Source organism: Bacillus sp. MAG717A, assembly GCF_036884855.1.
GTDB classification, from domain to species: Bacteria; Bacillota; Bacilli; order Bacillales; family Bacillaceae; genus Bacillus; species Bacillus safensis.
This window is the reverse complement of sequence record NZ_CP145733.1, coordinates 1,782,495-1,840,165: the sequence shown is the minus strand read 5'-3', so window position 1 is coordinate 1,840,165 and position 57,671 is coordinate 1,782,495. Positions and strand designations below refer to the sequence as shown.

At 42.3% G+C, this 57,671-nt stretch carries 59 protein-coding genes (2 of these 59 cut by a window edge); 9 read left to right on the top strand and 50 right to left on the bottom strand.

Going from position 1 to position 57,671, the window contains the following annotated elements:
- Window positions 1-2,243, top strand: the 3' portion of a protein-coding gene (locus V6Z54_RS09400; RefSeq protein ID WP_041087862.1) for an FdhF/YdeP family oxidoreductase. Its footprint begins 106 nt before the window's first position; the window shows 2,243 of its 2,349 coding nt (coding positions 107-2,349); the start codon falls outside the window, past its left edge; it ends in the stop codon at window positions 2,241-2,243.
- Between the two features lie 51 nt (window positions 2,244-2,294).
- On the opposite strand, the gene V6Z54_RS09395 is transcribed toward V6Z54_RS09400, so the two are convergent.
- From V6Z54_RS09395 to V6Z54_RS09370, 6 genes are all read right to left on the bottom strand, one after another.
- Window positions 2,295-2,972, bottom strand: coding sequence for a VWA domain-containing protein (locus tag V6Z54_RS09395; RefSeq protein ID WP_041087860.1), 678 nt, complete (start codon window positions 2,970-2,972; stop codon window positions 2,295-2,297).
- 84 nt (window positions 2,973-3,056) lie between these two features.
- Entirely contained in the window at window positions 3,057-3,755 is a 699-nt protein-coding gene (locus tag V6Z54_RS09390) for a VWA domain-containing protein (RefSeq protein ID WP_080772281.1), read from the bottom strand.
- A 321-nt stretch (window positions 3,756-4,076) separates the two neighbouring features.
- Window positions 4,077-5,102: a stage II sporulation protein D gene (gene spoIID / locus V6Z54_RS09385; protein WP_041087858.1), complete on the bottom strand. Its 1,026-nt coding sequence runs from the start codon at window positions 5,100-5,102 to the stop codon at window positions 4,077-4,079.
- Window positions 5,103-5,360: 258 nt separating this feature from the next.
- A complete protein-coding gene (gene murA, locus V6Z54_RS09380) occupies window positions 5,361-6,668 on the bottom strand; it encodes a UDP-N-acetylglucosamine 1-carboxyvinyltransferase (protein ID WP_024423722.1) in 1,308 nt (435 codons plus the stop codon).
- A gap of 32 nt (window positions 6,669-6,700) precedes the next feature.
- Window positions 6,701-7,435: a YwmB family TATA-box binding protein gene (locus V6Z54_RS09375; RefSeq protein ID WP_338527260.1), complete on the bottom strand. Its 735-nt coding sequence runs from the start codon at window positions 7,433-7,435 to the stop codon at window positions 6,701-6,703.
- 129 nt (window positions 7,436-7,564) lie between these two features.
- Entirely contained in the window at window positions 7,565-7,795 is a 231-nt protein-coding gene (locus V6Z54_RS09370; protein ID WP_024423724.1) for a DUF1146 family protein, read from the bottom strand.
- 170 nt (window positions 7,796-7,965) lie between these two features.
- Here V6Z54_RS09370 and V6Z54_RS09365 point away from each other — a divergent pair, with 170 nt between their 5' ends.
- On the top strand, window positions 7,966-8,442 hold the full coding sequence (locus V6Z54_RS09365; RefSeq protein WP_338527259.1) for a hypothetical protein: 477 nt from the start codon (window positions 7,966-7,968) through the stop codon (window positions 8,440-8,442).
- Between the two features lie 42 nt (window positions 8,443-8,484).
- Here the strand turns inward: V6Z54_RS09365 and V6Z54_RS09360 are convergent, their stop codons facing one another.
- From V6Z54_RS09360 to prfA, 21 genes are all read right to left on the bottom strand, one after another.
- Window positions 8,485-8,880: a F0F1 ATP synthase subunit epsilon gene (locus V6Z54_RS09360; RefSeq protein WP_003214592.1), complete on the bottom strand. Its 396-nt coding sequence runs from the start codon at window positions 8,878-8,880 to the stop codon at window positions 8,485-8,487.
- A gap of 24 nt (window positions 8,881-8,904) precedes the next feature.
- Window positions 8,905-10,323 (bottom strand): F0F1 ATP synthase subunit beta, encoded by a 1,419-nt coding sequence (gene atpD / locus V6Z54_RS09355; protein ID WP_041087854.1) that lies wholly within the window; start codon window positions 10,321-10,323, stop codon window positions 8,905-8,907.
- Window positions 10,324-10,347: 24 nt separating this feature from the next.
- Window positions 10,348-11,214: a F0F1 ATP synthase subunit gamma gene (locus V6Z54_RS09350; RefSeq protein WP_024423727.1), complete on the bottom strand. Its 867-nt coding sequence runs from the start codon at window positions 11,212-11,214 to the stop codon at window positions 10,348-10,350.
- A gap of 88 nt (window positions 11,215-11,302) precedes the next feature.
- Complete coding sequence (gene atpA / locus V6Z54_RS09345; protein WP_024423728.1) at window positions 11,303-12,811, bottom strand: F0F1 ATP synthase subunit alpha; 1,509 nt, start codon at window positions 12,809-12,811, stop codon at window positions 11,303-11,305.
- A gap of 16 nt (window positions 12,812-12,827) precedes the next feature.
- Window positions 12,828-13,373: a F0F1 ATP synthase subunit delta gene (locus V6Z54_RS09340; RefSeq protein ID WP_024426340.1), complete on the bottom strand. Its 546-nt coding sequence runs from the start codon at window positions 13,371-13,373 to the stop codon at window positions 12,828-12,830.
- Window positions 13,370-13,891: a F0F1 ATP synthase subunit B gene (atpF, locus tag V6Z54_RS09335; RefSeq protein WP_034281220.1), complete on the bottom strand. Its 522-nt coding sequence runs from the start codon at window positions 13,889-13,891 to the stop codon at window positions 13,370-13,372. The genes V6Z54_RS09340 and atpF overlap by 4 nt, the downstream gene beginning before the upstream one ends.
- Before the next feature lie 120 nt (window positions 13,892-14,011).
- The gene (gene atpE / locus V6Z54_RS09330; RefSeq protein WP_003214968.1) at window positions 14,012-14,224 is read right to left on the bottom strand and encodes a F0F1 ATP synthase subunit C; all 213 of its coding nucleotides are present in this window, start codon (window positions 14,222-14,224) and stop codon (window positions 14,012-14,014) included.
- A 49-nt stretch (window positions 14,225-14,273) separates the two neighbouring features.
- Complete coding sequence (gene atpB, locus V6Z54_RS09325; RefSeq protein WP_073978871.1) at window positions 14,274-15,008, bottom strand: F0F1 ATP synthase subunit A; 735 nt, start codon at window positions 15,006-15,008, stop codon at window positions 14,274-14,276.
- Between the two features lie 7 nt (window positions 15,009-15,015).
- A complete protein-coding gene (locus V6Z54_RS09320; RefSeq protein ID WP_024423731.1) occupies window positions 15,016-15,399 on the bottom strand; it encodes an ATP synthase subunit I in 384 nt (127 codons plus the stop codon).
- 499 nt (window positions 15,400-15,898) lie between these two features.
- Window positions 15,899-16,528: a uracil phosphoribosyltransferase gene (upp, locus tag V6Z54_RS09315; protein ID WP_003214553.1), complete on the bottom strand. Its 630-nt coding sequence runs from the start codon at window positions 16,526-16,528 to the stop codon at window positions 15,899-15,901.
- A 147-nt stretch (window positions 16,529-16,675) separates the two neighbouring features.
- Complete coding sequence (glyA, locus tag V6Z54_RS09310) at window positions 16,676-17,923, bottom strand: serine hydroxymethyltransferase (protein WP_034281450.1); 1,248 nt, start codon at window positions 17,921-17,923, stop codon at window positions 16,676-16,678.
- A 176-nt stretch (window positions 17,924-18,099) separates the two neighbouring features.
- Window positions 18,100-18,639, bottom strand: coding sequence for a TIGR01440 family protein (locus V6Z54_RS09305; protein ID WP_039182113.1), 540 nt, complete (start codon window positions 18,637-18,639; stop codon window positions 18,100-18,102).
- A gap of 12 nt (window positions 18,640-18,651) precedes the next feature.
- On the bottom strand, window positions 18,652-19,101 hold the full coding sequence (rpiB, locus tag V6Z54_RS09300; RefSeq protein ID WP_003214714.1) for a ribose 5-phosphate isomerase B: 450 nt from the start codon (window positions 19,099-19,101) through the stop codon (window positions 18,652-18,654).
- Between the two features lie 133 nt (window positions 19,102-19,234).
- A complete protein-coding gene (locus V6Z54_RS09295) occupies window positions 19,235-19,693 on the bottom strand; it encodes a low molecular weight protein arginine phosphatase (protein ID WP_269102732.1) in 459 nt (152 codons plus the stop codon).
- A 63-nt stretch (window positions 19,694-19,756) separates the two neighbouring features.
- Entirely contained in the window at window positions 19,757-20,311 is a 555-nt protein-coding gene (locus V6Z54_RS09290) for a manganese efflux pump (protein ID WP_039182117.1), read from the bottom strand.
- A gap of 60 nt (window positions 20,312-20,371) precedes the next feature.
- A complete protein-coding gene (locus V6Z54_RS09285; RefSeq protein WP_082179317.1) occupies window positions 20,372-21,424 on the bottom strand; it encodes an L-threonylcarbamoyladenylate synthase in 1,053 nt (350 codons plus the stop codon).
- Window positions 21,425-21,585: 161 nt separating this feature from the next.
- Entirely contained in the window at window positions 21,586-22,029 is a 444-nt protein-coding gene (locus tag V6Z54_RS09280) for a general stress acyl- n-acyltransferase (RefSeq protein WP_075612059.1), read from the bottom strand.
- Window positions 22,030-22,093: 64 nt separating this feature from the next.
- Window positions 22,094-22,747: a stage II sporulation protein R gene (gene spoIIR, locus V6Z54_RS09275; RefSeq protein WP_024423738.1), complete on the bottom strand. Its 654-nt coding sequence runs from the start codon at window positions 22,745-22,747 to the stop codon at window positions 22,094-22,096.
- Between the two features lie 126 nt (window positions 22,748-22,873).
- A complete protein-coding gene (locus V6Z54_RS09270) occupies window positions 22,874-23,353 on the bottom strand; it encodes a hypothetical protein (protein WP_047202611.1) in 480 nt (159 codons plus the stop codon).
- Between the two features lie 141 nt (window positions 23,354-23,494).
- The gene (gene prmC / locus V6Z54_RS09265; protein ID WP_041087840.1) at window positions 23,495-24,379 is read right to left on the bottom strand and encodes a peptide chain release factor N(5)-glutamine methyltransferase; all 885 of its coding nucleotides are present in this window, start codon (window positions 24,377-24,379) and stop codon (window positions 23,495-23,497) included.
- Complete coding sequence (gene prfA / locus V6Z54_RS09260) at window positions 24,369-25,436, bottom strand: peptide chain release factor 1 (RefSeq protein WP_024423741.1); 1,068 nt, start codon at window positions 25,434-25,436, stop codon at window positions 24,369-24,371. Before prfA ends, prmC begins: the two co-directional genes overlap by 11 nt.
- Window positions 25,437-25,646: 210 nt before the next feature.
- On the opposite strand from prfA, the gene racA reads away from it, so the two are divergent.
- Window positions 25,647-26,195, top strand: coding sequence for a chromosome-anchoring protein RacA (gene racA, locus V6Z54_RS09255; RefSeq protein ID WP_073978865.1), 549 nt, complete (start codon window positions 25,647-25,649; stop codon window positions 26,193-26,195).
- 35 nt (window positions 26,196-26,230) lie between these two features.
- On the opposite strand, the gene V6Z54_RS09250 is transcribed toward racA, so the two are convergent.
- From V6Z54_RS09250 to V6Z54_RS09205, 10 genes are all read right to left on the bottom strand, one after another.
- The gene (locus tag V6Z54_RS09250; protein ID WP_041087836.1) at window positions 26,231-27,187 is read right to left on the bottom strand and encodes an AEC family transporter; all 957 of its coding nucleotides are present in this window, start codon (window positions 27,185-27,187) and stop codon (window positions 26,231-26,233) included.
- A 90-nt stretch (window positions 27,188-27,277) separates the two neighbouring features.
- Complete coding sequence (gene malS / locus V6Z54_RS09245; RefSeq protein WP_041087834.1) at window positions 27,278-28,978, bottom strand: oxaloacetate-decarboxylating malate dehydrogenase; 1,701 nt, start codon at window positions 28,976-28,978, stop codon at window positions 27,278-27,280.
- A 279-nt stretch (window positions 28,979-29,257) separates the two neighbouring features.
- Window positions 29,258-29,860: a thymidine kinase gene (locus V6Z54_RS09240; protein WP_073978863.1), complete on the bottom strand. Its 603-nt coding sequence runs from the start codon at window positions 29,858-29,860 to the stop codon at window positions 29,258-29,260.
- 87 nt (window positions 29,861-29,947) lie between these two features.
- The gene (rpmE, locus tag V6Z54_RS09235; protein WP_003215407.1) at window positions 29,948-30,148 is read right to left on the bottom strand and encodes a 50S ribosomal protein L31; all 201 of its coding nucleotides are present in this window, start codon (window positions 30,146-30,148) and stop codon (window positions 29,948-29,950) included.
- Window positions 30,149-30,280: 132 nt separating this feature from the next.
- Window positions 30,281-31,564 (bottom strand): transcription termination factor Rho, encoded by a 1,284-nt coding sequence (gene rho, locus V6Z54_RS09230; protein WP_008354975.1) that lies wholly within the window; start codon window positions 31,562-31,564, stop codon window positions 30,281-30,283.
- A gap of 366 nt (window positions 31,565-31,930) precedes the next feature.
- Complete coding sequence (gene glpX, locus V6Z54_RS09225) at window positions 31,931-32,896, bottom strand: class II fructose-bisphosphatase (protein WP_012011567.1); 966 nt, start codon at window positions 32,894-32,896, stop codon at window positions 31,931-31,933.
- Between the two features lie 32 nt (window positions 32,897-32,928).
- Window positions 32,929-34,218, bottom strand: a complete 1,290-nt coding sequence (locus V6Z54_RS09220; RefSeq protein ID WP_338527955.1) for a UDP-N-acetylglucosamine 1-carboxyvinyltransferase — start codon at window positions 34,216-34,218, stop codon at window positions 32,929-32,931.
- Window positions 34,219-34,465: 247 nt separating this feature from the next.
- Window positions 34,466-35,104 carry a fructose-6-phosphate aldolase gene (gene fsa, locus V6Z54_RS09215; protein ID WP_024426351.1) on the bottom strand — a complete coding sequence of 213 codons (639 nt, stop codon included), beginning with the start codon at window positions 35,102-35,104 and terminating at the stop codon, window positions 34,466-34,468.
- A gap of 111 nt (window positions 35,105-35,215) precedes the next feature.
- Window positions 35,216-36,073 (bottom strand): class II fructose-bisphosphate aldolase, encoded by an 858-nt coding sequence (locus V6Z54_RS09210; RefSeq protein WP_024423748.1) that lies wholly within the window; start codon window positions 36,071-36,073, stop codon window positions 35,216-35,218.
- Between the two features lie 178 nt (window positions 36,074-36,251).
- Complete coding sequence (locus tag V6Z54_RS09205) at window positions 36,252-36,626, bottom strand: response regulator (RefSeq protein ID WP_003214681.1); 375 nt, start codon at window positions 36,624-36,626, stop codon at window positions 36,252-36,254.
- A 180-nt stretch (window positions 36,627-36,806) separates the two neighbouring features.
- Between V6Z54_RS09205 and V6Z54_RS09200 the strand changes: the two genes are divergently transcribed.
- Window positions 36,807-37,337 carry a DUF2529 domain-containing protein gene (locus tag V6Z54_RS09200; protein ID WP_338527954.1) on the top strand — a complete coding sequence of 177 codons (531 nt, stop codon included), beginning with the start codon at window positions 36,807-36,809 and terminating at the stop codon, window positions 37,335-37,337.
- A 40-nt stretch (window positions 37,338-37,377) separates the two neighbouring features.
- Here V6Z54_RS09200 and pyrG read toward each other — a convergent pair whose 3' ends face one another.
- The 8 genes from pyrG to V6Z54_RS09160 form a co-directional block, all read right to left on the bottom strand.
- Entirely contained in the window at window positions 37,378-38,985 is a 1,608-nt protein-coding gene (gene pyrG / locus V6Z54_RS09195; protein WP_041087818.1) for a CTP synthase (glutamine hydrolyzing), read from the bottom strand.
- A gap of 239 nt (window positions 38,986-39,224) precedes the next feature.
- Window positions 39,225-39,764 carry a DNA-directed RNA polymerase subunit delta gene (gene rpoE, locus V6Z54_RS09190; RefSeq protein WP_041087816.1) on the bottom strand — a complete coding sequence of 180 codons (540 nt, stop codon included), beginning with the start codon at window positions 39,762-39,764 and terminating at the stop codon, window positions 39,225-39,227.
- Between the two features lie 248 nt (window positions 39,765-40,012).
- A complete protein-coding gene (locus V6Z54_RS09185) occupies window positions 40,013-40,210 on the bottom strand; it encodes a hypothetical protein (RefSeq protein WP_041087813.1) in 198 nt (65 codons plus the stop codon).
- A gap of 126 nt (window positions 40,211-40,336) precedes the next feature.
- Window positions 40,337-41,479, bottom strand: coding sequence for an acyl-CoA dehydrogenase (locus V6Z54_RS09180; protein WP_073978862.1), 1,143 nt, complete (start codon window positions 41,477-41,479; stop codon window positions 40,337-40,339).
- A gap of 16 nt (window positions 41,480-41,495) precedes the next feature.
- Complete coding sequence (locus V6Z54_RS09175; protein WP_269102749.1) at window positions 41,496-42,608, bottom strand: acyl-CoA dehydrogenase family protein; 1,113 nt, start codon at window positions 42,606-42,608, stop codon at window positions 41,496-41,498.
- A gap of 11 nt (window positions 42,609-42,619) precedes the next feature.
- Window positions 42,620-43,483: a 3-hydroxybutyryl-CoA dehydrogenase gene (locus tag V6Z54_RS09170; RefSeq protein ID WP_073978860.1), complete on the bottom strand. Its 864-nt coding sequence runs from the start codon at window positions 43,481-43,483 to the stop codon at window positions 42,620-42,622.
- Window positions 43,483-44,676 carry an acetyl-CoA C-acetyltransferase gene (locus tag V6Z54_RS09165; RefSeq protein ID WP_041087805.1) on the bottom strand — a complete coding sequence of 398 codons (1,194 nt, stop codon included), beginning with the start codon at window positions 44,674-44,676 and terminating at the stop codon, window positions 43,483-43,485. The genes V6Z54_RS09170 and V6Z54_RS09165 overlap by 1 nt, the downstream gene beginning before the upstream one ends.
- A gap of 103 nt (window positions 44,677-44,779) precedes the next feature.
- Window positions 44,780-46,891: a heterodisulfide reductase-related iron-sulfur binding cluster gene (locus V6Z54_RS09160; RefSeq protein ID WP_338527953.1), complete on the bottom strand. Its 2,112-nt coding sequence runs from the start codon at window positions 46,889-46,891 to the stop codon at window positions 44,780-44,782.
- Between the two features lie 143 nt (window positions 46,892-47,034).
- Here V6Z54_RS09160 and cls (V6Z54_RS09155) point away from each other — a divergent pair, with 143 nt between their 5' ends.
- From cls (V6Z54_RS09155) to V6Z54_RS09145, 3 genes are all read left to right on the top strand, one after another.
- Complete coding sequence (gene cls, locus V6Z54_RS09155; protein ID WP_039182165.1) at window positions 47,035-48,231, top strand: cardiolipin synthase; 1,197 nt, start codon at window positions 47,035-47,037, stop codon at window positions 48,229-48,231.
- Window positions 48,232-48,243: 12 nt separating this feature from the next.
- Complete coding sequence (gene uvsE, locus V6Z54_RS09150) at window positions 48,244-49,206, top strand: UV DNA damage repair endonuclease UvsE (RefSeq protein ID WP_073978859.1); 963 nt, start codon at window positions 48,244-48,246, stop codon at window positions 49,204-49,206.
- Window positions 49,207-49,279: 73 nt separating this feature from the next.
- Window positions 49,280-49,534, top strand: a complete 255-nt coding sequence (locus tag V6Z54_RS09145; RefSeq protein WP_039182170.1) for a hypothetical protein — start codon at window positions 49,280-49,282, stop codon at window positions 49,532-49,534.
- A gap of 28 nt (window positions 49,535-49,562) precedes the next feature.
- On the opposite strand, the gene V6Z54_RS09140 is transcribed toward V6Z54_RS09145, so the two are convergent.
- The 4 genes from V6Z54_RS09140 to cls (V6Z54_RS09125) all read right to left on the bottom strand — a co-directional run bounded on the left by V6Z54_RS09140 (window position 49,563) and on the right by cls (V6Z54_RS09125) (window position 54,367).
- Window positions 49,563-50,561: a S66 peptidase family protein gene (locus V6Z54_RS09140; protein ID WP_338527952.1), complete on the bottom strand. Its 999-nt coding sequence runs from the start codon at window positions 50,559-50,561 to the stop codon at window positions 49,563-49,565.
- Between the two features lie 87 nt (window positions 50,562-50,648).
- On the bottom strand, window positions 50,649-50,891 hold the full coding sequence (locus V6Z54_RS09135; protein WP_041087795.1) for a hypothetical protein: 243 nt from the start codon (window positions 50,889-50,891) through the stop codon (window positions 50,649-50,651).
- Window positions 50,892-51,043: 152 nt separating this feature from the next.
- Window positions 51,044-52,759: an ABC transporter ATP-binding protein gene (locus V6Z54_RS09130; protein WP_041088614.1), complete on the bottom strand. Its 1,716-nt coding sequence runs from the start codon at window positions 52,757-52,759 to the stop codon at window positions 51,044-51,046.
- A 105-nt stretch (window positions 52,760-52,864) separates the two neighbouring features.
- On the bottom strand, window positions 52,865-54,367 hold the full coding sequence (cls, locus tag V6Z54_RS09125) for a cardiolipin synthase (protein WP_041088612.1): 1,503 nt from the start codon (window positions 54,365-54,367) through the stop codon (window positions 52,865-52,867).
- 152 nt (window positions 54,368-54,519) lie between these two features.
- Here cls (V6Z54_RS09125) and V6Z54_RS09120 point away from each other — a divergent pair, with 152 nt between their 5' ends.
- The gene (locus tag V6Z54_RS09120; RefSeq protein ID WP_338527951.1) at window positions 54,520-55,491 is read left to right on the top strand and encodes a S66 peptidase family protein; all 972 of its coding nucleotides are present in this window, start codon (window positions 54,520-54,522) and stop codon (window positions 55,489-55,491) included.
- 507 nt (window positions 55,492-55,998) lie between these two features.
- A complete protein-coding gene (locus V6Z54_RS09115) occupies window positions 55,999-56,316 on the top strand; it encodes a hypothetical protein (protein WP_041087791.1) in 318 nt (105 codons plus the stop codon).
- Window positions 56,317-56,356: 40 nt separating this feature from the next.
- Here the strand turns inward: V6Z54_RS09115 and argS are convergent, their stop codons facing one another.
- On the bottom strand, window positions 56,357-57,671 hold the 3' portion of the coding sequence (gene argS / locus V6Z54_RS09110) for an arginine--tRNA ligase (RefSeq protein WP_041087789.1). It continues 359 nt past the right edge of the window; the window shows 1,315 of its 1,674 coding nt (coding positions 360-1,674); its start codon lies off the right edge, out of view; the stop codon is at window positions 56,357-56,359.

Genomic DNA, 57,671 nt, shown 5'->3' with positions numbered 1-57,671 from the left:
ACATTCGAGATACGATGAAAGTGGCATGGGAGAACAAAGATAACCTTCCCTATGCGTACCGTATTTTAACGCAGGGAGTTTGTGACGGCTGTGCACTTGGTGTCTCAGGACTGTATGATCAAACGCTCGCAGGACCTCATATATGCACTACAAGACTAAATGTACTTCGTCTCAACACAATGCCAGCTATTGATCCAAAATGGTTTGAAGATATTCATCAGCTAAAGCAAATGGACAGCACCTCTCTTCGCAAGCTTGGGCGAATTCCTTATCCATTGCTCCGAAAAAAAGGTGACAATGCCTTTACACGTATTTCTTGGGATAATGCACTAGATCAAATCGCATCTAAAATCCAATCAATTGATAAACGGCAGCTTGCTTTCTATTTAACCGCCAGAGGAATTACAAATGAAGTTTATTATACCGCTGCAAAGGCAGCTCGATTTATAGGAACGAATCATATTGATAATGCTTCTCGCATTTGCCATTCACCAAGTAAAACCGCTCTTAAACGGTCCCTCGGCATCGGTGCTTCAAGCTGTAATTACAGCGATTGGATTGGAACGGATGTATTAATTTTTTGGGGATCTGTCGCAGCAAACAATCAGCCTGTTTCCACTAAATATATGTACGCTGCTAAAAAGAAGGGGACAAAAATTATCGTCATCAATCCGTATAAAGAGCCTGCCATGGAAAAATACTGGGTTCCTTCTATTCCAGAGAGTGCATTATTCGGTACAAAAATTGCGGATGATTTTTACCAAGTCAATATAGGCGGCGATATTGCGTTTATGAACGGCGTCATCAAGCATTGGTTTGACATGGAGCAGCATGCTCCCCATTCGGCCCTTGATCACGAATTTATTCAAAACCATACAACAGGCATACAGGATTTAAAGCGGCATGTCGCACAGTTGAAGTGGAAGGACCTAGAAGCATCATCAGGTTTATCAAAAGAAAGAATGAAGGAATTTGCGACATTGCTTGCCAATGCTAATTCAGGTGTTTTTATTTGGAGTATGGGCCTTACTCAACACCGCTTTGCAACTGATAATATATCACAGGTTGCCAACCTTGCCATGCTGCGAGGATTCATTGGCAGAAAACATTGTGGTGTCATGCCAATTCGGGGGCATAGCGGAGTCCAAGGTTCCGGTGAAATGGGCGCTGATCCATTCGTTTTGCCGGGTAGTGATTTTGATGAAGAGAATATTAAAAGAATCGAACATATATGGGGATTTGACATTCCTAAATGGCATGGTGACACCATTGGGCAATCCTTTGAGAAGATGGCTCTCCCAAAAGATCATCCACAAAAACTCAAAATGCTGTTTACGAGTGGTGGAAACTTTTTAGAAACGATGCCAAATCCAGAAGCGATCGAAAAAGCATTATCTGAACTTGAACTCCGTGTCCACCAAGATATCATTTTGAATACCTCTACGCTGGTAGACGCTGAAGAGGCGGTAATTGTGCTGCCTGCTATGACAAGATATGAACAACCAGGCGGCGGCACATCAACCAGTACGGAACGCATGGTTTATTTCAGTCCAGAAATTGAAGGACCTCGTATTGAGGAAGCCAGAGCAGAATGGGACATTTATGTTGATCTTGCGAAAAGGGTCCGGCCAGAAGATGCCGAGCTGATTCATTTTGAAACAGCTGAAGACATTCGTCGTGAGATTGCGATCGCCAACCGAAACTATGATGGCATCCAGCATTTACGTCATAAGGGAGACGTTTTTCAATGGGGAGGCGCATGGCTTTGTGAAGATGGCGAGTGTCCAACGCCAGACGGAAAGGGACATCTTCTTCCTGCCCAGCTGCCTCAATATCGAAAAACCGAAGGACATTTCAATATCACGACAAGAAGAGGAAAGCAGTTCAACTCCATGATCTACAGTGAAAAGGATGCCTTTAATGGTGGAAAACGTCATTCTATCCTAATGAATGAAGAAGATGCAAAAGAGCTTTACGTCCAAGAAGGTGATCCAGTTGTTCTCTTTAATCAATATGGGTCCTATCAAGGAGTGGCTCAATTCGGAGAGTTGAGACGTGGCAATATCGCAGTTTATTGGCCTGAAGGGAACGTTTTAATTCCTAAAGGTGTGTATGAGAGCTACTCACAGATTCCCGAATATAATACGGCTGCCATATTAGAAAAAGCCGAAACCTTTCATGCAAGAAAGGATCAGCATTACGTGGAGAAACGAATCGATGAATTAGAAACGACTTTGAATTAATCGTCAACTTAAAAACAGCTGGGGTTATTTTCCCCAGCTGCCATTCACTCTCTACCGACCAAAAACGCTCGCTTCTTGTTGAAGAATGCGATTCAATTCTTCGGCATTTGCTGCCGGTTGATATTGTCCTCCACCCGCTTTTGCAACAGATTTTAGACTTTTTGCTTCTTTTTCATTTACGTCGAAGCCAATGATATTAACAATTGTATCTATCCCGTCTTCATGTAATTCCTTTGCTGCTTGTGAAGGACTTCCACCACAAGTTTCTTCACCATCACTGACAACATAAACAATATTTTTGCCTTCAGCCTGGTGATCTTCAAAATCTTGTTTCGTATCCGTTAATGCTTTTGCAAGTGGTGTCCAGCCAGTTGGCTTATACACGTTCAGTGCTTGCTGAAATGTTGATGGCTCATATGATCCAAATCCGTAAACAGCTTCAGAACTTGAACAAGATACGGCTTTCCCTGCATTTTTATTGGTTCCTTCATGACCAAACACACGAAGCAGAACTTGTGTATCTTCAGATAAAATACTCGCAAAGCTTTGAATAGACCGTTTAGCAATTTCGATTTTCTTTTCACCTTCAACTGACTGTGCCATGCTGCCGCTTAAATCGAGTAATATCACCACATGAGCAGGCGGCTCCTGTTTTGTTACAGCATGAGCTGGTGAAGAAAGAAGCAGGACAAGACTAGCCAAAATGGTTAATATGATATTTCTTTTCATCAATAAAAACCTCCATTTTTTTACTTTTGTACAGAAAAAGAGAAACGAAAGCATAAATCAATCGTTTCCCTTTTGTTCAGCAAGTTATTCGTGTAGTTTTAATGATTCTGCTGAAAAGATAGAACCCATTTCTTTACCAGTGCTTGCTTGGTAGTAATGGCCTTTACCAGCTTTGGCTACTTGCTTCAATTGACCTTCATAGCCATCGTTAAAGTCTAATCCGATCACATTTACAACAGTTGATCCTTTTGAGTTATGCAATTCTTTTGCTACTTTTACTGGATCTCCGCCACAAGTTTCTTCACCATCAGTGATTAAGTACACAATATGCTTTGTTCCTGCATGAAGCTGCTCATCCGCTTGTTTTGCATTTTCAAGTGCACGTGCAATCGGTGTCCACCCAGTTGGCCCAAGTCCGTTTAAAGAGTTTTCAAAGCTGTCTTTTTCATAAGGCTGTACGCCATAAACGCCTCTAATGACTTCACATGATTGAGCTTTACCTGAATTTTTGTTGTTTCCTTCAGAACCAAACAAGCTCATACGAATTTTAGCGTCTTTAGGAAGTGACTGAGCAAATTTAAATACCTCTTGTTTAGCGAGATCAAATTTGCGCTCTCCCTCTACTTTTCTTGCCATGCTTCCGCTTGCATCAAGTAAGATTGTCACTCTTACATCTTTGTTATGTTTTTTGACTGTAGATGCTTCTGCAAATACTGGTGAAGAGATTGACATAGATAATGTCAATACAGTTAAGGTTACGAGTGTGATTACTTTTTTCAACATACTTTTCCTTCCTCCTTATGTATTTGATTGAAACATCTTAATCGTAAATTATTCTGTCTTGGAATGGTATAGGACTCGGTCCCTTTTTCTCTTTCATCAAAATCACTAAAATTCTGTCAGATGTCTAGATATTTTCACCTAACACACCCATTATCCTCTCGTTTTCTCTGTCTTTCGAGGGACTTTGTATCAGCCATCAGTTCTTGTCAGGACATAAATGTTTAAGATTTCCTGACCTGCGTCTTAAGTCGTGATTTGACACATTCTGTTCAAATCTTTTTGAACAAACAAAAAATGCCTCATTTCTGAGGCACCTTTGCTTTATTTTTTAGCCATATACGTGTTGAGAAAACGATCGGCTGATTCGATTTGAATGCCTTTATAATAATGTTTCACGATGGCATCTACTTTTTTGCCAGCCTGCGCCATATAATGCGCACCATATTGACTCATGCCTACACCATGACCATATCCTTTTGTTGTAATGACAATCTGCTGGCCCTGGCGTTCCCATGTGAAGTCCGCTGAATGAAGGCCTAGTGATTCTCGAATGTCTCGGCCTGACAGTGTTTTACCGTTGATCACGGCTTTCGCTACTTGGTTTCCTGGTGTCCGTTCTACAATCTGTCCGACCTGAGCCTGCTGAGTGAGCGTCACACCTAATTTTTGCTGAAATTCACTTACAGAGATGGTTTTCTTGTTTTGAAATTTTGGCGATTTTTCGTCCCATTTACTTGAGACACTTTTCAAATAAGGGATTTCGTTTTTCCAATAGGCTTCGGCATTTTCCGTTTTTCCATTACTTGTTGAAAAGAATGAAGCATCAATTGGTTTCTCGTCATAAGTCAGCACTTTTCCTTGTGTGCTGGCGACAGCTTCCGTGACCTTTTTTAATTTCCAATTGTACGCTTTCCCCCAAATTTTCTTAAGTTCCTGTTTGTTTTTGTACACCTGGAACATTTGGGTATCATCTACAAGAGAACCCTTAGGTGATTTGACAGTCTTATCACTGATCATTTGTCTGACGATATACGTTCTTGCTGCGAGCGCTTGTGCCTTGAGTGCTTCCATTTCAAAATCAGCTGGCATTTCAGATGCTACGACACCGATCACATACTCTTCTAAGGGGATGTTTTCTACCTGCTGATGAGCAGAGCGATAGACGGGGATAGCGACGGGTGATTGCTTCAATTTGACTGAACCCTTCACTTCTTTTTTAACTGATGGTTCCGCTGCTACGTGCTGGCTAGCCGCCGGCTTCCCTTGGAATGTCGGCAACACAAGTAATGTTGGAATCATTAAAATGATGATGCATATTCCTGCGATTGTCCATATCATTGGTTTCATATTTGGCTGCCCCCATTTGTCATTGAATCTCTTTTATCCTATGGGCAGGGACAAGCTAATATGACAGCTTCTTTCATTTAGTGGACAAGTCTTTTATGGAGGGTATGAGGCTGTCCTTCAAATGGATTTTACTGTTCGTCTGTATGAATAAAATTTAAGATGGTTGGATACACTAATGATAAGCTTCGTGAAATGAAGCATTCTATGATTCTAAAAAAAAATCAGCATGCCCAATGGACACACTGATTTCTTTAATGACTAAGCGTTCAGATCTGATACAACTTGTTCTTGTGTCACATCTGCTGATTCATCGTTTACTCTTTCAATGTCTGCACCGATTGCTGCAAGCTTTTGGTGGAAGTTCACATAACCACGGTCAATATGCTTCAACTCTGTGACACGTGTATGACCTTCTGCCACTAATCCAGCAAGTACAAGTGCTGCTCCTGCTCTTAAATCAGTCGCTGCCACTTCAGCACCTTGAAGTTGAACTGGCCCATTGATAATGACAGAGCGACCCTCAATTTTAATATCGCCATTCATGCGGCGGAATTCTTCAGCATGCATAAAGCGGTTTTCAAACACCGTTTCTGTGATCATGCTTGTTCCGTTCGCACGAAGCAATAGCGCCATCATCTGAGATTGCATATCCGTTGGGAACCCAGGATGTGGCATTGTTTTTAGATCAATTGGCTTGAGCTCAGATGGTCCAATGACTCTTAAACCTTCTTCTTCTTCAATGATCTGAATACCCATTTCTTCCATTTTTGCAACAAGTGATGTCATGTGCTCTGGCACTGCGCCTTTTACAAGAACATTTCCTTCTGTAATGGCTGCTGCCACCATGAAAGTACCTGCTTCAATTCTGTCAGGGATGATGTTGTGTTTTGCACCGTGAAGTGTTTCCACACCTTCGATTTTGATTGTACCAGTACCAGCACCGCGAACCTTACCGCCCATGGCATTGATGTAGTTTGCTAAATCAACAATTTCAGGTTCTTTTGCTACGTTTTCTAAAATTGTTGTTCCTTCAGCTAATGCTGCTGCCATGATGATGTTTTCAGTTGCCCCTACACTTGGGAAATCCAAATAGATTTTTGCACCTTTTAAACGGCCTTTTACTTCAGCCTCGATGAAACCATTACCTACTTGAATTTTAGCTCCCATTGCTTCAAAGCCTTTTAAATGCTGATCAATTGGTCTTGAACCAATTGCACAGCCTCCAGGTAATGCAACTCTTGCATGACCTGTTCTTGCTAAAAGTGGTCCCATGACAAGCACGGATGCTCTCATTTTACGGACATACTCAAACGGAGCCTCAGTTTCTAGTGCATGAGATGCATCAACTGATACTTCGTTATTTTCAAAATGTACTTCTGCTCCTAAATGACGTAACACTTCATTGATTGTATATACATCGGAGAGCGTAGGTACATCACAAATTACGCTTTTTTCTGTACTTGCTAACAAAGATGCAGCGATAACTGGTAAAACGGCATTTTTTGCGCCTTCTACTTTAACTGTGCCGTTTAACTTTTGACCGCCGCGGACGATGATTTTTTCCAAGGTCTTCCCCTCCGCGTCCCAAATTCTCTATATTAATATTCAGTCGTTACGATTGGTGTGCCAACCGTAATCGTATGATTTTCGTTCATTTCCGAACTTCTGATGGCAATTTGAACATTCATTTTATCATTTGAAGTCATAATGAACTGTTCCCACTTATCTGTGTAAGCGGAAAGCGACACAAAATTAGACTCAACGAGATACTCAACTGGTTTTGCTTGAAATTCATTTGCTAACGTTTCAGCTTTTTTTTGCAAAACAACATCCATCATACCATTTACATGACCATCGAGACAAGTAAAAATTACAATTTTCTCTTGTAATATGCTTTTTGCATGACGTACGAACTGATTATATGTATGCTCCCAGGTATTCAGTGGGCGAGCACCTTTTTGCTCATATAATAAATACGACTTTTGATTTGATTTTGTGTCGGTCTTCACGAGTAAAATTTTCGATTCTGTATCATTTTTTTCATCTTTGTAAATTCCTGTGACTTTGGTGACATGTTGTTCTTTTTTTTCGGTCCACTCATACTGTCGTAGTTCGTCTTTCAAACGTTTCACTTTTTTTGAAAATTGTTCGGATGAAATATCTACATTTGTTTTGGCATGAAGGGTCCATCCATCGACTTCGATTTGCTGGTTTTTCAAACCTTCTGCTATTTGAGCGAGCGGAGAAGATTCTTCCGCACGAATCCCTTGAATCATCAGAACAAAAAAAAGAATAAACGCAAATAATGGCCAACCTTTCAAATACTTTCTCACCTGTCATTCCCCCTTGCTACAAGTGTTGCCGCAAGGAGGTCAATGCATACGTGGAAAAGTCAACAAAAGGCGAGCCTTTTGACCCTTCTTTTTACGTTCCCGCAGAAGGCCGTGACCAAACCTTTTATGTTAGAACATATAAGGAATTTGTCTGGAGAAATTTAAGTAATCAAGGAAGAAATTGCTGACCGCAGATGCGATCGCAATGGTAATGAGCATCATCAGCAGCCTTGCTTGAACGATTTTCCCTTTTTTAATGAGTGGATCAATATTTACAGCAAGCAGTGCCCACCATGTAACCGCGATAAAAAATAGGTGAATCACAATGCCCACGATTGCTTGTTGTCCTACGTCTTCCATACAATTGAATCCTCCTTTTATTTATTTCTGTAAAGGAAAACTCCCTTTCATTATATCCTCGAAAATCGGAAAGATGAATCATTTGGAAAAAAGAGCTACATTTAGTGTGAATCCCCTCTTATCCTGATGCCAAGGAGATGATATACTGCGTGTGGAAGGAGCTGAACACATTGAAAGATTCTTTTCCTGACTTTGTTGATTTGTACGGAGAATTGGTTCCCTCATTTGATCATGAATGGGAGGCCATTGCTTTCTACTTTGATTATAGACAGACACAGCTAGAAGAATTAGCACAATTGTGTCATTTTCATAACATTTCTTTGGATTACTCTGAGGAAAGCCTGTATCAGTTAGAATCACTATACTTTGATGCATTGACTAAGCAGCTGTTCGCTGAGTGGAAAATGCCAATAGATGCATTAGAAGCGATAATGAGTGTGTATTTAGGAGAGGTTGTCATCCGTCATCATTCAGATGCTGACTGGGTAGTGCGGCCTTATATGGACTCTTCGCACCAATATACGCTTGGCTTACGCAGAAACAATAAAACATGGCATTGCAGTACGCAATTTTGCGAGCAGTTATATTTAGAAAAGCAAGCATCTCATCCTTATGTGTCGATGTATCAATCTCTCATGTCATCCTAAAAAAAATCCTTCTTATCACTGTGATAAGAAGGATTTTCTATTTTATTTCCCTGCTACATTTAAACGGTTTAATGCCCGTTTTAATGCGAGTTCCGCCCGGCGTACATCACTTTCATTCGGGTGGTTCAAATGCTCTTCAGCACGCTGTTTCGCTGATTTAGCACGATCAACATCAACTTTGTCTGATGTTTCAGCGGCCTGAGCAAGAATCGTTACTTGTTCAGGGCGGACTTCAACAAACCCGCCACTTACTGCAACCAATTCAGTTGATCCACTATGTTTTAAGCGAACTGCACCGATTTTTAGCGGAGCAACCATTGGAACGTGGCCAGCTAAAATACCAAGCTCACCGCTTTCTGCTCTTACACTGACCATTTCCACATCCGCTTGATACACTGGGCCGTCGGGAGTAACGATATTGACTTGAACGGTCTTCATGCTTTTACCCTCCTAAGGACCAGATTAGGCCTCTACACCCATCTCTTTGGCTTTTTCAACCACTTCTTCAATGCGTCCAACTAAGCGGAATGCATCTTCTGGAAGGTGATCGTATTTACCAGATAAGATTTCCTTGAAGCCTTTAACAGTTTCTTTCAATGGCACATAAGAACCTTTTTGGCCAGTGAACTGCTCTGCTACGTGGAAGTTTTGAGATAGGAAGAATTGAACACGACGCGCTCTGTGTACCACAAGCTTATCGTCCTCAGATAATTCATCCATACCTAAAATGGCAATGATATCTTGTAATTCTTTATAGCGCTGCAATGTTTGCTGCACTTCACGCGCAATCGCATAATGCTCTTCGCCAACGATCTCAGGTGCAAGTGCACGAGATGTTGAAGCAAGAGGATCAACCGCTGGATAAATACCCATTTCAGTCAGCTTACGCTCAAGGTTTGTCGTTGCATCAAGGTGAGCGAACGTAGTTGCTGGAGCTGGATCCGTATAGTCATCCGCAGGTACATAGATTGCTTGAATCGATGTAACCGATCCTACGTTTGTAGACGTGATACGCTCTTGCAGCTGACCCATTTCTGTTGCAAGTGTCGGCTGATAACCTACCGCTGAAGGCATACGTCCAAGAAGGGCTGAAACTTCAGAACCTGCTTGTGTAAAACGATAGATGTTATCAATGAAGAACAATACGTCTTGACCTTGTTCATCACGGAAATGCTCTGCCATTGTCAAACCAGTTAGGGCAACACGCATACGTGCACCTGGCGGCTCATTCATTTGGCCGAAGACCATGGCTGTTTTTTCGATAACGCCAGAATCTTTCATTTCGTAGTAAAGGTCGTTTCCTTCACGTGTACGCTCTCCAACACCAGCGAATACAGAAATACCGCCGTGTTCTTGTGCGATGTTGTTGATTAATTCTTGAATCAGAACGGTTTTACCTACACCGGCTCCACCGAATAGACCGATCTTTCCACCTTTGATGTAAGGAGCAAGCAGGTCAACAACTTTGATACCTGTTTCAAGAATTTCAACTTCTGTAGAAAGTTGATCAAAAGAAGGCGCTTGTCTGTGGATTGGATCTCTTTGAGCTTCTACAAGTGGCTCATCTAAGTCAATGTTATCTCCCAGTACGTTGAATACACGTCCAAGTGTTACGTTACCAACTGGTACTGAAATTGGTTTTCCAAGGTCTACAGCTTCCATACCGCGCTTCACACCGTCTGTTGATGCCATTGCGATGGTTCTCACTGTATCATCACCTAAATGTAGTGCTACTTCTAAAGTTAAGTCGATATCAACTTCACTTTCGCTTTCCGCTTTATGCGAAACTTTGATCGCATTATAAATCTCAGGCAAGTGACCGTCTTCAAAACGAACGTCTACGACTGGTCCCATGATCTGACTGATGCGTCCTGTTTTCATTGCATTCCCTCCTGACAATTATTTTTATTCTAAGGCAGCTGCTCCGCCGACAATTTCTGTAATCTCTTGTGTAATCGCTGCTTGACGAGCACGGTTGTAAGAGAGTGTCAGGCTGTCGATCAATTCTTTTGCGTTGTCTGTTGCACTCTTCATTGCTGTCATTCTTGCAGCATGTTCACTTGCTTTGCTGTCAAGAAGCGCACCGAAAATCAAACTCTCTGCATATTGAGGAAGGAGAACTTCAAGAATTTCTTCTTCAGAAGGCTCAAACTCATAAGATGCGGAACGTTTATTTGGTGTCGCTGCGGCCGAAAGGTCCGTTAGCGGCAATAATTTCTTCTCTGTTACTTCTTGTGAAATCGCACTGACAAAGTGGTTGTAGAACATGTAAAGTTCGTCAAACGCTTCATCAGAGAACATTTGAACTGTGCTGCTTGCTAATTCTTTAATATCAGCAAACGCTACTTCGTCTCCAAGCCCTGTTACTTCAGAAATAACTGGAATACCACGCTTTTTGAAGAAGTCGCGTCCGATTTTACCAATGACAATCACCGCATATTCATCAGCGGATTGATGACGAGATTGAATGGTTTGGTAAGCGGCACGCAAAATCGAGCTGTTAAAAGGTCCTGCAAGCCCTCGATCAGATGTAATGACGAGATACCCTGTTTTCTTGACAGGTCTTGAAAGAAGCATTGGGTGCTTAGCACTTGTTCCAGTTGCGATTGCAGCAACCACTTCCTGGATTTTCTCCATGTAAGGAACAAAAGACTTCGCATTGTTTTCAGCACGATTCAGTTTCGCAGCTGATACCATTTGCATCGCTTTTGTGATCTGACTCGATTTTTTCGTTGACGTGATCCTTGACTTTATATCGCGTAATGAGGCCAAAGATTTCACCACCTTTTTTCAGGAATCCGTGTTCATTTACGTGAAAAGAGAGAAAAAGAGAATCTTTTTCTCTCGGAAAGATTACTAATTAGTTGCTTGGTGCAAACGTACGTTTAAAGCCTTCGATTGCTGTCTTCCACTCTTCATCAGCAGGCATATTTCCTGTTTGAGAGATTGTGTCAAACAAGCCTTTATGGTTTTCTTCAATGTACAAGAATAACTCAGCTTCAAAACGTTTAACATCAGCAATGGCAACATCGTCTAAGTATCCTCTTGTTAGTGCGTAAAGAATCGCTACTTGTTTTTCAACTTTAAGCGGTTTGTTCAAGTCTTGTTTTAAGACTTCAACTGTTCTTGCACCACGGTTTAATTTCGCTTGAGTCGCTTGGTCTAGATCAGATCCAAACTGAGCGAATGCTTCAAGCTCACGATAAGAAGCAAGATCCAGACGAAGTGTACCTGCTACCTTTTTCATCGCTTTGATTTGTGCAGAACCACCCACACGAGATACAGACAATCCTGCGTTTACCGCTGGACGTACGCCTGAGAAGAAGAGGTCAGATTGTAAGAAAATCTGTCCATCTGTAATGGAAATAACGTTTGTTGGGATATATGCAGAAATATCGCCAGCTTGCGTTTCTACGAAAGGCAATGCTGTGATAGAACCGCCACCCTTTTCGTCACTAAGCTTCGCTGCACGTTCTAATAAACGAGAGTGAAGATAGAAAACATCACCAGGGAATGCCTCACGACCTGGAGGACGACGAAGCAATAATGAAAGCTCACGGTAAGCTGCCGCTTGTTTAGAAAGGTCATCATAGACAACAAGTACGTGCTTGCCGTTATACATGAATTCCTCACCCATCGTTACACCTGCATAAGGAGCAAGGTAAAGAAGTGGAGCTGGCTGTGATGCAGAAGCTGTGACAACGATTGTGTAGTCAAGCGCACCATGCTTACGAAGTGTTTCAACAACACCACGAACCGTTGATTCTTTTTGTCCGATGGCTACATAAATACAGATCATGTCTTGATCTTTTTGGTTTAGAATCGTATCGATTGCAACAGATGTTTTACCTGTTTGACGGTCACCAATGATCAATTCACGCTGTCCGCGGCCGATTGGAATCAAGGCATCAATTGCTTTAATTCCTGTTTGAAGCGGCTCATGTACAGATTTACGATCCATAACGCCAGGTGCTTCACTTTCGATTGGACGTGTTTTGCTTGTTAAGATTGGACCTAGTCCATCAACAGGCTGACCAAGCGGGTTCACAATACGTCCGATTAACTCTTCACCTACTGGAACCTCCATGATACGACCTGTACGTTTTACGTCGTCACCTTCGCGGATATCTTTGTAAGGTCCTAAAATAACGATACCTACGTTAGACTCCTCAAGGTTTTGAGCCATACCCATTACACCGTTAGAGAACTCAACCAGCTCTCCTGCCATAATGTTGTCAAGGCCATGTACACGCGCGATACCGTCCCCTACTTGAATGACTGTACCGACATCTTTTACTTCAATTTCTGATTGATAGTTTTGGATTTGCTGCTTTATCAGCGCGCTAATCTCTTCAGCTTTGATACTCACTAAGGTTTCACCCCTTCTAACGATTTTCGCCTGCAAGCTGACGTTCAATGCGGGAAAGCTTTCCGCTGACACTGCCGTCATAAATGCGGTTTCCGATACGGATTTTCACTCCGCCTATTAGATCCTTGTCAATCACATTTTCAACACGCAGTGATGTGACTCCGGCTTTTTTGGCAAATACTTCAGATAAAGATTGAATTTCAGCACCGCTCAGCGGTTTCACTGAATACACGACCGCATCGTCTATTTGTTTCGTACGGTTTGCAAGTTTCACAAACTCAGACGTCATTTCAGAGAAAATATTCGTGCGTCCGCGGTCAATCAGTAAATACATTGTGTGCAATACATAAGTAGAAACACCTTTGAAAGCCTCAGCAATCAACTGTTTCTTTTTGTCTGCTGTAATCTTTGGATGAACAAGGAAGTCATTGAGTTCTTGATCAGCCTTTAGAACTTTTTTGATCTCATTCAGCTCTTTTTCAGTTTCGTCTACTGCCGAAGAAGCAAGAACGATGTCAAAAAGAGCAGAAGCGTAACGCTTAGAGACAATAGTTACGCTCATCGGCTTTCGCCTGCCTCTTTAAGGTACTCTTGAATCAATTTCTCTTGTGCCTGCTCATCAAGTTCTTTTTCAATCACTTTAGATGCAATCAGCACAGATAGTGATGCAACCTGCTCACGCAGTGCAGCCACAGCTTGTTCTTTTTCTTTCACGATTTCAGTTCTAGCAGACTCTTTCAAGCGCTCTGATTCTTGACGTGCTGCTTGAATGATCTCTTCTTTTTGTTTCTCACCAATCTTTTTCGCATTTTCGATGAGTGTATGTGATTCTTCGCGTGCTTCTTTCAATAAGACACGTTGTTCTTCAAGAAGCTTTTCAGCTTGAACGTGCTTTTCTTCAGCACTTGAAATTTCATTTCCTATATAATCTTCACGCTGCTTCATAATACCTAATAAAGGCTTAAGCGCAAATTTCTTTAAAAGTGCAAGCAAAATGAGCATAGCGATAAGCTGGAATAACATATCACCGGCGTTGAAGCTTAAGCCCCCTGCTCCTAAAACCACTGGTAACTGAGACATTTAGTACGGCAACTCCCTTCTTTAAATAATATGTTAAGAAACAAAACATAAAGGAATGGCGAAGTTTCGAACTAATCTGATCTTCGCCATTAAAATTCATATTAGAACGCTTCTCACATATTAACCAAAGAATGCCAAGAATGCGATAACGACAGCGATAATTGGAAGTGCCTCAACTAAAGCGACCCCGATGAACATAAGTGTTCTTAGTTCTCTACCAGCTTCTGGCTGACGAGCGATTCCTTCAACTGTTTTAGATACGATTAGACCGTTACCAATACCTGCTCCTAGTGCTCCTAAACCGATTGCAATTGCTGCTGCTATTAAATTCATTAAAAAGCTCCTCCTTTAAAATAACGTCCTTTTTGGACTCTCAATTTTTTTAGTGTTCGTCGCTGACTTTATGGGAAATGTACACCATTGTCAGCATGGTGAAGATAAATGCCTGGATGGTTCCGACAAACAAACTGAATGCCTGCCATACAATCATTGGCACGATGGCACCTAATGTACCAACGATACCAAGCGCAATGTTTTGCGAGTAGAAATTGGTCGCAAGTCCTGCAAGTAAACCAAGAAGAATCTCTCCAGCGAAAATATTTCCGTAAAGACGCAAACCAAGTGTTAGCGTGTTTGCAAATTCTTCAATAAGTTTCAATGGTACTAAAAGCGGAATTGGTCTAAAGTAGTCTTTCGTATATTCCTTGACTCCTTTTGCCTTGACACCATAGTAGTGTGTGAGACCCATGACCATAATTGCTAGTGTCATTGTGATTGCAGGATCAGCAGTTGGTGATTTCCACCATAAGTTGTGATCGACCGTAATCGAGAATGGCAGTCCAAGCATGTTTGAAACAAATATGTACATGAGTAATGTAACGCCAAGCGCTAGAAATGGGGCTCCTGTTTTCATGTCCATCGAACTACCTATGATATTTCGAACAAAATCAACGATCCATTCCATGAAGTTCTGCGCCTTAGTCGGACGAATAGACAGAACACGAGTAGTCAGCACCGCTATGAGAAGAACGATGATACTAGCAATCGTAATCATGAGAACATTGGATAAGTTGAACGTTAACCCTAAAAATTCTGTAGTTTTTGAACTGTGACCCAAAGAGTATTCACCTCTCTTCCATAGTAGAACGTTTAAGTTGAATGAAGGAATCTATCATAATGACAGGATATATTGTCATTAATCCTATAACAACACCTGCCAGATGAACTTCATTAGGGTAACGCCAAGCAATCGCTACTGCGAGAATCGCGTTGGCCCACCTGGCTGTACTTCCCATTGAACGAATGGATTTTCCTTTTTTAACCGCTCGATCAAAAGCGTGCATTCTCCGTATAAGTAGGAATAAATTAAAGAAAGCAAAAATTGTGCCGATAATGAAACCAAGAAACAGTGGTTTAAAACCAGGCATGGCATAGCCAAACACAAAAATTGCCAATAGATAGAACATGTATTTACTCTGTCTGCGGAAAATCGCGTTTGGATCGTTCATTCATCTGACTCCCGATGAAAAGTATTGTAAAAAAGGTGATAAATGGTGATGAAAACTGCGTAGAAGACGCTGATGATAAGCCGTCCTGTTCGAAAAAAATCAATCACCCATCGGTCTAATTGCACAATCAGACTTGAAATCTTTAGATCTATGGGATGCTGCTTCATTCGTTGATACAAACCCTGATTATTAAAGGGTTCACAATGAGGATTAGTAGAGTGCTATAGGCTATGAAAACCTTACCATAATACCCTCGTTTAGCATACAATAGCGTCTATGATGTGTCAATCCGTTCAAAGTTAAAAAACTTTTCTATAGTGATAGAGCACACAAAATGTTCACAATTTCATCAAACTTTAGGAGAGATGTGACATTCATTGAAAAAAACAGCCAATGTTCAGTATACAATGATTTTTCTAAGAACGGTATCAACCGTTTGTCATATATTTCAAAAAAGCCCACATGCACGTTTTGCATGTGGGCTTTTATTAAGACTTTCTTATTTCGTTCCATACATACGGTCACCAGCATCACCAAGACCTGGAATGATGTAACCTTTTTCGTTTAGTTTCTCATCTAATGCAGCAATGTAGATATCAACATCTGGATGATGCTTTTGCATTTCTTCTACACCTTCAGGGGCAGCAATCAGACACATGAAGCGAATGTTTTTCGCACCGCGTTTTTTCAAGCTGTTTAACGCTTCGACTGCTGAGCCGCCAGTTGCAAGCATTGGGTCTACTACGATAAATTCACGCTCTTCCACATCAGATGGAAGCTTCACATAATATTCAACAGGCTTTAATGTTTTCGGATCGCGGTATAAACCAACATGTCCCACTTTAGCAGCTGGAATGAGTTTCAAAATCCCGTCTACCATTCCAAGACCTGCTCTTAAAATTGGCACAACACCGAGTTTTTTACCTGAGATCACGTTTGATTTCGCTACTTGTACAGGTGTTTCTACATCTACCTCTTCAAGCGGTAAATCTCTTGTGATTTCAAATGCCATTAATGTTGCGACTTCATCCACTAGCTCTCTAAATTCTTTAGTTCCTGTATGAACGTCACGAATATATGTAAGTTTGTGCTGAATAAGCGGGTGATCAAATACATAAACCTTTGCCATAGCTTGCTACAACTCCTTTTCTGTCATCTTCCGGTGAACTTTGCACACTTCCTACAATTCTACATAAAAAGACATCATCTTTCAATATGATTCGCAAATCCTACAAAAAAAACCCACATGCCAAAAATAGGCAAATGGGTCTGTTTTTTAATAATCTAATTCGTTATATAGAGGGAAACGGGCCGTAAGATCAGATACACGCTTTTTCGCCTCTTCTAATTTCGCTTCATCTTCATGATGTTTTAGCGCAAGTGCAATAATGGAACCGACTTCTTTCATCGCTTCTTGATCGAAACCGCGGCTTGTTACTGCTGCTGTCCCTACACGTACACCACTTGTGACAAATGGTTTTTCTGGATCATAAGGAATTGCATTTTTGTTCACTGTAATACCGATTTCATCAAGAACGTTTTCTGCAATTTTTCCTGTGATGCCAAGAGAACGCAAGTCAATGAGAACAAGATGGTTATCTGTTCCGCCAGATACAAGCTGAATATCTTCAGATAAAAGAGTTTCAGCTAGTTGTTTTGCATTATCAATGACGTTTTGTGCATATGTTTTGAAATCTCCGTTCAATACTTCACCGAAAGAAACAGCTTTTGCAGAGATGACATGCATGAGTGGTCCACCTTGAATACCAGGGAAAATCGATTTGTCGATCTTTTTACCAAACTCTTCACGGCAAAGAATCATTCCGCCGCGAGGTCCGCGTAATGTTTTGTGAGTTGTCGTTGTCACAAAATCTGCGTAAGGAACTGGATTTGGATGAAGACCTGCTGCAACAAGACCAGCAATGTGAGCCATGTCGACCATAAAGTAAGCACCGACTTCATCAGCAATCTCACGAAACTTTTTGAAATCAATTTGACGTGGGTATGCACTTGCACCCGCAACGATCAGTTTCGGCTTATGTTCACGTGCTTTTTCAAGTACATCTTGATAGTCGATATGCTGAGTTTCTTTATCTACACCATATTCTACAAAGTTGTACTGTACCCCACTAAAGTTTACAGGACTTCCGTGTGTTAAATGCCCGCCATGTGATAAGTTCATGCCCAGCACTGTATCGCCATGCTCAAGAATAGTAAAGTAAACAGCCATGTTCGCTTGAGCACCTGAGTGAGGTTGTACGTTCACATACTCAGCGCCAAAAATTTCTTTTGCGCGGTCACGTGCGATATCTTCCACAACGTCTACATGTTCACAGCCGCCATAGTAGCGTTTACCAGGATAGCCCTCAGCGTATTTATTTGTTAATACAGAGCCCTGTGCTTCCATGACTGCTTCGCTTACGAAGTTTTCTGATGCAATTAATTCGATTTTGTCCTGCTGGCGTTTCCGCTCTAGTTGAATTGCTTTGAATACTTGTGCGTCTTGCTCAGGTAAATGTTTCATCAGCGAAATCCTCTCCAATCTATTTCCATTCGATGTTTTCACCATCTCATTGTACACGGTTTTTGAGTAAAATGTAAAAGTTTTTTTTGGAAAATCGACTTCTTTTTTATGAAAACCCGAATATTTAAGTGGTAAAGCGTCTTCATCATTCAACATATATTAGAAATATATCGAAGCTATGATCTTGTATAAACCGCTCGTTCTCCGCCAATCAGCTTCGGACGTGTTTTCGCAAAAGTCACATGTGCATGTCCTAATTGATGACGGCTGAGACGGACAGGTACAGCGACTCTCTTTAAGTGCATCCCAATTAACGTATCGCCGATATCAATTCCAGCATGAGCCTCAATGGATTCGACTAATACAGGATGTTCCATTTGCTGATACGCATGAGCCGCCATCGAACCACCCGCTTTACGGACAGGTACTGCAGCTACAATCTCCAAGTTAAAACGGAAAGCCACTTCTTCTTCAACGACTAGGGCACGATTGAGATGCTCACAGCATTGAAAGGCGAGCTCAATGCCGGTCTCTCGTCTTAACTGATCCAATTCTTGATAGATGGACGCAGCAATTTGCTCACTTCCTGCAGTACCAATATGCTCACCAGCCACTTCTGACGTACTGCAGCCAATGACTAAAATTTGCCCGGCACGCAATTCAACTGTTTGATGAAACTCTTTTAACATTTCAAGCCAATCTTGACCAATGTTCATATTAAGCGCTCCTTATAGGTGCTTTTCTTCGTAATCAGCAATTTTGCCAATCCGCACAGCATGGCGTCCTGCTGTAAACTCTGTTGTCAGCCAAATATGCGCAATCTCACGTGCTAATCCTGGTCCAATCACTCGCTCTCCCATTGCAAGAACGTTCGTATCATTATGTTCTCTAGTTGCTTTTGCACTAAATGTATCATGTGCTAATGCACAGCGAATTCCTTTTACTTTATTTGCCGAGATGCTCATGCCGATGCCTGTCCCGCAAATTAAAATGCCGCGGTCGACTTCTCCGTTTGCCACCATATTGGCTACTGGGAATGCATAATCTGGGTAGTCTACAGAACCTGATCCGCATTCACAACCCATATCAATGTATTCGATCTTCAATTCATCCATCAGTTGTTTGATTTCTTCACGAATATTCGTTCCGCCGTGATCGGATGCAATGGCTACTTTCATCGGGCAATTCCTCCTAAGGGTGAGTTGATCTGTTATGTCTTACATTCATTCTTTATTTACAGTTATATTTTAACCTCTGCCTAGTGATTTGCAAACAAAAGCAGAAAAACCGTTGACGCAACGGTTTTACAGGTTATCTATGATGATGATCTTTTTTCAATTTCTCAGCGAGCTGATACAGTAAGGCTTCAAGTTCATCACGAGTTTCCTGATAAACAGAAAGACTTCCTCCAAACGGGTCGGATACATCGCCTTCTGTTCCTGTCGCAAATTCCTTTAAAGTAAAGACCTTGCCTTTTGCATACGCATATTGCTCAGTAATCAACTGTTTATGCTGCATAGTCATCGTGAAGACGTAATGAGCTTCGCGCAGAAGCTCCTCTGTCAATTTTGATGATGAGTGATTCAGTGGAATGCTTTTCTCAAATAATGCTTCGATCGCTTGAGGAGAAGCCTTCCCTTCATCGGTGGCGAAAATCCCTGCGGATTTTACAGTGACCTCTAAACCTTTTTCATCGGCAATTGAAGCAAAAAGGGCTTGAGCCATTGGACTTCTGCATGTATTTCCCGTACAAACAAATAAGATTTTCATCTTTCGCCCTCCTTTTCTTCTATTATATAGCATTTCATTCTACATGTTATGTAAGGAGACTCGCTAGAGCGGAAATAATAATTTAATACCAAAGGCTAGTAAAATGATTCCGCCAAGCGCGCCGCTATATGAACCCACCCATGACCGAACCTGTTTACCGAGTAATAATCCGAGCCATGTGAGAAGCATACTAAAAAAACCAAACAATAATATAGTCATCCACACCTGGGAACCGTAAATCCCGAGGCTTAAACCAACAGAGAAGCTGTCTAGGCTGACACTTGTAGCAAAAAGAACGAGACCAGTCCCAACAGGTGCGATAAAGGGCTTATCCTCTTTGCGGATAGAAGCAACGATCATTTGTAGTCCCAGCACCAAAAGCAGCGCCCCGCCAATATAGGTGGCAAGAAGACCGAGCCATCCGGATAAGAGCTGACCTGTCAGCATACCAAAAAGCGGCATAAACATATGAAATATCCCAATAACAAGTCCAATATAAATGATCTGGCGGAACCTCAGCTGAATCATCCCCATACCAAGTCCAACCGAAAAAGCATCCATTCCAAGTGCAAAAGCCATGATGCTGAGCGTCAGCAATTCGCCAGCTAGTTCGTTCATGTAAATCCCCCTTGGACACACATTCTCCTTTAACCTATGTTTGTCCAAGAAAGGTTAGAACTATTGGAACGAAGGGAGTGTACGCCCTCCTGCGGCTTTTTGCAGACGGTTCATAATGGCAGAACCAACTCCCTGCTCTGAAAAGGCTTCAGAAATAATCAAGTCTACATCCGTTTCATCAAATTGTCTCAGTACACGATAGAGGTTTGCAGCAACCGTTTCAGGTTTTTCTCTCCATCCACAGCTGTACACAACATCTGCCGCAAAAAGCGATTTCTTTTCTTCTGTTGTCAGTACTCCGACTTTTAGACCTTCAGCTTTGTATTTCTGAATGTGCCGCTGCATGTCTTCATCACTTCCATGAAAGATATACATTTGGGCTTCAGGTGCATAGTGTGTGTATTTCATACCTGGCGATACAGGCGCCTCGTCCTTTTTTGTCAGCCCTGGATCCACACTCACCGTCCCCACGACCTCTTCTAATGCTTCTTTTGTAATTCCGCCCGGTCTTAAAATCACTGGGATCTCACCGACACAAGATACAACGGTTGACTCAACCCCAATTCCAGTTGAACCGCCATCCACAATTCCAGCGATTCTTCCTTCGAGGTCACTCGCTACATGGTCAGCTTGTGTTGGTGAAGGTTTCCCTGAACGGTTCGCACTTGGTGCAGCAATTGGCAGACCAGCTGCTCGGATGAGCTCAAGCGCAATGGGATGGTCAGGCATTCTCACACCTACTGTGGATAAACCTGCTGTAACCTGCTTGGATAAAGTGCCTGGCTTACACGGAAGAACGATGGTTAAGGCGCCCGGCCAAAAGGCATCCATCAGCGCCTTCGCTTTTTCGCTTTCTATTTGTGCAAATTCGTGAAGCTGCTGAACTTCCGCAATGTGAACAATCAACGGATTATCACTCGGACGCCCTTTCGCTTCATAAATTTTCATCACGGCTTCTGTCTCTTTCGCATTTGCCCCGAGTCCGTAAACGGTCTCTGTCGGGAAAGCAACCACTTCATTTTGCTGCAGCAGATCGGCCGCCTGTTTAATTTGTGGATAGTATGTGGATAAATCCTTTTCTAAATCCACAGACCACCTTTTTGTATTTAACATCATACAAACTCCTTTTAAAAAAGATAAAACTGTTGATATATCTCAATTATCCTTTTGAAAGTATAAAAGATGATGATCAATAAAACAAGCGTTGTCCACAATTTGTGGATAACGCTTGTTTTGTAGTGGATAAGTATGTGTATAAGTCCATCATTCTGTGATTAACTACCTTTTTTTTGCAGGACCACAGCCTGTTCTTTCCCCAATGTCTCTTTTGCATGTGCAGAGCTCCATATGCTTTCTGGGATTTCTTCTAAAGGCGCAAAGCCCATTAATGCCAAAAAATCATGGGAAGAGGAATGGTTTGCAACGACATAAAAAGTATCCACACCTATTTTTTCTCCGAGCGTTTGAACGCTTTGGAACAAGGAGACAATGTGCCCCTGACCGAGCTTATCTGATATGACAAGAGACCGCAGCAATCCCTCTTGTTCATTGAGCTGTTCAAGACCTAAGCAGCCTGCCAGCTGACCATCCGCATCTTCCATCACGACAAATGTCGTTCGCTCTGCAAGCGTTACTCCGCCTTTTGCTTGTCCCTTTTCAAGAAAAGCATTGATCGCCGGGACATCTTCCTCTGTGGCTATTCTTAATTGATAATACATGCTTTCACCTCTTTTTTGATCTCTTACTTCAACTCTATGAGGCAAAAACCGATTTATACCTTTTTTAAGAGAAAAGACTAGAGACCCATTCGAACAAAAAGAACTTCACTTCACCTGTCTCTTCTTCCTCTTCTTTCACCACTTCATTGACAGACTCTTTCGTTTGCTGCGCTGTCACTTGTTTATCATCATCGCCTTCTGGTGAGGCAATGGCTTCTCCGTTTGAAAAATCGATAAAGCAGAGCGGCGGGAATAACACACACCACCAGTTAGCTCCGTCTCCTTCTCCAAGTGTAATTAAAATGGCTTCATATTTCCCAGCAGGGTAGACGAAATTTCCATAGAGCTTTGTTGGAAATGAAGCTTTTTGAAAACTGACCGATACGGATTGATCAATGTGCTGTTCCTTCAATTTCGCTTTGGCGATACGATTGATTTCTGGCAGCTTTGATCGAATGACACGTCTTGCTTCTTCAATGGATGTGAGGTCTTTGACCCACTCCGTCATATTCGCATTGACCTCGTCACGAATACTTCTTTTCACATCCTGATCCGCTGAACGATCACTATTTGCTAAAATGCGTAATCGAATTGCTTCATCTGGTATGACAACAGGCTGATTTGCAGAAGCAGCCGCTGTCTCCTCTCTGCCAAGGTTTGCAAAAGCACCGCATAATAATAGAAACATATAAAGACAAATCATCGTTTTACTTTTCAACATTGTGTGTTCCCCCCCACTTTTTCTCTTCGCTACAAACATTGTGTCCAGGAAACTCATCTCATAAACAGTCAACATAATTATTTTTTTAATAGATTATGAGTCAAAACAAAAAAGCCGTTCTCTTTAAGAACGACTTTTGAGTGAGGATTGGTAGTCAGAAGGGTACAGTCTCCCATCCCAATCTCGGCTGATTTTTAACCCAGATTCTGTTTTAATAACAGTCATGGCCCCTTTTTTCTTGATTTCTTTTTTTACCTTTCCTTTTTGATCGATAAATTGGATCACCATTTCATAGTTAAATTCAATTCTGTCATCGCTTTCATCTGAAGGCGTAAACATAATTTTCTTCAGTTTAATTTGACAATCTTGATCCTTCGCCGCTTCTAATATGCTCGGGAACATGCTGTCTTGTGTATATTCTTGATATTCGTGTTCGGTTAAATAAACCTTCAGCTTCTCTTTCATGTCAGATAGGTCATCCGTTCGATTCACTGTGTATTGTGCTTTTTTATAGCTTTCTCCAAATGCTGCTGCCTCTTTTTTAAAGCTCGGTTTACCACAAGCACTCACAATCAATAGTACACTGACGATGACCAACACCATCGCATACCTTTTGTTCACACCATTCGCTCCTTCAAAACAAATTTATGTAAAAAATCATGATCAGAATGTTCATTCTTCTATATATACGTTTCTCTTTTACCATAAGTTTCATCTTTACATAATAAAATAGTCCGGCTATATTCAGCCGGACTTTCCGTTTTGAATGTGAGCGCAAACAGCTCGATCTTTTCCATTAATATCTTTAACGATGTAAACATGCGCTTTAGGAAATGCCTGCACGAGAAGCGCTGTGACTTCTTGACCTTGCGTATGTCCAATTTCAAAGACAACAACTGCCTGCTCACTCAGCACGCTGTGAAGATCACGAACAAGGCGCTTATAAAACCACAAGCCATCACGTCCATCCGTCAGCGCATTTACCGGTTCATGCTTCGTCACCACCTCAGACAGACTGTCCATTTCTTCCGCCGCAATGTAGGGTGGATTGGAAATAAATACATCTACTTTGATGCCTTGAGCTATAACCGGTTCAAGTAAATCTCCATGTAAAAAATGAACGTCTGCCCCGAGCGCTTGTTGATTCCGTTTAGCTACCGCAAGTGCTTCATGTGAGATATCAGTCGCTGTGACAGATAGTGATTTTTTTTCAAGAGCGAGCGTAATTGCAATGGCTCCGCTTCCTGTGCCAACGTCAACTGCTTTGAGCGGCTGATCGGGCGGGAAAACGTCACCTACCAAATTGAGCGCCGCCAGAACAACTTCTTCCGTTTCAGGACGAGGAATAAGAACATGCTTGCTCACCTCGAAGGGACGTCCGTAAAAAAATTCAACACCCGTTAAATGCTGAACAGGAACACCAGCCTTATGCTGCGTCACAAATTTGCTGAACAGGTGATCTTGCTCCTCAGGCAGCGCATCATGAAATCGTGCAAGAAGCTCACTTCTGCTCCAGCCGAGCACATGCATCAACAGGAGTTCTGCTGCATTTTGGTCTCTTCCGGCTTCCGTTAACAAAGAAGAAGCCCATTTAAGGGCTTCGAAGATTGTTCGCTGATTATTTTGCATCTTGAAGCTTTCTTGCTTGGTCTTCCATGATTAGTGCATCAATGACCTCGTCAAGTTTTCCTTCTAAAATTTGATCAAGCTTTTGAATCGTCAATCCGATGCGGTGGTCTGTTACACGGTTTTGCGGAAAGTTGTACGTACGGATACGCTCTGAACGATCCCCTGTTCCAACCGCAGATTTACGTGTTTGATCGTATTCGGCCTGTGCTTCACGCTGGAATTTATCATAAATTCTCGCACGCAGTACTTTCATGGCTTTTTCTTTGTTTTTAATTTGTGATTTCTCATCCTGACAGGACACAACAACACCTGTTGGAAGGTGAGTTAATCGAACAGCTGACATCGTTGTATTGACACTTTGTCCGCCAGGTCCGCTTGATGCAAATGTATCCACACGGATGTCTTTTTCATGAATATCAATTTCAACTTCCTCAGCCTCAGGTAATACAGCGACTGTCGCAGTGGATGTATGAATCCGTCCGCCCGATTCTGTTTCTGGAACACGCTGCACGCGGTGAGCACCATTTTCAAACTTTAGTTTGGAGTATGCGCCTTTCCCGCTGATCATAAAGATAATTTCTTTATAACCGCCTGTGCCAGTGACACTTGCTTCCATGACTTCCGTTTTCCAGCCCTGCATTTCAGCATAGCGGCTATACATACGGTAAAGGTTTCCCGCAAAAAGAGCAGCCTCTTCTCCACCCGCTGCACCACGAACCTCCACAATAACGTTCTTATCGTCATTCGGATCTTTCGGGATCAGCAAGATTTTCAGCTCGTCTTCTAAACGTTCAGTTTCCTCTGTGAGCTCTGAAATTTCTTCTTTGACCATGTCGCGCATCTCGGCATCCAGCTTCTCTTCGAGCATTGCTTTCGCATCATTCAGCTGGTCGTAAGCCGCACGATATTGTCTATATACCTCAACAGTTTCTTGAATATCGGATTGTTCTTTCGAATATTCACGAAGCTTCTTAGGGTCGTTCACCACTTCAGGGTCACTTAAATATTCATTTAGCTTTTCATAGCGTTCTTCAATTGATTTTAAACGGTCTAACATGGTCTTCACCTCTGTTTTGTGCGTAACAGTCTAATTATAGTATAGCGGGGTATGACAGTCAAAAAAATTTCCAAAACAATTGATTTTCTGCAATTTTTCGCTATAAAACACGATCTTTGGCGATTGGTTACTTGTTTTGTCTAACGTGAAGGAACAGGTCCTCCTTAAAGAGAATGGTACTTGTAATTGAAAAAAGGGAGGGCATTTGGTTTGAATACAAATGAGGTTGCAAAGGAACTTGGTGTTTCTTCAAAGACGATTCAGCGTTGGGTCAAACAGCTCAACATCCCTGTCGCCCGGAATGAACTTGGACATTATGAATTTCATGAAGATATTGTACAGCTGCTCAAAGAGGTCAAACACCAAATGAGTGAAGGTGTGATCCTCCAAGATATTCAACTGCCAATCCATAAGGAAACCGTTCGTCAAGCAGCACCTGCTGCCGAAGCTGATGTCTCCATACAGCGGATTGAAGCATTAGAAAAACAAGTAAAAGAGCTCATTCAGCAGCAATTACACGTCACTGATGTAGAAGACCGACTGCAAGAACTTGAACAGAAATTGGCTAAAAAAGCAGATGAAGGTGTATCGTATCAGCTGCTTCAGCACCGCAGAGAAATTGAAGATTTATCCACAAAATTTGACCGCCTCGCCGCAACCTTGAAACAACCGTCACAAGTAGAAGAAAAAAAGGAAACCGCACACCCTGATATCAAAAAAAAGCGTGTACTCTTCCCTCTGTTTCATTCAATTCGCTAAGAAAGGCTGCCTCGATAGGCAGCCTTTTTACTATATTATACGGTAAGTGCAATAATGATCGGTAATGTGATGAGTGACATGATGGCACTGATGACAAATGCGGATGCAGTTTCCGCCTCTTGTTTTTCAAATCGTGTTGCGATCATCGCTGCAACAGCTGAACCTGGGAAGGCTACAAGTAATACAGCTTTTGTAATTTCATCAGCCGAAAGACCCATAAGAACAGCAATAAAATACATAAGTATTGGTTGTACAGCTACTTTTAGCAATGCAATACTGAAGGCTGGCAAGCTTAATTTAATTTTGCGGATACCAACAGTGACACCGACTGCGAATAGCGCAACCCCTGATGTAACGCTGCCAATTTCCTCTAACATTTCGTGTCCAATTGCAGGAAGTTTAAATCCTAAAAGAACAAGAATGATACTGGCTAACGGTGCAAGAGCAAGCGGCTCTGATAAACCGTGCAAAATCGCTTTTGTCGTCATTTTTAGGAAGCTTTCGCCGTCTTTTGTTTTCCCTTTTGTTTTTTCACCGACAGTTGACACAATAATTGCAATTGGATCAAGCAGTGCATTTACAACTATTCCGGTAATCGCAATCGGAATTGCAACCTCTTGAGCTCCAAATAAACTGCCCAAGACCGGAATCCCCATAAATGCAAAGGTCGGTTGTGCTGAGTTTAACGAGAAAACAGAAGAATCTGTTAAATCATATTTAAAAGCAAATTTCGTAACTAAAAGGATAATGATATAAAAACCAACGATTCCGAAAATCAATGCAATGAAAAATGGAATTTGACTATAGAATTTATCTTTTGGTGTTGACAGAATACTGGCGATAAAGTGCGCTGGTAAAGCATACTTTGTAACAAGTGTACTTACACCTTTTGCAGATTTAGCGTCATAGCTGCCGAAGTGTCCTGCGAACCAACCCAGCGCGATAACGAAAAAAATCGGTGCTAGGAGGATCAAAATATTTAAAAAGTCCATCTTACTATTCCTCCTTAAATCCTTTACATGTTTCTTATTTATTGCGGCATTGCTTAGATTACCCGAAGCAATGCCGCGTTACACATTTTATTATGCTCTTACAATTTTTTTATATTCAGGAATCCACATTGCGTCTTTCACAGCTTGTTCGATGTTGTCAGGCGTTTTTCTTGCGACACCATCTTCAATTGCTGCTTTCGCTACTTCAACAGCCACATGAATTGACACTTCTTGCAATTTATCAATACTTGGAAGAAGACCAGCACCTGGTTTATCATGATCAACCATTTCAGCAATTGCATTCGCAGAAGCAACGAACATGCCTTTTGTGATGATTTTTGATTCTGTTACGATTGAACCAAGACCAAGTCCAGGGAAAACGAACGCATTGTTTGATTGTCCGATTTCATGTTCGATTCCATTATACTCAACGTTTTCGAACGGGCTTCCTGTTGCAACAAGTGCACGGCCGTCTGTCCATTTGAATAGATCTTCTGGCACTGCTTCAGCAAGCGGTGTTGGGTTAGACATTGGCATGATCACTGGACGCTCTGTATGAGCTGCCATTTCTTTAATGATTTCTTCAGTGAATGCGCCGCCTTGACCTGATGTACCGATAAGGATTGTCGGCTTCACTTGGCGAACAGTTTCTGCAAATGAGATTTGTCCTTTTTCATCGCGTGCCCAGCCTTCTACTTCATCAGAAGTACGAAGGTATGGTTTTTGGAAATCAAGCACTTCATCTTCAAATTGATCTGTTAGCAATCCTCTGTAGTCTAAAGTCCAGAATGCATTGTTTGCTTCTTCTTCTGTTAAACCTTCAAGAACCATTGTGTCACGCATTTGATCTGCGATTCCGATACCAGCTGATCCAGCCCCGAAGATGACAACACGGTGATCTTTCAATTGAGTACCAGTTTTCTTGACAGCTGCAAGCACACCCGCTAAAGTAATGGCACCAGTACCTTGAATATCATCGTTGAACGTTAAGATGTTATCATTGTATTTTTTCATGATGTTACGCGCATTTTTGTTTCCAAGGTCTTCCCAGTGTAGCAATGCTTTCGGGAAGAATTTAAGTGCTGCTTTTACATAAGCATCAATGAATTCTTCGTATTTTTCACCTTGTACACGTTTGTGGTGGTTCCCGATGTATAATGGGTCATTCAATAATTTTTCATTGTTTGTTCCAACATCTAATACAACTGGAATCACGCGGCTAGGATCAATACCTGCTGCAGCCGTGTAAACAGCTAATTTACCGATTGCGATGTTGATACCACCAACACCCCAGTCACCAATTCCAAGAATACTCTCAGAGTCAGTTGCAACGATGAGGTCAATATCTCCAGCAGTTGCGTGCAAGTTTTCAAATGCTTTCTCGATGCCGTCAATGTCGTCGATTGAAAGATAGACACCATGAGGTCTTCTGTATTCATGGCTGTATTCTTGAATCGCTTCACCAACAGTTGGTGTGTACACAACAGGAAGCATTTCACGAAGCTTTTCTGTTAGAAGCTTGTAGAACAATACTTCGTTACGGTTTTGTAAATCACTTAAGTATACGTTTTGACGAAGACGATCCGGCTGAGCTAGAAATTGCTTGTACGCTCTTTCTGCTTGCTGTTCTAAAGTGAGAACCGTTGGAGGAAGTAAGCCTTCTAGTCCAAGCTCTTGTCTTTCTTCTTCAGAGAAAGCAACGCCTTTGTTCAACGTTGGAATAGATAATACGTCTTTACCTGTCAAAGTGGTTTCGAGGTACCCTTCTTTTGTTTTCTTCACGTTGTTCATCAAAAACTACCCTCTTTCTAAAATATAAATAAAGTGAACTATTAATCCAAAGAACGATTAAGGAGAAAAATCCTTAATCAAAAAAATTATGACAAGAAATCGAACTTTTCGTTAAAATGCTTTACACTACAGTTAGTCATTTTATGCCTGCTTATAACAAAACGCAAGCGTTGAAAATTAGATAATTTAATCGTAGTGTTATTTAATTTATTTAAGTACAAATGATGGGTGTTCAGCCAAAATCTCGAAAAACGAAACACAGCGGCATTTGCTATTTTTTTAATTGTCAAGTGTTGTACCAACATCAAGTCTTGGTACTTCATGGTGATGTCTGCATCGTGCTTCGTATGATTCCTGCGCACCTACTAAAATAATAGGATCATCATAGGATGCGGGTTTACCGTCGATCAAGCGTTGTGTTCTACTCGCTGGGGAGCCGCATACCGAACAAACTGCTTGAAGTTTTGTTACAAGCTCTGCACATGCCATTAAATGCGGAACAACACCAAATGGCTCTCCTCTGAAGTCTTGATCCAGGCCTGCAACAATGACTCGGTAGCCTTGGTCAGCCAATTGAGTGACAATGTCAATGATTGTCTCATCAAAAAATTGCACCTCATCAATGCCAATGACATCGGTTCTTTCTGATATGTGCGTTATTATGTCTTTTGGTGAGGCTACTGCAATCCCATCTAATGATGAACCGTTATGTGACACAACTGAGCTTGTACTATATCGGTTATCAATCGCTGGTTTGAATATTTTTACTTCTTGTTTGGCAAAGGTGGCCCTTTTGGCTCTCCGAATCAATTCTTCCGACTTTCCAGAAAACATACTGCCGCAGATGACTTCAAGCCAACCGCTTTGTTTCATCACATACATAAGGTCTTCTCCCCCGTTTTAAAGTTCCATCAATCCACGTAAAAAAACAGGCAAGAACGGATTCCTGCCTGTTTATTGTATCTATTATTACTTAAGACCGTATTTTTTGTTAAAGCGGTCAACACGTCCATCAGCAGAAGCGAATTTTTGACGGCCTGTATAGAAAGGATGGCACTCAGAGCAAATCTCGATGCGTACCTCTTCTTTTACTGATCCAGTTTCAAACTCATTTCCACAAGCGCATTTGACTGTAGCTTTTTTGTAGTTAGGATGAATTCCTGTTTTCATCTACTGTCATCTCCTTCCGCCCTGAATCCAATTCGGAAACAGAGTTAATATCTCAGAAATAAATTCTGAAACGCACATGATAAAATTATAACAGTGTGAGTCTATGATTGCAAATGTATTTTTTCAGGGAAGCTATCTTCTTGATGCAGACATATTGGCTTGTTTCCATTCTTGCGTTAAAATATCGAAAAATTCTTGGTTTGTCTTTGTTTTTCTCATTTTGCGCATGAACTTCTCAGCGAAGTCAGGTGTATCTGACATCGATTTTCTCATCGCCCATAGACGATCAAGATGCTCTTTTGGTACAAGCAGTTCTTCTTTTCTCGTACCAGAACGGCGAATGTCGATCGCAGGGAAAATTCTTCTTTCGGCCAAAGAACGGTCCAAATGAAGCTCCATGTTTCCAGTTCCTTTAAACTCTTCATAAATCACGTCATCCATACGTGATCCTGTATCAACAAGTGCAGTGGCTAAAATCGTCAAGCTTCCGCCTTCTTCAATGTTACGCGCAGCACCGAAGAAGCGTTTTGGACGATGGAAAGCCGCAGGATCAATACCGCCTGAAAGCGTTCGGCCGCTTGGCGGAATCACAAGGTTGTATGCACGAGCAAGCCTTGTGATGCTGTCCATTAAGATGATGACATCTTTTTTATGTTCAACAAGACGCATGGCACGCTCTAATACAAGCTCTGCTACTTTAATGTGGTTTTCCGGTACTTCGTCAAAGGTTGAACTAACAACATCCCCTGCAACAGAACGTTCGATATCTGTTACTTCTTCTGGGCGTTCGTCAATCAAAAGGACAATCAGCTCTGCCTCTGGGTGATTTTCAGAAATGCTGTTGGCAATTTCTTTAAGTAAAATGGTTTTCCCAGCCTTAGGCGGTGCAACGATTAAACCACGCTGTCCAAATCCAACTGGCGCCATCATATCCATAATTCTAGTAGACAGGTGATTAGGCTGTGTTTCAAGAATCATTTGGCGGTCAGGAAATAGCGGTGTGAGTGCAGGAAAGTGAACACGTTCCTTTGCTGATTCTGGGTCGTCCCCATTTACCGCTTCTACATGAAGGAGGCCATAGTAGCGTTCATTCTCTTTTGGAGGTCGTACCTTTCCAGACACTTTATCTCCATTTCGTAAATCAAAGCGTCTGATTTGTGAAGCTGAAATATAAATGTCTTCAGAACTTGGGGAGTAGTTAATCGGTCTTAAGAAACCAAATCCCTCAGACTGAATAATTTCAAGAACCCCTTCCATAAATAAGAGATCCTCTTGCTCAGCGTTCGCCTTTAAGATGGCAAAAATTAATTCTTTTTTTGTTAGTTTGCTGTAATAAGAGATTTTGTATCGTTTTGCTAACTCATACAGCTCTTTTAATTTCATATTTTCCAAAGATGAAATCGAAACATCTTTCAATATGGACACCACACTTTTCCAGTCAATGTATTTCTTTACAAATGCATGACCAATTGTATTTGATTAGCTTTTAATTCCGTTGTTGTTGGAATGACCTCGCTCTCATGGTAACGCTCCCACTCGTTTTATCGTGAAAGATAGGAACAATGTGAAATAGAGCTTTTTTAACATAGAGAAGGATAATGAGTATATCGTCATGATGCGGCAGTATTTAAACTTGTTGAAGCTTAAAAGAAGTAAATTCGCAGAAAATTTCGCAGCACTCTTTAGTTTTACCTCATTTGCAGAGAATATTCAACTTTTAAAAGAAAATGATATACATTTGACACCTATATGAAAAGCGGGTAATGAATACCCGCTTTCAGATTACGGACGAATGACAAGATTCGGTTTTTTCTTTAAGCTGTGTCTGCCGTCTACGAAACGAACCGTACCTGATTTCGCACGCATGACAACACTATGTGTTGTTCCAACAGAGCCTTTGAATTGAACACCTTTAAGTAATTCGCCGTCCGTTACACCTGTCGCTGCAAAAATGGCGTCATCTCCTTTTACGAGATCTTCCATTCTGAGGACTTTACCAACATCCAGCCCCATTTTCTCACAGCGTCTTAGTTCTTCTTCACTTTGAGGAAGAAGCTTACCATGAATTTCACCACCAAGTGCCTTTAACGCAACAGCAGAAAGGACACCCTCAGGCGCTCCGCCTGAACCAAATAGAATATCAACACCTGTGTGATCAAATGCTGTATTAATGGCTCCTGCAACGTCACCATCATCGATCAGTTTAATTCTTGCTCCTGCTTCTCTCAGTTCAGCAATAATTTTCTCATGTCGATCTCTGTTTAAAATCGTTGCAACCACATCTTCAATATCTTTGTTTTTCGCTTTTGCAACAGCGCGAAGATTATCAATGACAGGCGCTTCAATATCGATGCAGCCTACCGCTTCTGGACCTACTGCGATCTTATCCATGTACATATCAGGTGCATTCAGCAGGTTGCCATGATCTGCAACTGCAATGACAGCTAAGGCATTCCAACCGCCGCTTGCCACAATGTTTGTTCCTTCTAATGGATCAACAGCGACATCTACGCGAGGTCCATATCCGTTCCCAAGCTTTTCCCCAATATAAAGCATTGGTGCTTCGTCCATTTCTCCTTCGCCAATGACCACTGTTCCCTTCATCGGAATAGTGTCAAATACATCACGCATTGCACTTGTTGCAGCATCATCCGCCTCGTCTTTTAATCCTCTTCCCATCCAACGGGCAGATTTTAATGCGGCTGCTTCTGTCACCCGTACTAGTTCCATCGATAAACTTCTTTCCATTTTTGTCCAAATCTCCTCTCACAGTCAAAGCCTTATGAATTTTGAAGTTCTTCTATTTCTTGGTCATTCAGCTTTTCACGCCAGATGGTTGCACCCAAGCCTTCAAGCTTCTTCTCAAGCAAACTATATCCTCTGTCTATATGTTCAAGCCCTGTGATTTCGGTCACACCGTCTGCCATTAACCCTGCGACAACAAGACAAGCGCCTGCACGCAGATCACTTGCTTTGACCTTTGCTCCTTGGAGCTGCGTTTGTCCGGTAATAATAGCAGATCTTCCTTCGACCTTCATGTTTGCACCCATTCGACGCAATTCGTCAATGTGCTTAAAGCGGGCTGAGTAGATCGTATCTGTGACCACACTCGTGCCTTTCGCTTTTGTTAACAGCGCCGTCATCGGCTGCTGAAGGTCAGTCGGAAAGCCCGGATACACAAGGGTTTTGATATCGACAGGCTTGAGTCCTTCGTTTCTGCCAACGATCAGCATCTGATCGTTGCTCGTTTCAATGGTGAACCCCATTTCTCTAAGTTTCGCCGTAATTGATTCTAAATGAGTTGGGATCACATTATCAAGTACAACTTCATCTCCCATCGCTGCACCAGCTATTAAAAATGTTCCTGCTTCGATGCGGTCAGGGATGATTGAATGCTTACAGCCATGAAGGGATTCTACACCTTCGATTCGAATGACATCGGTACCCGCACCTTTAATTTTGGCTCCCATGCTTGTAAGCAGTGTCGCTACATCAATAATTTCGGGTTCCTTTGCAGCATTTTCAATCACTGTTTTTCCTTCAGCCAGTACGGCTGCCAGCATGATGTTGATCGTCGCACCTACACTGACAACATCAAGATAAATCCGGGCTCCGACTAATTTTTCAGCGCGCAAATAAATCGCACCCTGCTCGTTTGTCACCTCGGCTCCAAGTGCTTCAAAGCCTTTGATATGCTGATCGATCGGCCTAGGTCCTAAGTGGCATCCTCCTGGCAGTCCGATGACAGCCTGCTTAAATCTTCCCAGCATGGCTCCCATTAAATAATAGGATGCACGCAGTTTTTTCACTTTTCCATTAGGAAGCGGCATACTGATCATGGAAGCAGGATTAACAACCATTTCACCTTTTTCAAAAGTGACCTTCCCGCCAATTTCTTCTAACAGATCTCGTAATGTGTCGATATCTGATATATGCGGAAGGCCTTCAATGGTTACTGGAGAATCAGCGAGAATCGTGGCGGGAATCAGTGCCACAGCACTATTTTTCGCACCACTAATATGTACGGTCCCGCGCAAGGGATCACCGCCGGCAATGTTTAACTTTTCCATATTTGTCTCCCTTCTTAAAGAAGATCACTGTTGGAGTTATACTGTTTGTGGATGTCGCGCTTTAAAAGGTCTTGTCCAAAATTTAGCCAATATCAAGAGAAAGAATACAGGTTAAACGAAATTTGTCGGAAGAAAAATAATCGAAGCTTTGCGAGGCTGTGATGTTCTCTTCTTTGCACAAAACATTTCTTAGCGTTTATTAGGGAAACTGCGGCAAACGAGAGACGAACCCGCCTGCCGCAATCAATTATTTATTCCAATCTGCTAAAAATTGCTCAATGCCTGCATCCGTTAATGGGTGTTTCGTCAGCTGCTTGATGACTTTCAGCGGCATTGTGCCGATATGAGCACCTCTAAGCGCAGCTTCTGTCACATGCTGCGGGTGACGAATAGATGCAGCAATGATTTGTGTATCTAATCCATGAACATCAAAAATAGTTTTTACTTCGCTGATGAGATCAAGACCATTTTGGCCAATGTCATCTAAGCGGCCGAGGAATGGAGAGACATACGTCGCACCAGCTCTAGCTGCAAGAAGTGCCTGGTTTGCACTAAAAATCAATGTAACGTTTGTTTTAATTCCAAGGTCTGTTAATGCTTTGACAGCTTTAAGGCCATCTGTAGTCATTGGAATTTTGACCGTGATATTTGGTGCGATAGCAGCAAGCTCTTTTCCTTCTTCAATCATTTCCTCTGCTTTTAGGGAAATCACTTCTGCACTGACAGAACCTGATACCACGTCAGTGATTTCGCGAAGGCGGTCGTGGAATGATACGTCCTTTTCTTTCGCTACTAAACTAGGGTTTGTTGTGACGCCTGCTAAAATGCCAAGCTCGTGCGCCTCTTTGATGTCTTCAATATTCGCTGTATCTACGAAAAATAACATAACTGTGCCACTCTCCTATCAATAAATTATCTGAAATGTAAATTTGATTGCGCTTTCTCAAGATATGGAGAAAACCGCCTGTGACTCAGGCGGCTTTCGGTTCTCATCAAATTATGCTTGGTTAGAAGAACCAAATTCGCGCATTTTGCCGATAACAGTCGCTTTAATTGCGTCACGAGCTGGTCCAAGATATTTACGTGGATCATACTCTTCTGTTTTTGCAGCAAGTGTTTCGCGTACTGCTTTCGCAGAAGCAATTTGGTTTTCAGTGTTTACATTGATTTTTGCTGTACCAAGTGAAATTGCACGCTTGATGTCAGCAGTTGGGATACCTGTTCCGCCGTGAAGAACAAGTGGAAGGCCAGTTGTTTTTCCGATTTCTTCCATTTCAGCGAAACCAAGGTTTGGTTCACCTTTGTATGGACCATGTACTGAACCTAATGCAGGTGCAAGGCAGTCAATACCAGTGCGTTCTACAAGCTCTTGGCACTCTTTTGGATCAGCATAAATAACGCCCTCAGCGATGACGTCATCTTCTTGCCCACCAACAGTTCCAAGTTCAGCTTCTACAGACACACCATGGAAATGTGCAAGTTCAACGACTTTCGCAGTTGTTTCCACATTTTCATCGAATGGGTGGTGAGAAGCATCGATCATGACAGAAGTAAATCCTGCATGAATCGCTTTTGCACAAGATTCAAAGCTTGAACCGTGATCTAAATGAATCGCAACAGGAACTGTTACATTATATTCTTCGATTAACGCTTTAACCATTGCGACAACTGTTTTGAAGCCGCCCATGTAGCGTCCTGCTCCTTCAGATACTCCCAAGATAACAGGAGATTTCTCTTCTTCAGCAGCTTGTAAAATCGCTTGCGTGAATTCTAAGTTATTTAAGTTAAACTGTCCAACAGCGTAACCTTTTTCCTTTGCGTCTTTCAACATTTCTGTCATTGAAACTAAAGGCATGATGAAAAATCCTCCCTATGTAGCTAATTTGCTTGCTAAAAAAAGCTCTCCACCCTAGCATGACCAGAATTTCTCGCCATATGTAAACTTTCAAAGTCAGATCGCTTTCTTCTTCCTTTCTAGAATACCAATTATTCGACAAATCGGCAACAGAATGACTCGATTCAATCATTTCCATCTAGCCATTTGTTTCAAGCGGCAGGTATTCTTTGACAGCATCTCGGATTTCATCAATATCAAAAGGCTTAGCGAAATGCGTCAATGCACCGAGTTCTTTGGATTCTTGGATCATATCTAATTCGCCATATGCTGTCATAATGATGACACGGATGTCTTCATCAATTAATTTCATCCGTTTTAAAATTTCGATACCATCCATTCCGGGGATTTTCATATCAAGCAGGACAAGGTTCGGTCTATGGTTTTTCACAATATCTAATGCCTGTAGTCCATTGGCAGCTTGGAAGGTTTGATAGCCTTCTTTATGAAACACTTCATTCAATAATATTCTAATACCGTACTGATCATCGACAATTAAAATTTTCTCATTCATCTGTTACACCCCATTGCTTTCATTTTTCGCCATAAAAAGAGCTGTTGTTAAATAATTCTGTTTGATTTTCACATTTCCTTTAATTATAATAGTTTACTTTACGACATTTTCTGAGCATTTTTCCTAATATTCTCTTTATATTCTATTATAAAATGATCTGACCGAAGGAGGAAATGAGTCTTGTTAAAAATTTTTACGACCCAGTTATCAGGTATTTTTTCACGTATTGGAGAAAAGCAGGCTGAAGCGATTGAGGACGGTGCACGCCTTCTTGCACAGGCTGTTGTCAGTGGACATGCCGTTTATTTTCACGGAAAGAATGAACTGGCTGCTGTCGCCCTAGAGGCATCTGAAAGCAATGAGCCGTTTCCCGGTGCGAAAGTGCTGCCGCTCGATCAAAAGGAGCGCAGCTTACTTCAACCAAGTGACAGGGTGCTGCTATTTTATTCAGACCCAGAAGATCAGGAAATTCGATCTCTTGTTAAAGAGCTGCACGAACAAGGTACGCCCGTTGTTGGTGTAGGGCCGGCACAAAAGGAGCCGTGCACGATTGAAGAGCATTGTGATGTCCACATTGATTTTCAGCTCAAGAAACCGCTTGTGCCCGCTGAAGATGGGACAAGGTTTGGTTTTCCTGCTTTAATGACCTGCTTATACGTCTACCACGCCCTATCGTTTACTGTGAAGGAGATCGTGGAGGAATATGAATAAAAAAACTGCCGAGAAGTGATATTCTCGGCAGTTTTTTGTTTTATTTTGATTCAGATGCTTGTAGTGAAGCACCAACGAAATCTCTAAATAATGGCTGTGGTCTTGTCGGTCTTGAAACGAATTCTGGGTGGAACTGAGAAGCAAGGAACCAAGGGTGATCCTTGAGCTCGATAATTTCAACAAGACGTCCGTCTGGGCTTGTACCAGAGAAGACGAAGCCTGCTGCTTCCATTTGCTGTCTGTATTCGTTATTAAATTCGTAGCGATGACGGTGGCGTTCGTAGACCACTTCGTCATTGTATGCAGCAAATGCTTTTGAGTCTTCATTTAATTTACAAGGATATAGACCGAGACGAAGTGTTCCGCCTAGATCATCTACATCCTTCTGTTCTGGAAGAAGGTCAATGATTGGGAATGCTGTTTCAGGATCAATTTCCGCTGAATGAGCTCCTTCAAGGCCTAATACGTTTCTTGCGTATTCGATAGATGCCACTTGCATTCCTAAGCAGATTCCGAAGAATGGCACTTTGTTTTCACGGGCAAATTGTGTAGCAATGATTTTCCCTTCTACTCCGCGGTCTCCGAAGCCTCCAGGAACAATAATTCCGTCAACATCTTGTACGAAATCAGCGATATTCTCTGCTGTCACTTCTTCTGCATTGATCCATTTAATTTGAACATCTGCATCAAACGCATAACCAGCATGACGAAGTGATTCAACGACAGAAATATAAGCATCTTGCAGCTCAACATATTTCCCTACAAGACCAATTGTGACTTGTTTTGAAAGGTTTTGCACTTTATCAACAAGTGCTGTCCACTCCGTCATGTCCGCATCTTGGCAGTTAAGTTTCATATGTTCACATACTAGCTTGTCCAGCCCTTGTTTTTGTAAATCAAGCGGAATGGAGTAAAGCGTGTCTGCATCCTGACATTCGATAACAGCTTTTGTATCAATATCACAAAATAGTGCAATTTTGTCCTTCATATCTTGTGCCAATGGCATTTCCGTTCTGACCACGATGACATTTGGCTGAATACCAAGACTGCGAAGTTCTTTTACACTATGCTGTGTTGGTTTTGTTTTCAATTCACCCGCTGCACGGATGTAAGGAACGAGGGTACAATGAATGTACATCACGTTTTCACGGCCGATGTCACTCTTCATTTGACGAATGGCTTCAAGGAAGGGAAGGGATTCGATATCTCCTACTGTCCCGCCGATTTCTGTAATAACCACATCTGCACCCGTTTCTTTTCCGGCACGGTACACGCGGTCTTTGATTTCATTTGTAATGTGGGGAATGACCTGTACTGTTCCACCTAAGTAGTCACCGCGGCGCTCTTTCTTCAGAACAGTAGAGTAGATTTTACCAGTTGTGACGTTGCTGTACTTATTTAAGTTAATATCAATGAAACGCTCGTAGTGACCTAAGTCAAGGTCTGTTTCAGCACCATCATCTGTGACAAAAACCTCACCGTGCTGGTATGGACTCATTGTCCCCGGGTCTACGTTGATGTATGGATCGAATTTTTGAATGGTGACATCCATCCCTCTATTTTTCAGAAGGCGGCCTAATGAAGCAGCCGTGATTCCTTTCCCAAGTGAGGAAACAACTCCTCCTGTTACAAAAATATACTTTGTCATTTCGTATGCTCCTCTCTTTTTTACCCTTGCATGTCTACACATGCACAGCTTCATCCTTTTTAGAGTGTATCCCTAAATCTCTTGAAAAATAAGAAAGCTCCCTTTCAAATAAATGAAAGGGAGCGTAAATGAACGTATCTTTACGTACTCTTTTTTAGAGAGCCCAAAATACATACTACATAGTTCGCTCACGAAAGTCAAGACGGTTTTGTCCTGTTTTGAGGACCGGTATGAGAGGGTTATTTCTCTTCCTCATCATCGTCTAAATCGTCTTCATCAATCTCCGTTAAGCCGTCATCATCTTCATCATCATCTTCGTCGAAGTCTTCAAGTTCTTCATCGATTTCTTCATCATCGTCTAGGTCGAGATCATCGTCGTCTTCTACAAGATCAAGGTCTTCTTCAAGCTCGTCGATTTCTTCTTCCTCTTCGATTTCATCGAAGTCGTCTTCAACGACAGCTGCTTTTGATTTTTTCTTTTTCGCTTTTGTTTTCACAGCTGGCTGAACTTCTTCTTCGATTTGATCAACTGGATACCAGCTGCGAAGTCCCCATCTCTGATCACCTAACGAAATAAAGCGGCCATCTATATTTAAGTCTGTATAAAATTGAGCAAGTCGATCATCAAGATCGGATTTTTGTATTCCTTGCAAACGGACAATTTCATCTATTAACTCGGAAAACGTAATTGGTGTTTTGCTGTCTCTGAAAATTTCATAAGCAAGTTCAACTAAAGACATTTGTTTGAGCTGTTCCTGTGAGTATTCTTTCAAACTCAAGGTCAGACACTCCCTTTCTATTACATGTATGTATCCATTTATCAGTGAAATAATAAGTATTTATACCTTATTCTTACGACAAACCATACCTCTCATTATAAACAAATTAGGGGAGTTTATGCCACCTTTATTGATGTTAATTTTTGATTTTTTCTCACGAGTAGCGCCAAGAGGTCCATCATCTGTATGAAAATGGACCGGTTCTTGTATACGGCATACTTTTTGTCTTTCAGTTGTTCACGTCTATTTTAAAACTGGATGTTCTGAATGGATGAGAGAACGAGAAAAATCGTGAATAACATTCCCGCTGACATGAGTACGATGAGTTTTCTGCGGCTGTTGTTTTTTTCTTCCTTCTTTTTTGGAGACTTTGTAAGCTCTGCGGAAACCATAATCCAGATAACCATTGTGACGATTGCTGTAATGCCTATAAATGTTGAGTTCAATATCAAAACCCCCATATTTTTCCCATTTTTAACATAATACCACATACTTATGGATTATGATTAGAAATTACATTACATACTAACCAAAACAGACCACCTCACGTTCAGGCGGTCTTTGCTTGTTTTCTACATATCTAGCAGTTTCCTTGAGATGACCAGACGCTGGATTTCCTGTGTTCCTTCATAAATTTGAGTGATTTTCGCATCACGCATGTATCGTTCGACTGGGTAATCCTTTGTGTAGCCGTACCCGCCGAAGATTTGAACCGCTTCTGTCGTCACCTTCATTGCTGTATCACCAGCGAAAAGCTTGGACATGGCTGATTCCTTTCCATACGGGAGGCCTTTCGTTTCCAGCCATGCCGCCTGGTAAGTAAGCAGCCTTGATGCTTCAATCGCTGTGGCCATATCAGCCAGCTTAAAGGCGATTCCTTGCTGCTGAATGATTGGTTTCCCAAATTGTTTACGCTCCTTAGCATAATCAACCGCCGCATCAAGAGCGCCTTGAGCAATCCCAACCGCCTGTGCAGCAATGCCGTTCCTTCCGCCATCGAGCGTCATCATGGCTATTTTGAATCCTTCTCCTTCTTGACCGAGCCGGTTCCTTTCATGAATCCGGCAATCTTCAAATCGAATTTCAGTTGTTGGCGATGAGCGTATGCCCAGTTTGCTTTCCTTTTTTCCAACAGAAAAACCATGTGTCTCTTTTTCTACAATAAAAGCAGTTGTATTTCGAGATGAAGCTCCTTGGTCTGTTACGGCAAACACAATATAATAATCTGCAATGCCTCCATTTGTAATAAAGATTTTCGCCCCGTTCAGGACATATTCACTGCCTGCCTTGACGGCCGTTGTCTTCATACCGCCAGCATCTGAACCAGAACCGCTTTCTGTGAGCGCATATGCTCCTATCTTCCGCCCTTCTGCAAGCGGCTTTAAATAGGTCTCTTTTTGTTCATCTGTTCCAAATGTATAGATTGGCCATGAAGCAAGAGAGGTATGGGCGGACAGGGTGACGCCTGTAGAGGCGCATACTCTTGAAAGCTCCTCAACTGCTATGACGTAGGCTAAATAATCACTGCCGATTCCACCCACGTCTTCCGGCCAAGGGATACCCGTTAAACCGAGCTCCGCCATTTTACGAAAAATAGATGGATCATATGTCTCTGTTTCGTCTCGCTCTGCTGCTGTTGGCTCCACTTCATTTTTCGCAAAGTCTCTCACCATTTTTTGAATCATTTCATGTTCGTCACTTAATTGGAACTGCATCGTGAGCCACCTCGTTTCATATTAGCTGTTTACAGATGACCAGCCTTTGAATTTCACTTGTTCCTTCATAGATTTCACAAATTTTCGCATCACGAAAGTAACGTTCTGCTTGATAGCGATTCGTATAACCATCCATGCCTAGCAAATGGATCGCTTCTGTACTGATCTCCACCGCCGTTTTTGACGCAAATAGCTTTGCCATTGATGCTTCCTTTGTGACGGGACGATTGGCCTCTTTGAAAGAAGCCGCTTGATAGACGAGCAGTTTAGCTGCCTCAAGCTTCGCTGCCAAATCGCCCAGTCGAATGGTCGTTTCAAGACCTGCTGGATGTCGCTTTAAATAGCTGACTGCCTCGGTTAAAGCAGCTTCTCCAATGCCAAGGCTTTGAGCTGCAATCCCGATTCTCCCTGCATTTAAGCTAGACATGGCAATTTGAAAGCCCTCTCCTTCTGCACCGAGCAGCTGATCTTTTGGAATCCGCACGCTATCAAAATGAAGCGTGACTGTTTTTGAACCGTGCAGTCCCATCTTTTTCTCATCTTTTCCAATCGTAAATCCCGGCGTATCTTTCTCGACAATGAACGCCGATATATTTTTTCTCGCAGAAGCCGGATCGGTCACCGCAAAGACAAGATATAGCTCTGCCTCTCCGCCGCTTGTGATAAAGATTTTCGTCCCATTTAATACATAATCACCGCCCATCCGCTCTGCTCTTAACTGAATACCGGAGGCATCTGATCCGGCCTTTGGTTCAGTCAGACAAAAGGCGCCCAGCTTCTCTCCTGATGCAAGCAGCGGGACATAGGATTCTTTTTGTTCCTTCGTTCCAAAAGTCAAAATAGGCATCGTCACAACAGATGTATGAACGGACACAATGACACCGATGGTCGCACTCACTTTCGATAATTCATGGATTGCGATGATATACGTTGTAAAATCTGCTCCTAAGCCTTGGTACGAAGCTGGTATTGGAATCCCTAGATAGCCTTGCCGTCCCATTTCACTTAAAAGGTTTTTTGGAAACCGGCCTTGTTCCATGGCTTCAACTTCAGGGAATATACGCTGGCGTGCAAATTCTGCTGTCTGTTCTCTCCAGAGACGCTGTTTATCCGTAAGCAAAGCATCCATCTTGACTCCCCCTATGAGTGGTCGTGGTATGTGTAAAAACCTCTCTTTGTCTTTTTGCCAAGCCAGCCTGCATTCACGTATTTTTTCAAAAGAGGACAAGGTCGATATTTGCTGTCTCCAAGTCCCTCGTGAAGGGTATTCATAATAAATAAACATGTATCCAATCCGATGAAATCAGCTAAACGAAGCGGCCCCATTGGGTGATTCATCCCAAGTGTCATCACGCCATCAATGCTTTCTGCATCTGCCACGCCTTCATATAGGGTGTAGATGGCTTCATTGATCATTGGCATCAATATGCGATTTGAGACGAACCCTGGGAAGTCTTCCACTTCAATTGGGGTTTTGTTTAATGTCTTCGCTGTTTCATAAACAAATTGATATGTGTCATCACTCGTTTGCAGCGCTCGAATGACTTCAACCAGTTTCATGACAGGAACCGGATTCATAAAATGCATGCCAATCACTTTCTTCGGTCTGCTCGTCACAGCTGCTAATTCTGTGATCGACAAGGAAGACGTATTTGTCGCAAATATGGCCTCCGCCTCTGCAAATTGATCAAGTGTTTCAAAGATTTGTTTTTTGACACTCATTTGTTCAGAAGCAGCTTCAATCACTAAATGAGCCTGCTGGACGTCTTTTAAATCTGTGGATACGGCAAGCCGCTGCGTGATATCTCGAACTGCCTGATGTGCCAATTTTCCTTTTTCTGCCCGCTTCGTCAGTTGTTTGGTCATGGAGGAAATGGCTCGATGAATCTGCTTTTCTGATGCATCATGGAGCAGGACTGTATAGCCTGACTGTGCAAACACTTGGGCAATGCCTGATCCCATTTGACCGGCTCCAACGACCATAACGGTCTCTTCTATACTCATCAAAAAACGCCTCCCTTTTCATCTACCTTTATCATGATCGCATCTCCTTGACCGCCTCCACTGCAAATTGCCGCAATGCCAATGCCACCGCCTCTTTGTCTTAATGCATGAATCAATGTCAATACGATACGTGTTCCGCTTGCCCCAATCGGATGACCGAGTGCGACAGCCCCTCCGTTGATATTTATTTTCCGCCGGTCGATCCCGGTCATTTTTTCACATGCCAGAGCCACAGCTGAAAAGGCCTCATTGATTTCAAACAAATCGATATCCTCTAGGCGCTTTCCTGTTTTCTTTAAAAGCTTCTCGATGGCAAGGGCTGGTGTTTTCGGGAAATCCTTCGCCTCTACAGCAACCTGAGTATGACCGAGAATGACTGCCATTGGCTTTACACCATGCCGTGCAGCATACGTGTCTTTCATTAAAAGAAGCGTACCTGCACCATCATTGACACCTGGTGCATTTCCAGCGGTGATGGTACCCTTCTGATCAAAAACAGGCATGAGCTTTGACAGCCGTTCATATGACGTATCACGCCGCGGAGATTCATCTTCTGTGATCAGCCGTTTTCCCGTTTTTGTTTTGACAGTGACGGGGGTGATTTCATGTTGAAAAAAGCCACTTTTTTGCGCTTCAATGGCCCGTTCGTGACTTCTGAGTGCCCACAGATCCTGCTCTTCCCGCGTGATGCCAAGCTCCTTTGCAGCCATACTTCCATACTCACCCATATGAACGCCTGTAAACGAACAGGTTAAGCCATCTAAAATCATCGCATCTTGTACTGCACCATCTCCCATTTTGTAGCCCCATCGCGCTTTTTTTAGCAGATAAGGAGCGTGAGACATGGATTCCATACCGCCCGCCGCGATGACCTCAGCATCTCCGGCTCGAATGATTTGATCTGCCGTGCTCACACTGCGCATGCCCGATGCACAGACTTTATTGATGGTTTGTGTTGGAACAGACCAAGGAAGATCAGCATATCTTGCTGCTTGCCTTGAAGGAATCTGCCCTTGCCCTCCTTGTAAAACACTTCCCATAATGACCTCATCTATTTCATGAGAACCCGAAACTCTTTCCAGTGCAGCCTTGACCGCTATACCGCCTAGCTCTGCGGCAGTCAAACCACTGAGAGCACCGCCTAGTTTTCCAAATGGCGTTCTTGCTCCAGATACAATGACCGTCGTACTCATGTATGTCCCTCCCTAATTGTTACCGCTTACATATCATCTAGGCAGCTGATGTAACAGCGCCATGGATAAGCCGATGAACATTCTATTCATCGGCCTGTCATGTTTACGACACCTGCTTTCCAGCCTCACCAAACACTGATTTTTCAAGAAGTTCGGCGACATCAAATGTGCCTACCTGCTCCTCTACTTCCTTCGCCTTCGTCCCATCTCCCAGCATCGTTAAGCAATAAGGACACCCTGAGCTGATGATGGACGGCTGGACCTGTAGCGCCTGCTCCGTTCGTGCAGTGTTAATCCGGGTACCCGTCTCTTCTTCCATCCACATTAAGCCCCCGCCTGCACCGCAGCACATACCAGTTTCACGGTTGCGTTCCATTTCTTTCAGCGTCACACCTGGAATGGCTTTTAAAATGTCTCTTGGCGGGTCGTACACTTCGTTATATCTGCCTAAGTAGCATGAGTCGTGGAAGGTAATCACCTCGTTCACTTCATGTACAGGCGTTATTTTCCCTTCTTTCACTAACTCTGCCAGTAATTCTGTATGATGGTACACTTCTGCCTCAAGTCCAAAGTCTGGATATTCATTTTTAAATAAGTTGTAGGCGTGTGGATCAATCGTGACGATCTTTGTGACGCCGTTTTTCTGGAATTCTTCAATGTTTTTTGCAGCAAGCTCTTGGAATAAAAATTCGTTTCCGAGTCTTCTCGGAGTATCGCCTGAGTTTTTCTCTTTATTGCCTAGGATCGCAAAGGATACCCCTGCTTCATTGAGGAGTTTTGCAAAGGCCAGAGCAATCTTTTGGCTTCGATTGTCATATGCCCCCATTGAACCAACCCAGAATAAATAATCAAAGGTTTGCTCTGCTTTTTTCAGCTCTTTCACTGTCGGCACATGCACATCTTCTCTCAGTTCACGCCAATTTTCTCTTTCTTTCCGGTTCAATCCCCACGGGTTTCCTTGGCGCTCAATGCTTGTCATGGCACGCTGAGCATCTGCGTCCATTTTCCCTTCGGTCAGCACAAGATATCTGCGCATATCAATAATCTTATCAACGTGTTCATTCATGACAGGGCATTGATCTTCACAGTTTCGGCACGTCGTACATGCCCAGATTTCTTCTTCTGTAATGACCTCTCCAATAAGAGAAGGATGGTATATAGAGCTGGCAGCCGACTCTTCCGCACCTGCTCCTCTCGCCTGCAGTGCCAGCTGGTTTCCTGTTGTCTGCTTGAAGGCAAGCTGCGGTACCCAAGGTGTTTTCGATGTAATGGCGGCCCCTTTATTGGTTAAATGATCTCTTAACCTTAAAATCAAATCCATTGGAGACAGCATCTTCCCTGTCCCTGTTGCCGGGCACATATTCGTGCAGCGCCCGCATTCCACACAGGCATATAGATCGATCAGCTGAGACTGACGGAAGTCTTCAATTTTTCCCACACCGAAGGTCTCTTGTGTCTCATCTTCAAAATCGATTTTTTGCAGCTTGCCTGGCGGGTCTAATCTGCTGACAAATACGTTCACAGGTCCTGCAATCAGATGAGCGTGCTTTGACTGCGGAACATATACTAAGAATGTCAGCAAAATAAGAAGATGCACCCACCATGCGGCATAAAAAACAATCGCAGCCGCAAGAGGCGAAATTCCGCCCAGCAAGAAAGCAATACTAGAAGCGATTGGCTCAGTTGGTGATAGAGAGTGTCCATGCCAGATGATGTTCATGCCGTTCCCTAGTAAAACTGTCAGCATTAAGCCGCCAATAAATAAAAGCACTAGACCCGATTTGAAGCCTCGTTTTAAACGCACAAGCTTCTCCACGTATCTTCTATGAAAAGCCCATACAACGGCCACTAAAATGAGAAGTGTGACCACCTCTTGGAAAAACGTAAAGACACCGTACACCGGACCTAAAGGAAGCCCGCTGTCTGGAATAAGCCCCTTCAAAATAAAATCAAGGGCTCCGAACTGCACAAGGATAAATCCGTAGAAAAACAGCACGTGAATGATGCCGCTCTTCTTGTCCTTTAACAGCTTCTTTTGCCCAAATACATTGACCCAAACACGCTCTAAGCGTTTCTTCATGTCTTGTTGAAACTCTTCTTTTTTACCAAGACGAATATACGCCGCTCGTGTTCGAATGAGATAAACAAACAAATACAGAGCGTAAGCGGTCACCGCCGCAAATGCGATCAAGTTGATGATTAAAAGGCTATTCATCTTGCTCCCCCTTTCATTCCCCAAAACCCACTTTGTTCCGTTTCCATGTTGTACCTCTATCATAAATAATGAATGAGTATTCAGTCAATATTTTTTACGCGTTTGGGTACACTATTGAAATATGCAAAAAAGGAGGAAGTTTCATGATCGCATTGATCATCCTACTCGTACTCATTGCCATCGTTTTGCTCGTCATGTTAGACCTTTATATGGGAAAGAAATATTTTTCTACGCACGCATTTGAACGGTCTTTTGACCAAACAAGCGGCGATGCCACCTTTTATCATGATGGCGAACCATTTTTCGATCAGCTGCTTACGGATATACAGCAGGCCTCTTCTTCTATTCATATGATGTTCTTTATTGTAAAGAACGACAAGATTGGTCAAAGGGTGTTCCAAGCATTGAAAGCCAAAGCGGAGCAAGGCGTTTCCGTCTTTTTGCTGACCGACCGATTAGGCTCCTATCCGTTTGATCAAAAGTCGATTGACATGCTAGAAAGAAGCGGCATTCAATTTTACTTTTTAAATAAGCCTCGTTTTCCTTTTTTGATTTACCGGTTAAATATGAGAAATCACCGTAAAATTACGGTGATTGATGGGAAGATTGGCTATATTGGCGGATTTAATATAGGCGATGAATATGTTGGGAAAAAAGGCCGCTTTGGCATTTGGAAGGATTATCATTTGCGGATGACTGGACAGGTTGTCGCAGATCTCCAGCATGTGTTTCTGAATGATTTGTACCGGTCGTCTGGCATTCATCAGCTGCAATATGAGGTTTTCCCTGCATTGGAACCGGGAACATTACAATGCACAACACGCGCGACTGCCGGTTTTTCTTTAGAAGCTTTATTTCTCCAAGATATTGAGCAAGCAAAGAAACAGATCATCATCTGTACGCCTTATTTTATTCCATCAGCCCCTCTTCTGAAGGCGCTGCTTGATGCACGAAAGCGGGGCGTCACAGTTGAAATTATCATTCCAATGAAAGCGGATCATCCACTTGTCAAAGAGGCTGGTTTTCATTATTTGAAGGATCTCATTGCCTCTGGATGTCTTGTTTATCGTTTTTATAAAGGGTTTTATCATTCGAAAGCCATATTGATTGATCACAGCCGCTGTATGATCAGTACCGCGAATTTTGATAAACGAAGCTTGTTTTTAAACGAAGAAGTAGATGTAGCTATTGATGATCCCGACTTTACTGCACACGTAGAGGAAAAGATTCGGGAGCATATGGAAGTATCTGAGATCCTGACAGAAGAAACATTGTCAAAGCGTCCCCTTTTCACACGGCCGCTTGAGTGGGTTGCCGCCATGTTCTCGTATTTTTTATAAAGGAGATGACCTATGCGTTATCGATTTGGTTATGTATCCAATGCTGTCACCTTGTGGGAAGCTTCTCCTGCCAAGTCGCTGACCTTTGCTAGATACAGCAAGCTCTCTAAGGAAGAAAGAAAAGAGGCTTTATTGCGAACAACGAAAGCCAATCTCGTGAATACATTAAGAACGCTTTATTTCGCCATTGCTCATGATATCCCGCTGTACCGTTTTTCAAGCTCGATCGTCCCACTCGCGACCCATCCCGAGGTGCGCTGGGACTTCGTGACACCTTTTCACAAAGAATTTCTTGAGATTGGCAAGTTGGTGAAACGGCACAACTTACGGGTAAGCTTTCACCCCAATCAATTCACCTTGTTTACCAGCCCAAAACCTTCAATTACAGAAAATGCCGTCATCGATATGACGTACCATTATCAGATGCTTGAGGCAATGAAGCTCGAAAAGGAAGGTTACATGAATATTCATGTAGGCGGGGCGTACGGCGATAAAGAATCGGCTCTTCAACGCTTTAATGAAAATATCAAACAGCTTCCGGCTCATATCAAAGCAAGAATGACACTTGAGAACGATGACAAAACATATACGTCGCTCGAAACGCTTGATGTATGTGAAAAGCATGACATTCCATTTGTTTTTGATTACCATCATCACGTGGCAAATAAAGATGACGATGCCGCACTCGATGACATCCTTCCAAGAATGTTCGACACTTGGACAAAGACTGGCATTCCGCCCAAAATCCACTTGTCTTCACCTAAATCAGAAAAAGCCATACGCAGTCATGCAGATGGTGTAGAAATGGCCTTTGTCTTACCGCTTTTTCAAGCATTAAAACCGTATGGCCGTGATGTAGATTTTATGATTGAAGCAAAATTAAAGGATCAGGCTCTGCTCCGTCTAGTCGAAGAGCTGTCTGCGATAAGGGGCAATCGGCGGACGGGCGGAGGAACTATTGAGTGGAAATCATAGAGAAAGGTTTACCTTTGTGCAAATGGGGGTAACAAAGCTATTGTGAGAAAGTAATTAACAGGAGGATATGAAGATGTCTCAAATCTATTCAATCCGAATCGCTGCAAAAGCGTTGAATTTACATAAGCTTATTTCTCTTTATGAAAAGTGCCAGCAGGCTCAGCATCGTATATATGTGTATTCTAAAAAAACAATGTGCAGCATTAAGAACATCGTAGAGCTTGAAACCTTCAGGCTCACTCATTTAGAATCTGATTACTTAATTGTGGTTGAAGGGAAAAAAGCGCAAGACCTTCTACAGCCGTTTGAGAAAGAAAAGGTTTCATAAAAAAGAGCAGCCCTCGGGCCGCTCTTTTTTATATCCACTCTTCTGTCAGCCAAACTTGTTTGGAAGCTGCATCTATTTTCACTTGTGCCCCGATTGGCATCGTAAGCATAGGGTGCGTATGGGCACAGTCAAAATCAGCGATGAGTGGTCTCTTCGTCGCTCCAAGCACCTCAAGCAAAATCTCGTAAGGCTCTTTGCCCGTCCCTTCATCATCAAACAGCTCATGTTTTCCTAAAAGAATCCCTGACACCCGTTCAAACACTCCATTTACTTTCAATAAAGAGAAATTCTTTTCTACAACAGAAGCGGTTTTCATGCAATCTTCAATGAGGAGGATGTCTCCGTTTTGGATGGCTGGCATGAACTCACTTCCCCATATGCCGTACATCGCATTCAGGTTCCCGCCGATCAATCTGCCTTCTGCCTGTCCCTCTATGACGCACAGCCAATCATTCGGACGCTGCTTTTTGTCACGCGTCTTTTCTTCCCAATTGATTCGTTCATCTGTCCAAAAAGGCGGTTCTTCAATCTGATAAGGAATGCTTTGAGTGGACATCAAGATGTCCTCAAATGACTGATATGTATGATTAACAAACGGTTCAAACTCGCCAAACGAAGGGACAAGCGCCGGCCCGTAGAAAACAGGCAGGCCCGTTTTTTCGTACGCCGCTAGTAGAATCGCTGTCGCATCTGAATAACCGATCATGATTTTCGGATGTTGATTCAGCAGCTCAAAATCAAGATAAGGCAGCAAACTATTTGAATTCGTCCCGCCAATCATTGACATGATGCACGCCAAGTCCTCTCTAGCCATCAGCTCATTCAGCTCATCAGCTCGTTCTTGAATTGTACCGGAACGGTAGTGATCCTCTTTCCCTGTTAATGATCCTGAGATCACAATAAATCCCTTTTGCTCAAGCCACTTCTTCGCCCGCTGATACCTAAGAGGCGAGGTCGCTGATGCAGGACTGGAAGGTGAAAAAATACCGATCTTATCGCCCTTTTGTAATCGCCGAAGCCCCTTCATTCCATCAGATCCTTCCTACACGCATTTTTTCTATCCTAACAAAAAAAGCCCTTTATCAAAAGGGCTACTGAACGAATGAAAATCTTTTCAAAAAAATATTTTAAAAAGGCCAAGTAATATGAGCGTAAAACTAATAATCAATGCTATCGATATTTTGAATTTGCTTAAAGAACTGTCTATAACGTTTACAAAAAGGTGAATGCCAAATAAAATAATCCCAATGTAAAAAAATACTGGGTTGATTCCAGCTGGAATGATCAATATAAATAAACCAACAAGAGTCACGTAGTGAATGCTTTTCAGCATGAATGTTTTTGCTGTTTCGCTCAAACAACCCTCTCCTTTTGGATCTAATTTCCTTAAATTATATCAAAATTCCATTTAAATGGTGATTTAAATATTTGCAGGACGAACCACTTTTTTATGATCACATATAAAAAAATGAGTCCAGCTCAATAGCTGAACTCATTTACGCCTTACTATCAATGACCAAACTGCGCTTCATGCAGTCTGCTGTACACGCCGCCCATTTGGATGAGGTCTTGGTGACGGCCTTGTTCTTGTATGCCTTCCTCTGTTACGACGATGATACGGTCAGCGTGCTTAATTGTTGCCAGGCGGTGGGCAATAACGAGTGTCGTCCTGCCGACAGCCAGTTCGCTTAGTGCATCCTGTATAGCTTTTTCTGTTTCTGTATCAAGTGCTGATGTGGCTTCATCTAAAATTAGAATTGAAGGATTTTTTAGGAACATCCGTGCAATCGACAGGCGCTGCTTTTGACCGCCTGACAATTTGACGCCGCGCTCGCCTATAACAGTATTTAATCCTTCTGGGAAACGCTGAACGAGTTCCTCTAAATGCGCACGACGTACAGCCTCCCAAATCTCTGCATCGCTGGCTTCTAGGTTGCCGTATGCGATGTTTTCTCGAATGGTGCCTGAGAATAAAAAGACATCCTGCTGCACAATGCCGATCTGCTGTCTTAAAGAAGAGAGGGTCATCGATTTTGTACTCACACCATCAATCGTAATTTCCCCTTCATCCACATCATAAAAACGCGGCAGCAAACTGCAGATCGTCGATTTTCCGGCTCCTGAGGGCCCGACAAACGCAACGGTTTCTCCTTGTTTGATCTTCAAATCGATATCCTTTAACACATGACTGTGCTCATCGTAGCCAAATGTCACGTTTCGATATTCAATTTCACCTTTCAGCCCAAATACATCACGAGCTCCTTCTGTATCCTTCACATCTGGCTCTGTTTCAAGTAAGTCGACATAGCTTTTAAAGCCAGCAATGCCTTTTGGATACATTTCAATCACTGTGTTAATCTTATCAATCGGTCTGAATAAGACGTTTGTAATCAGAACAAACGCGATAAATCCACCTGCCGTTAATTGACCCTGCAGAACAAACCATGTCCCTGCTAGAAGGACAAACAGTGTCACAAGACGTGTCAGAATGTAACTGATTGAGCCGTTAACCGACATGATTTTATATGAAAGAAGCTTCGCTTTCCGAAAGCGGTTGTTGTTTTCAGCAAAACGCTTTTTCTCGAAATGTTCGTTGGCAAAGGCTTGAACAAGACGAATACCGCCGATATTGTTTTCAACCCTTGCATGAAAGTCTCCAATGTCATTGTTCAGCTGTGTAATCGCCTGTGTCATCTTTTTATTAAAATGAAGGGCAAGCCAAATGATGACGGGCATGATCAAGAAGGTTAAAATGGCAAGCTGCCAGTTAATCATTAGCATGACAGCAAAGGCGCCAAGAATCGTCATAATCGCAATAAACAAATCCTCAGGTCCGTGATGAGCCACCTCACCAATGTACATGAGGTCATTTGTCATCCGAGACATAAGCTTACCCGTTTTGTTGTTATCAAAAAACTTAAATGAGAGACGCTGAAAATGATCAAACAGCTTCTTCCTCATATCTGTTTCAATATTGATGCCAAGCATGTGTCCCCAGTACGACACAATAAATTGCATCACTGAGCTGAGGGCATAAATGATAAACAGAGCAAGTGCGGTCCAGGCAATGACTGTCCAGTTCCCTGTTGGTAATAACGTATCAATGAAGTAGTTCACGATCAGCGGGAAACCAAGTTCCATTAATCCAACTGCGACAGCGCAAAAGAAATCTAAAAAGAACAGACCGCGATAGGGCCTGTAATAGGCGAAAAAGCGTTTTAGCATATGTAAAAGGACCTCATTTCCTCTATAATTGATAATCATTTTCAATTATAGAGGAATCCTCTGCAAAATACTAGATAAGGAAATGATTTCTTTGACTGGAAATCCTCATAATACGCCAGAAAACAATCGAGCAAATGATTCCTTCAACCGCTCTTTTAAGCCTCTTTTATAAAAATGAACAGGACCCATTTGTTCACATTCCTTCATATCTTCCTCATAGTGGGCCATCAATTGCTCAATTGGCTTTTTCGCAGCTGTAAAGACATTGACCTCAAAATTAAGCTGAAAGCTTCTCATATCAACATTTGCAGTGCCGACAGAGGCGAGTTCTCCATCTGCGATCATCACCTTTTGATGCATGAACCCTTTTTGATAGTGATACACCTTGATGCCCTCTTTTAGAAGCTCAGAAAAATAGGATCGTGTGGCATATTGCGTGAGAAATCCGTCATTGATCTCAGGTACCATCACCCGCACATCCACCCCTCTTGTGGCAGCGATTTTGAGCGCAGTGCGAATCGATTCGTTTGGTACAAAGTAAGGTGTGGCAATCCAGACAAATTGTTTCGCATTAGAAATGAGAGCATCATATAAATCACTCATACTTTCTTTCATATCAGGTCCAGTTGGTACAACCTGAATGACATCCTCTCCGGTGACAGGATGCGGCGTATGATACTTCGGATCATCAATTAATACTTCATCTGATACGTATTCCCAGTCGAGCATAAAAACGGAGTGAAGGGTCTGAACAGCCTCACCCTTTAACATGGCATGCGTATCACGCCAAAAGCCGATCTTTTCATCCCGTCCTACGTATTCCTTGCCAACATTTAATCCTCCAACAAACCCTGTCTTTCCATCAATAATGACGATTTTTCGGTGATTTCGGAAATTGAATTTTTGATTAAAGAATCCATATTTTAAAGGTAGAAAAGGAGCGACCTTAACCCCTGCCTGCTTCAAGCGTTTAATATCTTTTCGTGAGAAACGAATGCTGCCCGCCGCATCATATATGAAGCGGACCTCTACCCCTTCTTTCACTTTTTCAATCAAAATCTCCATCATCCGGTGGCCGAGGAAATCAGATTTAAACATGTAATATTCAATATGAATGAATGATTTTGCCTTTTTTAACTCTTCAAAAATTCGGGGAAACGTCTCCTCTCCATTTTTTAAAATGTCCATATCACTATTTGTATTCACATGCATGCCTGTAGCTTTTTCTGTGTATTGAAAAAAACCACGCTGATTATCGGTTAAACGTGATTCATCCGGCTTGCTCTCAAGCTCAGATATTCTTCTTAATTTTTCACGGTTATACATTCTCTTTGATTTGAATAAATGACCTTTTACATAGAGCTGCCCTGAGAACAGATAAAACATATAACCAATGATCGGGAAAAAAACCAGCACATATATCCATAACAACGTGTGCTGTGATGTACGGTTCTCCAGCATGAGTGAGACGATACTAAATAAAATAATGGCGATATAAATCGCTGCGTACAGCTGAACGCTCCACGCCGGCACAGTCCACCAATACACCACATATGCACCGAATATCATAAAATATAAAAATAAAAATTCCAGTCTTCTTTTTTTCACATTCTCCGCCCTCATTCTGTCTTTTTCTCTTCCATACCCTTTGCACAGCTTGTATGAAACGCACGACCCATTCCTTTCTCCTAGCCTTTACAGACTTGCGCTATTTGATCCGATATAATAGAGAAATATGTGATGGAAAGGAAGATCTGTTTATGCACACCCCCTCACCTCTTAAAAAAGGGAGCCATATACGTGTTATTGCCCCAAGCCGAAGTGCCAGCATTTTATCAGAAGAAGGAATTGCTCAAGCGAAAAAACGTTTAGAGGCTTTAGGCTTCACTGTCTCTTTAGGACAGCATGTGTTTGAATGTGACCTTCATTCCTCATCGTCTATTGAACACCGCTTGTCTGATCTGCATGAGGCGTTCAGAGATAATGATGTCGATGGTATTTTGACAGCCATCGGAGGCTTCAACTGCAATGAACTTTTGCCTTATATTGATTACGACTTGATCCGTCAGCATCCTAAAGTCCTTTGCGGCTATAGTGACATCACTGCACTTGCAAACGCCATTACAGCGAAATGTGATATGGTGACATATTCTGGCCTCCATTTCTCAAGCTTTCAAATGGAGCAGGGACAGGAGGAACAGACTGCCATGTTTCAAGCTTGCTTGATGAACGGCGGCGAACCGTTTGATGTGATTCCTTCGACAAAATGGAGTGATGATGCTTGGTATCTTGATCAAGCGAACAGGCAGTTTCATCCGACGAAATGGAACATATATCAGGAAGGAACAGTTGAAGGCACCTTGTATGGTGGAAACCTTTGTACACTGAACTTACTACAAGGGACATCGTTTATGCCGAATGTAAAGGATGCGATCTTATTTGTAGAGGATGATGAGCTGGTGTTCCCTGAAATGTTCGCCAGAGACCTTACCTCCCTCTTGCAGCATGCACAATCAATCAAAGGATTGATCATCGGGCGCTTTCAGAAGAAATCCAAGATGACAGAGGAACATTTAAGATTCATTCTTGATAAACACCCAATGCTCAAACACATCCCAGTGATTTACGATGTCGATATCGGACATACACAGCCCGTCTTCACCTTCCCAATTGGTGGAAACGTTCAGCTAGCGTGTACAAATGGTGACATAAAGCTGCGCATTCATTCATAACTAAAGGCAAAAAAGCACCCGAATAGGCGGTGCTTTTTTCTATGCCACCATCTTTTTTAAAATTTTTTTAGAAAAAGTGATCCAACCCTTCATTCCCTTCGTTAAGTGGATGTAAAAAGAAAAGAGAGGAGGCAAAAATATGTTTTCTGATGTACTTAGCCAATTATTCGATTCTATCTCTAACATGATCAACACACTTGGATAATTCCATTTAACGCACACATACTACATGCTTAACGAAGGGAGGCACACTCTATGTTCTCTGATGTACTTAGCCAATTATTTGATTCTATTTCTAACATTATTAATACGCTTGGATAATTTTCAAAACCCGCTGTCTCTTGAGGATAGCGGGTTTTTACATATTTTGAGTGAATGACATGTTGTTCCATTAAATAAATCTAGAACACTGCCTTCTATGAGCATGTTTCTGTTAAGTTATTTAAACAAACCTAATTGGATGCTATAATCTATTAAAGGAATATATTAACTATTTAAGGAGATATAATGAAAAAACGTTTGATTGGTTTGTTTTTTATTACTCTTTGTATTCTTGGATTAAGTTCCACTCCAAATCGTCTCACTCTTTCTGAAGAAGAATTAGATCAAAAGGTGACACAAGTATTAGACTCGTTATGGAAAGAGCATGGCTTGTTACATTATCAAATCGTTAAGACAGATCCCACAATTTCCATCGGCATCAATACTTCAAAAGATATAGCAGGTTTGCAGTCTGTATTAGAAAAGAAACTTCCTAAACAAGCATTAGAGAATTATGAAATTGAGATTTTCCAGAGAAATAAAAATGATATAAACGTTGAATGACAAAAACCCACTCCTGTTCCGAGTGGGTTTCTGCGTGTTCTTACATCTTTTCCGGAGCCGATACACCAATTAGTTTTAATGCATTAGCGAGCGTGATTTGTGTTGCTTTCATGAGTGAAAGACGTGCTGTTGTTTTTGTTTCGTTTTCTACATCGATGACCTTCTCGGCATTGTAGAAGCTGTGAAGGGCTGATGCAAGGTCGTAAATATAGTTCGTCACGCGGTGCGGAATACGCTTTTCAGCTGCTTCTGCTACAACTTCTGGGAAGCTGCCAATGATTTTCAGAAGATCGTATTCTTTTTCCGATTGAATATGAGAGAAATCGGCTTTTTCAAGGTTTGGTTCGTAGCCTTTTTCTTCTCCTTGACGCAGCATGCTGCAAATTCTCGCATGCGCATATTGTGCATAGTACACAGGGTTTTCGTTAGACGTAGAAATGGCTAGGTCTAGGTCAAAGTCCATATGTGTCGCCGCACTTCTCATCGCAAAGAAATAACGAGTCGCATCTAAGCCGACTTCTTCAATGAGATCACGCATTGTGACAGCTTTTCCTGTACGCTTACTCATCTTCATCTTTTCACCGTTTTTGTAAAGATGCACAAGCTGGATAATTTCTACTTCAAGCTTGCCAGCTGGATATCCAAGTGCTTGGATCGCCGCTTTCATTCGAGGGATATAGCCGTGATGGTCCGCTCCCCAAATGTTAATGAGCTGGTCAAAGCCTCTGTCCAATTTGTCTTTATGATATGCGATGTCTGGAAGCAGGTAAGTGAAGCTGCCGTCTTTTTTAATCAGCACACGGTCCTTGTCATCGCCAAAATCAGTTGAACGCAGCCATGTTGCGCCGTCTTCTTCAAAGACATAGCCTTTTTCACGAAGTGTTTCCAGCGCTGGCTCGATTTTTCCGTTTTCATATAAAGATGTTTCTGAATACCATACATCAAATGGTACACGGAAATTCTCAAGGTCTACACGTAATTTCTCTAATTCGTATTTCAAGCCGTATTCACGGAAGAACTTCATACGCTCTTCTTCCGATTCATGAACGAAACGGTCACCAAATTCATCCGCAAGCTTTTGTCCGATGCCTTTGATGTCTTCCCCTCTGTAGCCATCTTCAGGCATTTCTTTTTCAAGACCGAGTGCCTCAAAATAACGTACTTCTACAGATAAAGCGAGGTTATTGATTTGATTCCCTGCATCGTTGATATAGTATTCACGGCTCACATCGAACCCTGCTTTATCAAGGATGTTGCAAAGGGAATCTCCTACAGCTGCACCGCGGGCATGTCCAAGGTGAAGGTCACCTGTTGGGTTGGCTGAGACGAATTCGACTTGCACCTTTTGACCGCCG

Coding starts and splice junctions, on each gene's coding strand:
- V6Z54_RS09395 (WP_041087860.1), bottom strand. CDS start 2,972: ATGAAAAGAAATATCATATTAACCATTTTGGCTAGTCTTGTCCTGCTT.
- V6Z54_RS09390 (WP_080772281.1), bottom strand. CDS start 3,755: ATGTTGAAAAAAGTAATCACACTCGTAACCTTAACTGTATTGACATTA.
- spoIID (WP_041087858.1), bottom strand. CDS start 5,102: ATGAAACCAATGATATGGACAATCGCAGGAATATGCATCATCATTTTA.
- V6Z54_RS09370 (WP_024423724.1), bottom strand. CDS start 7,795: ATGGAAGACGTAGGACAACAAGCAATCGTGGGCATTGTGATTCACCTA.
- V6Z54_RS09360 (WP_003214592.1), bottom strand. CDS start 8,880: ATGAAGACCGTTCAAGTCAATATCGTTACTCCCGACGGCCCAGTGTAT.
- atpD (WP_041087854.1), bottom strand. CDS start 10,323: ATGAAAACAGGACGCATCAGTCAGATCATGGGACCAGTCGTAGACGTT.
- V6Z54_RS09340 (WP_024426340.1), bottom strand. CDS start 13,373: ATGAGCGTAACTATTGTCTCTAAGCGTTACGCTTCTGCTCTTTTTGAC.
- atpF (WP_034281220.1), bottom strand. CDS start 13,891: ATGTCTCAGTTACCAGTGGTTTTAGGAGCAGGGGGCTTAAGCTTCAAC.
- atpE (WP_003214968.1), bottom strand. CDS start 14,224: ATGAATTTAATAGCAGCAGCAATTGCAATCGGTTTAGGAGCACTAGGA.
- V6Z54_RS09320 (WP_024423731.1), bottom strand. CDS start 15,399: ATGAACGATCCAAACGCGATTTTCCGCAGACAGAGTAAATACATGTTC.
- upp (WP_003214553.1), bottom strand. CDS start 16,528: ATGGCAAAGGTTTATGTATTTGATCACCCGCTTATTCAGCACAAACTT.
- glyA (WP_034281450.1), bottom strand. CDS start 17,923: ATGAAACATTTACCTGAGCAAGACGCACAAGTATTCAAAGCAATTCAA.
- V6Z54_RS09305 (WP_039182113.1), bottom strand. CDS start 18,639: ATGAACATTGGTCAAGATTGGCTTGAAATGTTAAAAGAGTTTCATCAA.
- rpiB (WP_003214714.1), bottom strand. CDS start 19,101: ATGAAAGTAGCCATTGCATCCGATCACGGCGGAACGAATATTCGTGAA.
- V6Z54_RS09295 (WP_269102732.1), bottom strand. CDS start 19,693: ATGAAAATCTTATTTGTTTGTACGGGAAATACATGCAGAAGTCCAATG.
- V6Z54_RS09290 (WP_039182117.1), bottom strand. CDS start 20,311: ATGAACGAACTAGCTGGCGAATTGCTGACGCTCAGCATCATGGCTTTT.
- V6Z54_RS09285 (WP_082179317.1), bottom strand. CDS start 21,424: ATGTTAAATACAAAAAGGTGGTCTGTGGATTTAGAAAAGGATTTATCC.
- V6Z54_RS09280 (WP_075612059.1), bottom strand. CDS start 22,029: ATGTATTATCAATTAAGAATAGCCACAGAGGAAGATGTCCCGGCGATC.
- V6Z54_RS09270 (WP_047202611.1), bottom strand. CDS start 23,353: ATGGTGTTGGTCATCGTCAGTGTACTATTGATTGTGAGTGCTTGTGGT.
- prmC (WP_041087840.1), bottom strand. CDS start 24,379: ATGCAAAATAATCAGCGAACAATCTTCGAAGCCCTTAAATGGGCTTCT.
- prfA (WP_024423741.1), bottom strand. CDS start 25,436: ATGTTAGACCGTTTAAAATCAATTGAAGAACGCTATGAAAAGCTAAAT.
- V6Z54_RS09250 (WP_041087836.1), bottom strand. CDS start 27,187: ATGGACTTTTTAAATATTTTGATCCTCCTAGCACCGATTTTTTTCGTT.
- malS (WP_041087834.1), bottom strand. CDS start 28,978: ATGAACAACGTGAAGAAAACAAAAGAAGGGTACCTCGAAACCACTTTG.
- V6Z54_RS09240 (WP_073978863.1), bottom strand. CDS start 29,860: ATGTATGTGATGAAACAAAGCGGTTGGCTTGAAGTCATCTGCGGCAGT.
- rpmE (WP_003215407.1), bottom strand. CDS start 30,148: ATGAAAACAGGAATTCATCCTAACTACAAAAAAGCTACAGTCAAATGC.
- glpX (WP_012011567.1), bottom strand. CDS start 32,896: ATGGAAAGAAGTTTATCGATGGAACTAGTACGGGTGACAGAAGCAGCC.
- V6Z54_RS09220 (WP_338527955.1), bottom strand. CDS start 34,218: ATGGAAAAGTTAAACATTGCCGGCGGTGATCCCTTGCGCGGGACCGTA.
- fsa (WP_024426351.1), bottom strand. CDS start 35,104: ATGTTATTTTTCGTAGATACAGCGAATATTGAAGACATCAAAGAGGCG.
- V6Z54_RS09210 (WP_024423748.1), bottom strand. CDS start 36,073: ATGCCTTTAGTTTCAATGACAGAAATGTTGAAAGACGCAAAGGAAAAA.
- V6Z54_RS09205 (WP_003214681.1), bottom strand. CDS start 36,626: ATGAATGAGAAAATTTTAATTGTCGATGATCAGTACGGTATTAGAATA.
- pyrG (WP_041087818.1), bottom strand. CDS start 38,985: ATGACAAAGTATATTTTTGTAACAGGAGGAGTTGTTTCCTCACTTGGG.
- V6Z54_RS09180 (WP_073978862.1), bottom strand. CDS start 41,479: ATGCAGTTCCAATTAAGTGACGAACATGAAATGATTCAAAAAATGGTG.
- V6Z54_RS09175 (WP_269102749.1), bottom strand. CDS start 42,608: ATGGATGCTTTGCTTACGGATAAACAGCGTCTCTGGAGAGAACAGACA.
- V6Z54_RS09170 (WP_073978860.1), bottom strand. CDS start 43,483: ATGAGTATAGAAGAGACCGTTATGGTCGTTGGAGCCGGTCAAATGGGA.
- V6Z54_RS09165 (WP_041087805.1), bottom strand. CDS start 44,676: ATGAGTACGACGGTCATTGTATCTGGAGCAAGAACGCCATTTGGAAAA.
- V6Z54_RS09160 (WP_338527953.1), bottom strand. CDS start 46,891: ATGAATAGCCTTTTAATCATCAACTTGATCGCATTTGCGGCGGTGACC.
- cls (WP_039182165.1), top strand. CDS start 47,035: ATGATCGCATTGATCATCCTACTCGTACTCATTGCCATCGTTTTGCTC.
- uvsE (WP_073978859.1), top strand. CDS start 48,244: ATGCGTTATCGATTTGGTTATGTATCCAATGCTGTCACCTTGTGGGAA.
- V6Z54_RS09145 (WP_039182170.1), top strand. CDS start 49,280: ATGTCTCAAATCTATTCAATCCGAATCGCTGCAAAAGCGTTGAATTTA.
- V6Z54_RS09140 (WP_338527952.1), bottom strand. CDS start 50,561: ATGAAGGGGCTTCGGCGATTACAAAAGGGCGATAAGATCGGTATTTTT.
- V6Z54_RS09130 (WP_041088614.1), bottom strand. CDS start 52,759: ATGCTAAAACGCTTTTTCGCCTATTACAGGCCCTATCGCGGTCTGTTC.
- V6Z54_RS09120 (WP_338527951.1), top strand. CDS start 54,520: ATGCACACCCCCTCACCTCTTAAAAAAGGGAGCCATATACGTGTTATT.
- V6Z54_RS09115 (WP_041087791.1), top strand. CDS start 55,999: ATGAAAAAACGTTTGATTGGTTTGTTTTTTATTACTCTTTGTATTCTT.